Annotated in this window: 58 protein-coding genes and 1 tRNA gene (1 of these 59 running past the window's edge); 5 read left to right on the forward strand and 54 right to left on the reverse strand. The window is 69.3% G+C overall.

The features are described from left to right. Nucleotides 1–72: 72 nt before the first annotated feature. The 22 genes from ACZCAH_RS07120 to ACZCAH_RS07225 all read right to left on the reverse strand — a co-directional run bounded on the left by ACZCAH_RS07120 (nucleotide 73) and on the right by ACZCAH_RS07225 (nucleotide 16,233). Entirely contained in the window at nucleotides 73–1,230 is a 1,158-nt protein-coding gene (locus ACZCAH_RS07120) for a polysaccharide pyruvyl transferase family protein (protein ID WP_464340514.1), read from the reverse strand. A gap of 1 nt (nucleotide 1,231) precedes the next feature. Then, nucleotides 1,232–3,322 (reverse strand): S-layer homology domain-containing protein, encoded by a 2,091-nt coding sequence (locus ACZCAH_RS07125; RefSeq protein ID WP_464340424.1) that lies wholly within the window; start codon nucleotides 3,320–3,322, stop codon nucleotides 1,232–1,234. Between the two features lie 278 nt (nucleotides 3,323–3,600). Next, a complete protein-coding gene (rplQ, locus tag ACZCAH_RS07130; protein ID WP_464340425.1) occupies nucleotides 3,601–4,131 on the reverse strand; it encodes a 50S ribosomal protein L17 in 531 nt (176 codons plus the stop codon). 30 nt (nucleotides 4,132–4,161) lie between these two features. Further along, nucleotides 4,162–5,157, reverse strand: coding sequence for a DNA-directed RNA polymerase subunit alpha (locus ACZCAH_RS07135; RefSeq protein WP_464340426.1), 996 nt, complete (start codon nucleotides 5,155–5,157; stop codon nucleotides 4,162–4,164). 123 nt (nucleotides 5,158–5,280) lie between these two features. Further along, a complete protein-coding gene (gene rpsK / locus ACZCAH_RS07140; protein ID WP_329747485.1) occupies nucleotides 5,281–5,685 on the reverse strand; it encodes a 30S ribosomal protein S11 in 405 nt (134 codons plus the stop codon). A 101-nt stretch (nucleotides 5,686–5,786) separates the two neighbouring features. After that, entirely contained in the window at nucleotides 5,787–6,161 is a 375-nt protein-coding gene (gene rpsM, locus ACZCAH_RS07145; protein WP_329747484.1) for a 30S ribosomal protein S13, read from the reverse strand. Between the two features lie 187 nt (nucleotides 6,162–6,348). After that, the gene (rpmJ, locus tag ACZCAH_RS07150) at nucleotides 6,349–6,462 is read right to left on the reverse strand and encodes a 50S ribosomal protein L36 (RefSeq protein WP_010532506.1); all 114 of its coding nucleotides are present in this window, start codon (nucleotides 6,460–6,462) and stop codon (nucleotides 6,349–6,351) included. A gap of 21 nt (nucleotides 6,463–6,483) precedes the next feature. Continuing rightward, nucleotides 6,484–6,705, reverse strand: a complete 222-nt coding sequence (gene infA, locus ACZCAH_RS07155) for a translation initiation factor IF-1 (protein ID WP_010532507.1) — start codon at nucleotides 6,703–6,705, stop codon at nucleotides 6,484–6,486. Nucleotides 6,706–6,971: 266 nt separating this feature from the next. After that, a complete protein-coding gene (gene map / locus ACZCAH_RS07160) occupies nucleotides 6,972–7,820 on the reverse strand; it encodes a type I methionyl aminopeptidase (RefSeq protein ID WP_464340427.1) in 849 nt (282 codons plus the stop codon). Next, the gene (locus ACZCAH_RS07165; protein WP_464340428.1) at nucleotides 7,817–8,419 is read right to left on the reverse strand and encodes an adenylate kinase; all 603 of its coding nucleotides are present in this window, start codon (nucleotides 8,417–8,419) and stop codon (nucleotides 7,817–7,819) included. Before ACZCAH_RS07165 ends, map begins: the two co-directional genes overlap by 4 nt. Then, nucleotides 8,416–9,720: a preprotein translocase subunit SecY gene (secY, locus tag ACZCAH_RS07170; RefSeq protein ID WP_329747481.1), complete on the reverse strand. Its 1,305-nt coding sequence runs from the start codon at nucleotides 9,718–9,720 to the stop codon at nucleotides 8,416–8,418. Before secY ends, ACZCAH_RS07165 begins: the two co-directional genes overlap by 4 nt. Nucleotides 9,721–9,877: 157 nt before the next feature. Beyond that, entirely contained in the window at nucleotides 9,878–10,342 is a 465-nt protein-coding gene (gene rplO / locus ACZCAH_RS07175) for a 50S ribosomal protein L15 (protein ID WP_464340429.1), read from the reverse strand. Nucleotides 10,343–10,347: 5 nt separating this feature from the next. After that, complete coding sequence (gene rpmD / locus ACZCAH_RS07180; protein WP_329747525.1) at nucleotides 10,348–10,530, reverse strand: 50S ribosomal protein L30; 183 nt, start codon at nucleotides 10,528–10,530, stop codon at nucleotides 10,348–10,350. After that, on the reverse strand, nucleotides 10,527–11,216 hold the full coding sequence (gene rpsE / locus ACZCAH_RS07185) for a 30S ribosomal protein S5 (RefSeq protein ID WP_329747479.1): 690 nt from the start codon (nucleotides 11,214–11,216) through the stop codon (nucleotides 10,527–10,529). Before rpsE ends, rpmD begins: the two co-directional genes overlap by 4 nt. A 37-nt stretch (nucleotides 11,217–11,253) precedes the next feature. Beyond that, the gene (rplR, locus tag ACZCAH_RS07190) at nucleotides 11,254–11,640 is read right to left on the reverse strand and encodes a 50S ribosomal protein L18 (protein WP_329747478.1); all 387 of its coding nucleotides are present in this window, start codon (nucleotides 11,638–11,640) and stop codon (nucleotides 11,254–11,256) included. Between the two features lie 2 nt (nucleotides 11,641–11,642). Next, nucleotides 11,643–12,185 (reverse strand): 50S ribosomal protein L6, encoded by a 543-nt coding sequence (rplF, locus tag ACZCAH_RS07195; protein WP_329747477.1) that lies wholly within the window; start codon nucleotides 12,183–12,185, stop codon nucleotides 11,643–11,645. Between the two features lie 22 nt (nucleotides 12,186–12,207). Beyond that, nucleotides 12,208–12,606: a 30S ribosomal protein S8 gene (rpsH, locus tag ACZCAH_RS07200; RefSeq protein ID WP_329747476.1), complete on the reverse strand. Its 399-nt coding sequence runs from the start codon at nucleotides 12,604–12,606 to the stop codon at nucleotides 12,208–12,210. 70 nt (nucleotides 12,607–12,676) lie between these two features. Then, on the reverse strand, nucleotides 12,677–12,862 hold the full coding sequence (locus ACZCAH_RS07205) for a type Z 30S ribosomal protein S14 (protein ID WP_329747475.1): 186 nt from the start codon (nucleotides 12,860–12,862) through the stop codon (nucleotides 12,677–12,679). Between the two features lies 1 nt (nucleotide 12,863). Then, entirely contained in the window at nucleotides 12,864–13,436 is a 573-nt protein-coding gene (gene rplE, locus ACZCAH_RS07210; protein ID WP_329747474.1) for a 50S ribosomal protein L5, read from the reverse strand. Beyond that, on the reverse strand, nucleotides 13,436–13,822 hold the full coding sequence (rplX, locus tag ACZCAH_RS07215; protein WP_329747473.1) for a 50S ribosomal protein L24: 387 nt from the start codon (nucleotides 13,820–13,822) through the stop codon (nucleotides 13,436–13,438). The genes rplE and rplX overlap by 1 nt, the downstream gene beginning before the upstream one ends. 1 nt (nucleotide 13,823) lies before the next feature. Next, nucleotides 13,824–14,192, reverse strand: a complete 369-nt coding sequence (gene rplN / locus ACZCAH_RS07220; protein ID WP_329747472.1) for a 50S ribosomal protein L14 — start codon at nucleotides 14,190–14,192, stop codon at nucleotides 13,824–13,826. 427 nt (nucleotides 14,193–14,619) lie between these two features. Next, the gene (locus tag ACZCAH_RS07225) at nucleotides 14,620–16,233 is read right to left on the reverse strand and encodes an MFS transporter (protein ID WP_464340430.1); all 1,614 of its coding nucleotides are present in this window, start codon (nucleotides 16,231–16,233) and stop codon (nucleotides 14,620–14,622) included. 195 nt (nucleotides 16,234–16,428) lie between these two features. Here ACZCAH_RS07225 and ACZCAH_RS07230 point away from each other — a divergent pair, with 195 nt between their 5' ends. After that, entirely contained in the window at nucleotides 16,429–16,836 is a 408-nt protein-coding gene (locus ACZCAH_RS07230) for a hypothetical protein (RefSeq protein WP_464340431.1), read from the forward strand. A 126-nt stretch (nucleotides 16,837–16,962) separates the two neighbouring features. On the opposite strand, the gene rpsQ is transcribed toward ACZCAH_RS07230, so the two are convergent. From rpsQ to ngcE, 14 genes are all read right to left on the reverse strand, one after another. After that, entirely contained in the window at nucleotides 16,963–17,277 is a 315-nt protein-coding gene (gene rpsQ / locus ACZCAH_RS07235) for a 30S ribosomal protein S17 (RefSeq protein WP_464340432.1), read from the reverse strand. 20 nt (nucleotides 17,278–17,297) lie between these two features. Next, entirely contained in the window at nucleotides 17,298–17,531 is a 234-nt protein-coding gene (gene rpmC, locus ACZCAH_RS07240; protein ID WP_329747469.1) for a 50S ribosomal protein L29, read from the reverse strand. Beyond that, the gene (gene rplP, locus ACZCAH_RS07245) at nucleotides 17,531–17,950 is read right to left on the reverse strand and encodes a 50S ribosomal protein L16 (RefSeq protein ID WP_329747468.1); all 420 of its coding nucleotides are present in this window, start codon (nucleotides 17,948–17,950) and stop codon (nucleotides 17,531–17,533) included. The genes rpmC and rplP overlap by 1 nt, the downstream gene beginning before the upstream one ends. A gap of 5 nt (nucleotides 17,951–17,955) precedes the next feature. After that, nucleotides 17,956–18,795, reverse strand: a complete 840-nt coding sequence (gene rpsC / locus ACZCAH_RS07250) for a 30S ribosomal protein S3 (protein WP_464340433.1) — start codon at nucleotides 18,793–18,795, stop codon at nucleotides 17,956–17,958. 12 nt (nucleotides 18,796–18,807) lie between these two features. Beyond that, nucleotides 18,808–19,161 (reverse strand): 50S ribosomal protein L22, encoded by a 354-nt coding sequence (gene rplV / locus ACZCAH_RS07255; RefSeq protein WP_184324232.1) that lies wholly within the window; start codon nucleotides 19,159–19,161, stop codon nucleotides 18,808–18,810. A 52-nt stretch (nucleotides 19,162–19,213) separates the two neighbouring features. Further along, nucleotides 19,214–19,495 (reverse strand): 30S ribosomal protein S19, encoded by a 282-nt coding sequence (gene rpsS, locus ACZCAH_RS07260; protein ID WP_010532528.1) that lies wholly within the window; start codon nucleotides 19,493–19,495, stop codon nucleotides 19,214–19,216. A gap of 15 nt (nucleotides 19,496–19,510) precedes the next feature. Beyond that, nucleotides 19,511–20,347, reverse strand: coding sequence for a 50S ribosomal protein L2 (rplB, locus tag ACZCAH_RS07265; RefSeq protein ID WP_329747466.1), 837 nt, complete (start codon nucleotides 20,345–20,347; stop codon nucleotides 19,511–19,513). A gap of 46 nt (nucleotides 20,348–20,393) precedes the next feature. Then, complete coding sequence (rplW, locus tag ACZCAH_RS07270) at nucleotides 20,394–20,696, reverse strand: 50S ribosomal protein L23 (protein WP_464340434.1); 303 nt, start codon at nucleotides 20,694–20,696, stop codon at nucleotides 20,394–20,396. Then, on the reverse strand, nucleotides 20,693–21,637 hold the full coding sequence (gene rplD / locus ACZCAH_RS07275; protein WP_464340435.1) for a 50S ribosomal protein L4, sunset domain variant: 945 nt from the start codon (nucleotides 21,635–21,637) through the stop codon (nucleotides 20,693–20,695). Before rplD ends, rplW begins: the two co-directional genes overlap by 4 nt. 5 nt (nucleotides 21,638–21,642) lie before the next feature. Then, the gene (gene rplC, locus ACZCAH_RS07280; protein ID WP_464340436.1) at nucleotides 21,643–22,323 is read right to left on the reverse strand and encodes a 50S ribosomal protein L3; all 681 of its coding nucleotides are present in this window, start codon (nucleotides 22,321–22,323) and stop codon (nucleotides 21,643–21,645) included. An 11-nt stretch (nucleotides 22,324–22,334) separates the two neighbouring features. Then, nucleotides 22,335–22,643 carry a 30S ribosomal protein S10 gene (gene rpsJ / locus ACZCAH_RS07285; protein ID WP_010550334.1) on the reverse strand — a complete coding sequence of 103 codons (309 nt, stop codon included), beginning with the start codon at nucleotides 22,641–22,643 and terminating at the stop codon, nucleotides 22,335–22,337. A 426-nt stretch (nucleotides 22,644–23,069) separates the two neighbouring features. Next, a complete protein-coding gene (locus ACZCAH_RS07290) occupies nucleotides 23,070–23,936 on the reverse strand; it encodes a carbohydrate ABC transporter permease (RefSeq protein WP_464340437.1) in 867 nt (288 codons plus the stop codon). Then, nucleotides 23,933–24,766: a carbohydrate ABC transporter permease gene (locus ACZCAH_RS07295; protein ID WP_464340438.1), complete on the reverse strand. Its 834-nt coding sequence runs from the start codon at nucleotides 24,764–24,766 to the stop codon at nucleotides 23,933–23,935. Before ACZCAH_RS07295 ends, ACZCAH_RS07290 begins: the two co-directional genes overlap by 4 nt. Before the next feature lie 96 nt (nucleotides 24,767–24,862). Further along, nucleotides 24,863–26,323 (reverse strand): N-acetylglucosamine/diacetylchitobiose ABC transporter substrate-binding protein, encoded by a 1,461-nt coding sequence (gene ngcE, locus ACZCAH_RS07300; protein ID WP_464340439.1) that lies wholly within the window; start codon nucleotides 26,321–26,323, stop codon nucleotides 24,863–24,865. A gap of 274 nt (nucleotides 26,324–26,597) precedes the next feature. Between ngcE and ACZCAH_RS07305 the strand changes: the two genes are divergently transcribed. Continuing rightward, nucleotides 26,598–27,536, forward strand: coding sequence for a YflT domain-containing protein (locus ACZCAH_RS07305; protein WP_464340440.1), 939 nt, complete (start codon nucleotides 26,598–26,600; stop codon nucleotides 27,534–27,536). A 537-nt stretch (nucleotides 27,537–28,073) separates the two neighbouring features. On the opposite strand, the gene tuf is transcribed toward ACZCAH_RS07305, so the two are convergent. The 10 genes from tuf to ACZCAH_RS07355 all read right to left on the reverse strand — a co-directional run bounded on the left by tuf (nucleotide 28,074) and on the right by ACZCAH_RS07355 (nucleotide 44,639). Then, a complete protein-coding gene (gene tuf / locus ACZCAH_RS07310) occupies nucleotides 28,074–29,261 on the reverse strand; it encodes an elongation factor Tu (protein ID WP_464340441.1) in 1,188 nt (395 codons plus the stop codon). 125 nt (nucleotides 29,262–29,386) lie between these two features. Continuing rightward, nucleotides 29,387–31,534 carry an elongation factor G gene (gene fusA, locus ACZCAH_RS07315; RefSeq protein WP_464340442.1) on the reverse strand — a complete coding sequence of 716 codons (2,148 nt, stop codon included), beginning with the start codon at nucleotides 31,532–31,534 and terminating at the stop codon, nucleotides 29,387–29,389. A gap of 90 nt (nucleotides 31,535–31,624) precedes the next feature. After that, entirely contained in the window at nucleotides 31,625–32,095 is a 471-nt protein-coding gene (gene rpsG / locus ACZCAH_RS07320; RefSeq protein WP_329747456.1) for a 30S ribosomal protein S7, read from the reverse strand. Then, the gene (gene rpsL / locus ACZCAH_RS07325) at nucleotides 32,095–32,469 is read right to left on the reverse strand and encodes a 30S ribosomal protein S12 (protein WP_329749000.1); all 375 of its coding nucleotides are present in this window, start codon (nucleotides 32,467–32,469) and stop codon (nucleotides 32,095–32,097) included. The genes rpsG and rpsL overlap by 1 nt, the downstream gene beginning before the upstream one ends. Before the next feature lie 498 nt (nucleotides 32,470–32,967). Continuing rightward, on the reverse strand, nucleotides 32,968–34,218 hold the full coding sequence (locus tag ACZCAH_RS07330; protein ID WP_464340443.1) for a transglycosylase family protein: 1,251 nt from the start codon (nucleotides 34,216–34,218) through the stop codon (nucleotides 32,968–32,970). A gap of 519 nt (nucleotides 34,219–34,737) precedes the next feature. Beyond that, nucleotides 34,738–38,622, reverse strand: a complete 3,885-nt coding sequence (locus ACZCAH_RS07335) for a DNA-directed RNA polymerase subunit beta' (protein WP_464340444.1) — start codon at nucleotides 38,620–38,622, stop codon at nucleotides 34,738–34,740. A 97-nt stretch (nucleotides 38,623–38,719) separates the two neighbouring features. Further along, entirely contained in the window at nucleotides 38,720–42,208 is a 3,489-nt protein-coding gene (gene rpoB / locus ACZCAH_RS07340) for a DNA-directed RNA polymerase subunit beta (protein ID WP_464340445.1), read from the reverse strand. A gap of 464 nt (nucleotides 42,209–42,672) precedes the next feature. Then, nucleotides 42,673–43,062, reverse strand: coding sequence for a 50S ribosomal protein L7/L12 (gene rplL / locus ACZCAH_RS07345; protein WP_329747451.1), 390 nt, complete (start codon nucleotides 43,060–43,062; stop codon nucleotides 42,673–42,675). A 120-nt stretch (nucleotides 43,063–43,182) separates the two neighbouring features. Next, a complete protein-coding gene (rplJ, locus tag ACZCAH_RS07350) occupies nucleotides 43,183–43,698 on the reverse strand; it encodes a 50S ribosomal protein L10 (RefSeq protein ID WP_329747450.1) in 516 nt (171 codons plus the stop codon). A gap of 302 nt (nucleotides 43,699–44,000) precedes the next feature. Further along, on the reverse strand, nucleotides 44,001–44,639 hold the full coding sequence (locus ACZCAH_RS07355) for a hypothetical protein (protein WP_464340446.1): 639 nt from the start codon (nucleotides 44,637–44,639) through the stop codon (nucleotides 44,001–44,003). Nucleotides 44,640–45,043: 404 nt separating this feature from the next. Here ACZCAH_RS07355 and adhE point away from each other — a divergent pair, with 404 nt between their 5' ends. Next, entirely contained in the window at nucleotides 45,044–47,641 is a 2,598-nt protein-coding gene (gene adhE / locus ACZCAH_RS07360; protein WP_464340447.1) for a bifunctional acetaldehyde-CoA/alcohol dehydrogenase, read from the forward strand. Nucleotides 47,642–47,764: 123 nt separating this feature from the next. Here adhE and ACZCAH_RS07365 read toward each other — a convergent pair whose 3' ends face one another. From ACZCAH_RS07365 to ACZCAH_RS07390, 6 genes are all read right to left on the reverse strand, one after another. After that, nucleotides 47,765–48,628 (reverse strand): protein kinase family protein, encoded by an 864-nt coding sequence (locus tag ACZCAH_RS07365; protein WP_464340448.1) that lies wholly within the window; start codon nucleotides 48,626–48,628, stop codon nucleotides 47,765–47,767. A gap of 139 nt (nucleotides 48,629–48,767) precedes the next feature. Then, entirely contained in the window at nucleotides 48,768–49,487 is a 720-nt protein-coding gene (rplA, locus tag ACZCAH_RS07370; protein ID WP_329747447.1) for a 50S ribosomal protein L1, read from the reverse strand. 5 nt (nucleotides 49,488–49,492) lie between these two features. Continuing rightward, on the reverse strand, nucleotides 49,493–49,924 hold the full coding sequence (gene rplK, locus ACZCAH_RS07375) for a 50S ribosomal protein L11 (protein WP_329747446.1): 432 nt from the start codon (nucleotides 49,922–49,924) through the stop codon (nucleotides 49,493–49,495). Nucleotides 49,925–50,095: 171 nt separating this feature from the next. Next, nucleotides 50,096–51,040, reverse strand: a complete 945-nt coding sequence (gene nusG / locus ACZCAH_RS07380; RefSeq protein WP_464340449.1) for a transcription termination/antitermination protein NusG — start codon at nucleotides 51,038–51,040, stop codon at nucleotides 50,096–50,098. Nucleotides 51,041–51,084: 44 nt separating this feature from the next. Then, entirely contained in the window at nucleotides 51,085–51,372 is a 288-nt protein-coding gene (gene secE / locus ACZCAH_RS07385) for a preprotein translocase subunit SecE (RefSeq protein WP_329747444.1), read from the reverse strand. Between the two features lie 49 nt (nucleotides 51,373–51,421). Beyond that, a tRNA-Trp gene (locus ACZCAH_RS07390) sits at nucleotides 51,422–51,494 on the reverse strand. Between the two features lie 233 nt (nucleotides 51,495–51,727). Here ACZCAH_RS07390 and ACZCAH_RS07395 point away from each other — a divergent pair. After that, nucleotides 51,728–52,999 (forward strand): pyridoxal phosphate-dependent aminotransferase, encoded by a 1,272-nt coding sequence (locus tag ACZCAH_RS07395; protein ID WP_464340450.1) that lies wholly within the window; start codon nucleotides 51,728–51,730, stop codon nucleotides 52,997–52,999. A gap of 13 nt (nucleotides 53,000–53,012) precedes the next feature. Beyond that, nucleotides 53,013–54,068 (forward strand): adenosine deaminase, encoded by a 1,056-nt coding sequence (locus ACZCAH_RS07400; RefSeq protein ID WP_464340451.1) that lies wholly within the window; start codon nucleotides 53,013–53,015, stop codon nucleotides 54,066–54,068. Here ACZCAH_RS07400 and galK read toward each other — a convergent pair. Further along, a complete protein-coding gene (gene galK, locus ACZCAH_RS07405) occupies nucleotides 54,010–55,209 on the reverse strand; it encodes a galactokinase (RefSeq protein WP_464340452.1) in 1,200 nt (399 codons plus the stop codon). The two genes, ACZCAH_RS07400 and galK, sit on opposite strands and share 59 nt — an antisense overlap. 45 nt (nucleotides 55,210–55,254) lie before the next feature. Continuing rightward, nucleotides 55,255–55,829, reverse strand: the 3' portion of a protein-coding gene (locus tag ACZCAH_RS07410) for a threonine/serine exporter family protein (RefSeq protein ID WP_464340453.1). The gene runs 853 nt beyond the window's last position; the window shows 575 of its 1,428 coding nt (coding positions 854–1,428); its start codon lies beyond the right edge, outside the window — the gene reads right to left on this strand; the stop codon is at nucleotides 55,255–55,257.

Genomic DNA, 55,829 nt, shown 5'->3' on the forward strand with positions numbered 1-55,829 from the left:
CCCCCCCCCCCCCCCCGCTCCTGTGCTCGCACGTCCGCTACGTCGGTCGGCGATGCCGCCGGCTTCGACGGCTCAGGCGGTGCCGTAGAGCAGCTCGGCCTCGCGTCGCTTGCACGCGATCGCGTCCTCGAAGGAGCCGGGGCGCTCGAGGTCCGCGAGTCTCGGGACCTCGCCGGTGCCGTCGGAGACCGTCCAGCCGCTCCCGAGCTCGACCAGGGAGCCGTGCTTCACGTCGTAGTAGCCGCTGCGGGCGCTGAGGGCCATCCCTCGCGCCCCGTGGAGCGAGGCCACGAGGTGGTGGTGGAAGCGGGTGGTGATCCAGATCTGGTGCGCCGCAGGCACGATCTCGCCGCGCCAGAAGCTCGTGAAGGGGACGAAGCCGTCCCCAGCCACGAGATCCTTCAGCCGCTCGAAGCCGGCGTAGTCGCCGCCGGGCAGCGCCTCGACGTAGCGGGTACGCTCCCGCGGGATGCGGAGGGAGCCGACGGCCTCGCGCACATGGGCGATGAGCCGCTCGAAAGAACCCTCGTCCAGAGCGTCCGACTGCACGCAGAGCACTAGCTCCGGTTCCTGGTCGTCGACCCGCTCGGGCGCCTGCTCGACGAGATAGGCGTCGTCGACGCCGCTGGAGATGCCGAGCTTCCCGGCGCTGGCCGTATCCCGCACGCCGACGTGGTCGAAGCCCGCCAGCTGCTCCTCGCCGAAGGGGGCGAGGCCCTGCCCGGTCGCGAGCAGCGGCGCACCGCTGACCTCCGCCGCCGCTCGCATCGCCCGCACCAGCAGCGCGTTCTCGGGCCAGACCGCGTTGACGAAGCCGCCGCCCAGCAGGTGCAGGGAGCGGGCCTCGCGCAGGGCCAGCAGCGAGGCGTCGTAGAGCGGGCTGCCGAGCGTCGCGACGATGTCATCGACCGGGCGGTGCGAGCCGTGGAGCGAGTCCTCGACGGCGCGGAAGACCGCGTCGGTCACGCGCAGACGCGGGTGCAGGTCGCCGAACAGGGCGCTGGCCGTGCCGGGGAAGCGGCAGTCGAGCCACACCTCCTCGTCCGGGCGGTGGTTCGCGAGGTGCTCGAGCCAGCGGCGGGCGATGAGCTCGTCGCCAAAATTCGGGTAGCCCGCCATAGAGACGAGGTAGAACGGGGCCTCGACGGGTCCCAGGAAGCGCTCACCACGGGACGTGGAGGCTGCGGGCGGGAAGGCCGCACCCGAGGATCGGCGGCGGAAGATCGGCATCTCAGGCACGTCCGGTGTGCTTCAGCCAGCGCATCATGAAGGTGGCCATCTGGTCGCGCTTGATGTGGGCGTTGGGGCGGAAGGTCCCGTCTTCCCAGCCGCGGGCGATGCCGGTCTCGGCGAGCCAGGTAATCTGCTTCGCGAAGACGTGGCTGGAGGGGACGTCCTTGAAGCCGGTCCTCGTGCTCGTGTCCTTCGCCCCGGCGGCGCGGTACAGGAAGGCCGCGACGGCGTCGCGCTTGACCGGTTCGAAGGGGCGAAAGGTGCGGTTCGCCCCCGTGCCCCAGCCGAGCGCGACGCCCTTCGAGTACGCCCAGCAGATCTCGTCGTAGAACGCCATGTCTCGGGTGACGTCCTTGAAGGGCGACGTCGCCGGGCCCTTGTAGCTACTGGGCATCTTCAGCGCCCGGGTGATGAACGCAATCATCGCATCGCGCAGGTTGTCCGAGTTCGGCTGGAAGGTCGCGTTCGGCGGGTTTCCCCAGCCCTTCGTGATCCCGTGGGCCGCGAGGTCGGTGATCTCGAGGAAGAACACGCGCGACGGCGAGACGTCGCGGAAGTATGGGGCGACGAAGCGGACCTTCCCGCCCTCGTTCGCGGCCACGCCGTTCTGGAAGGCCTGGATGCGGCGGTCGCCGTCCTGGGAGTCGGCCTTCGCCGGGCGACCCCACGAGGCGCTCCACTGCTCCGCGAAGGGGGTCGCGTGGCCGACGGCGCTGCCCCCGCTCTCCTGGAGGACCAGGCCCTTGGTGAGCAGGGTCGCGGTGTACGCACCGGTGGTGTGGGCACCCTCGACGACGGTGCCGAGGACCGCCTCGCCGCCCGCCCCCTGGAAGGCCCACAGATGCTCCTTCCAGCCGCTGTCGATCTGCTGCTGGGCGGCGCTGCGGAGGGAGGCGAGCTTCGCGTAGAGCGAGTCGCCGGGGCACTCGGTGCTGTTCACATCGCGATGGGCGAAGAGCACGGGGAGGGTCACGGTCTTCCCGGCGGGGAACTTGGTGCCGGAGCCCGGGGTCCAGGTGGCGCTCGAGGTGGCGGAGGTGTGGAAGGTGCTCAGCAGCTTCCAGCCCACCACCCGGGCGACGGCGGAGGTCGCCGCCGCCGGGACCGTGCCCGAGGAGTAGTTCCCCATCACCGAGATGCCGAAGCTCCCGGTGTTGAAGCCGTACGCGTGGGCGCCGATGATGTTACGGTGCAGCCCACCGTGGCGGCCCTCGAAGATCTGCCCGTATTTGGAGACCAGCACGTTGTAGCCGATGTCCGCCCACCCCAGGGCCTGGGTGTGGTACGTGAGGATGCCGCGCACGATCTGCGCGGACTGGCTCGAGGTGTAGTTGTTGGTGCCGGCGGTGTGGTGCAGCACCACGCCCTTGAGGCGTTCCGAACCGCTCGTACCTCGCACCAAGGACTCGTCGGCCCCCCAGGCGGCGCGCGAGGTGATCGTCGGGGCGCCCGGGCCGACGGCGGAGGTCGACGCGGGAGCGGCGAAGGTCGTCATCCGGGCGGCCTTCGGGCTGGCCTCGGACTGGTCGCCGCTGTCCTCCGCCTCCGCGGCGGCGACCGCCTCCTCCGCGACGCTCTCGTCGTCGGGGGCGGCCGAGGTGGTGACGAGGTGGGCGACCGCGTGCTCGGAGGCATCGGCGCCGTCGACCTCGACCCGGATCTGGAGCGCCTGGACCACCCCGATCCAGGCCGCCTCGGTGCCGGGCGCGTCCTCGCCCGTCTGCGGGTCCTCGGCGGTCTCGAGCAGCGCCCACTCGGTCCACGAGCCGTCCTCGAGGACGCCGCGAGCCTGCACCACGGGGGCGTCCGACTCGGCGGGCCAGGTCACGCCGACCATCGTGGCGGGGTGTGCCGGCAGGTCCCGGGCAGGGGCGCCGTCCACCTCGATCAGCTCCGCCTCGGACAGGGGCACGTCCACGACGCGGGTCTCCCCGCCGGTGACGGCGGGATCGGCGTTCGCCGGCGCGGCGCTCAGAGCGTGGGATGCGCCGGGCCCGGCGACGGCCGCAGCGGCGAGCAGCCCACGGCGGCTCAGCGCGCGGGTCGGGGACTGGGGGGCGGAGGCGGGGGGAAGCGACCGCTGGGACATGATGAGCTCCGGGTGTCGAGGTGCTGCGGACGGGCACCATCGGGACGGGACCCGCCGTCCACCGTAGACCACCCCGGACCGGGTCCCGATGACCATATGGTCACGATGCCCCCACCGGTTCCTGAACATTTGGGACAGACCGTCGGAAGTCCCCGTCTCCCCCGTGTCGACGCCCGGTCTGATGCCCCGGACCGACGCCCCGCGAGATGCGTCGAGGGCGGGTCGGGGGATCACTCCCTCGACCCGCCCTCGGCGGTGCAGCGGCTGTCGACCGGGCCTCAGGCCTTGTCGGTCTCCTCGGCGGCGGCGGTCTCGTCCGCGGCGGTGGTCTCCTCCGCGGTCTCGACGACCGGGGTCTCCTCGGCGGTGACGTCGGCATCCTCGGCGCCGGGCTTCGCAGCGTTCTTCGCGGCGCCCTCGGCCTCCTTGACGACGGCCTGCTTCGGCGAGTACGCCTCCTGGACCAGCTCGATCACGGCCATGGGGGCGTTGTCGCCCTTGCGCGGCGCGACCTTGGTGATCCGGGTGTAGCCACCGGGACGCTCGGCGAAGGTGGGGGCGATCTCCTCGAAGAGCGAGTAGACGACGCCCTTGTCGCGGATGCTGCGCATCACGCGGCGACGGGAGGCGAGGTCGCCCTTCTTGGCCTGGGTGATCAGGCGCTCCGCGACGGGACGCAGGCGCTTGGCCCGGGTCTCGGTGGTGGTGATCGCCTTGTGGCGGAACAGCTCGGTGGCGAGGCCCGAGAGGATCATCCGCTCGTGCGCGGGGGACCCGCCGAGGCGCGCGCCCTTGGTGGGTGCAGGCATGGTCGTTCTCCTAGTGGATAAGTGTGAAGGTCAGTACTGGTCGCCGAAGTCGTCCGAGTAGGACTCGAGCGCGGACGGGTCGAACCCGGCCGGGGAGTCCTTCAGCGACAGCCCGAGCTCCGCGAGCTTCGCCTTGACCTCGTCGATGGACTTCTGCCCGAAGTTGCGGATGTCGAGCAGGTCGGCCTCGGAACGCGCGGTCAGCTCGCCGACGGTGTGCACACCCTCGCGCATGAGGCAGTTGTACGAGCGGACCGTGAGGTTCAGGTCGTTGATCGGCAGGGCCAGATCGGCGGCCAGGGCCTGATCGGTCGGCGAGGGGCCGATCTCGATGCCCTCCGCCTCCTGGTTCAGCTCGTGGGCCAGGCCGAACAGCTCGACCAGGGTCTTGCCCGCGGAGGCCATGGCATCGCGCGGGGAGATGGCGGGCTTCGTCTCGACGTCGACGATGAGCTTGTCGAAGTCGGTGCGCTGCTCGACACGGGTCGCCTCGACCTTGTAGGTCACCTTCAGGACCGGCGAGTAGATCGAGTCGACCGGGACGCGGCCGATCTCGCCGTCGATGCCCTTGTTCTGCGCGGCGGAGACGTAGCCGCGACCGCGCTCGACGATCAGCTCGATCTCCAGGCGGCCCTTCTCGTTGAGGGTCGCGATGTGCAGGTCGGGGTTGTGGATCTCCACACCGGCGGGCGGGGTGATGTCGGCGGCGGTGACGCGGCCGGACTCCTCGCGACGCAGGTACATCACGACCGGCTCGTCGTTCTCGGAGGAGACGACGAGGTTCTTGATGTTGAGGATGACCTCGGTGGCGTCTTCCTTGACCCCGGGGACGGTGCTGAACTCGTGCAGCACGCCGTCAATGCGGATCGAGGTGACCGCGGCGCCGGGGATGGAGGACAGGAGGGTGCGGCGCAGGGAGTTGCCGAGGGTGTAGCCGAAGCCCGGCTCGAGCGGCTCGATGACGAACCGGGAGCGGTTGTCCGACACGACCTCTTCGGTCAGCGTGGGGCGCTGTGCAATGAGCACTGGTGATCCTTTCCGCGAGCGTCCGCCATATGACGCTCAGAAGGGGGCGGTGGGCCTAGAGGTGGATGGTTCCAGGTGCCGACGGCGGTGCGGGCTCCGGGCCCGGCACCGCCGTCTGCGAGGTCAGACGCGGCGGCGCTTGGCCGGGCGGGTGCCGTTGTGCGGCTGCGGGGTGACGTCCTGGATGGAGCCGACCTCGAGGCCGGTCGCGGTGAGCGAGCGGATCGCGGTCTCGCGGCCCGAGCCCGGTCCCTTCACGAAGACGTCGACCTTCTTCATGCCGTGCTCCTGCGCGCGGCGGGCAGCGGCCTCGGCAGCCATCTGCGCGGCGTAGGGGGTCGACTTGCGCGAGCCCTTGAAGCCGACCTGGCCGGCGGAGGCCCAGGAGATGACGGCGCCGGTGGGGTCGGTGATCGACACGATCGTGTTGTTGAACGTGCTCTTGATGTAGGCCTGGCCGTTGACGACGTTCTTCTTGTCCTTGCGACGCGGCTTGCGCGCTGCGGCCTGACGGGTCTTGGTTGCCATGCGGCAGAACTCCTCTGGTGGGTGTGTGGGGCGCCGGATCCCTCAGCGGCGCGAGGTGCTAACGGGGTGCGAAGACGCGCTCCGACGGCAGGAGCCGTGGATCAGCGGGCCTTCTTCTTGCCGGCGACGGTGCGCTTGGGGCCCTTGCGGGTACGCGCGTTGGTCTTCGTGCGCTGGCCGCGCACGGGCAGACCACGGCGGTGGCGCAGGCCCTGGTAGCTGCCGATCTCCACCTTGCGGCGGATGTCGGCGGCCACCTCGCGGCGGAGGTCACCCTCGACCATGTAGTTCGCCTCGATGTGATCACGCAGCTGGACGAGCTCCTCGTCGGTCAGCTCCTTCACACGCTTGTCGCCGGACACCCCGGTGGCGGCCAGGGTCTCCAGGGCACGGGTACGACCCACGCCGAAGATGTACGTCAGGGCGATCTCGACCCGCTTCTCGCGCGGAAGATCCACTCCCACCAGACGTGCCATAGCAGTTCTCTCCTACTTGTCTCGGAGGCCTGATCCGACACCTCGCCGCGGGCTGCTCCCGTGGCGCCGCAGCCTCCGACTGCGGGTGACCGGCCGTGCCGGTGGTGTCGTCTCTTCTGTTGTGTGGTGCCCGCTGGGCGGGCGGTGCCCCTCGTGAGGGGCGGTCACGGCGGTGCCGCGGCTGGACTCAGCCCTGGCGCTGCTTGTGACGGGGGTTCGAGCAGATGACCATGACGCGCGAGTGGCGACGGATCACCTTGCAGTTGTCACAGATCGGCTTGACGCTCGGCTTGACCTTCATAGCTTCCTTCTCCCGGGACGATCACTTGTAGCGGTAGACGATGCGGCCCCGGTCGAGGTCATAGGGGCTCAGCTCGACGACCACGCGGTCCTCGGGAAGGATGCGGATGTAGTGCTGGCGCATCTTCCCGGAGATGTGCGCGAGCACCTTGTGCCCGTTGTCGAGCTCGACGCGGAAACGCGCATTCGCGAGCGCCTCCGTGACCGTGCCCTCGACCTCGATCACGCCGTCCTTCTTGGCCATGCCTCCCCAATCTCTCGTCCCCGGCGCACCGGGGACCGAGTTCCGCATTCCTGGTCCTGACCCTCCCCCGCCGGATGGCGCAGGTCGAGGTCACGGGCGGGCCGAGGCGCAGCGTCGACGTCGGTCCCCGGACCGGACGGGCCGGAACGGGGGTCGTGGCGACGGGTCTGCGCGACCGCATGCGAGGAACGCGCGCGGAGCACACCCAGTCGACCAGCGTACACGCGGCTCGCCGCAGGGGCGAGAGCGCAGGGCGATGATGCCCGTCACGCTCCGGGGGCCGTGAGCGGGTCGGGGGCCACCCGGAACCCGCGCCGGCCGAGCTCCTCGGCGCCGCCGTCGCCCTCGGTGAGCACCAGCAGTCCCTGTTCGGTGACCGCGACGGAGTGCTCCCAGTGCGCGGCGCGGCCGCCGGAGAGGGCGCGGACGGTCCACTCGTCCTCGTCCATCTCCCAGGCGCCGTCGCCCTGGATGAGCATCGGCTCGATCGCGACGCAGAGGCCGGGGCGGATCTTCGGGCCGCGGGTGCGGGTGCGGTAGTTCATGACGTCGGGGGCCTGGTGCATGGCGGTGCCGATGCCGTGGCCGCCGAAGCCCTCGAGGTGGGAGAGCGTCTCCCCCGCCTCGGCCTCGACGAGGTCCTCGATCGCGGCGCCGACGTCGCCGACCCGCTGCGCGGTGGCGAGCGCGGCGATGCCGGCCCACAGGGCCTCGCGGGAGATCCGCACGAGGTCCTCGTCGGCCGTGGAGCGCGGCTCCCCGACGATGTGCGTGCGCGCGGCATCGGAGTGCCAGCCGTCGATGATCAGTCCGCCGTCGATGGAGACGACGTCGCCCTCGGCGAGGACGGTGTCGTCGGGGATGCCGTGCACGACGACCTCGTTGACGCTGATGCACAGCGTCGCGGGGTATCCCTGGTAGCCGAGGAAGTTCGGCACGGCGCCCTCGTCGCGGATCATCGTGTGGGCGAGCTCGTCCAGGCGCTTCGTGGTCACTCCCGGCCGCACGTGCTCGGCGAGCATGTCGTGGACCCGGTGCAGCAGATGACCGCTGCGGCGCATGACCGCGATCTGCTCGGGGGTCTTCAGCTCCACGCGCTCCGGGAGGATGCTCATCGGGTGCGCAGCGCCTCGCGCAGAGCGGCGGTGACCTCGTCGATGGACGCCATGCCGTCGACGCGGCGGACCAGCCCGCGCGCCTCATACACGTCGATCAGCGGGGTGGTCTGCGCCGCGTACACCGAGAGCCTGTGGCGGATCGTCTCCTCGGTGTCGTCGCTCCGACCGGACTCCCGGCCGCGCTCGATGAGGCGCTCGACGACCGTGTCGTCGTCGGCCTCGAGCAGCAGCACCGCGTCGAGGGCGGCGCCGAGGTCGGCGAGGATCCCGTCGAGCGCGTCGACCTGGTCGAGGGTGCGCGGGTAGCCGTCCAGCAGGAAGCCGCCCGCGGCGTCCGCCTCGGCGAGGCGGGAGCGGACCATGTCGTTGGTGACCGAGTCCGGCACGTACTCGCCCTTGTCCATGTAGGACTTCGCGAGGACGCCCAGCTCCGTCTCGCCCGCGACGTTCGCGCGGAAGATGTCGCCGGTGGAGATCGCGGGGATCCCCGCCTCGGCGGCGAGGCGCGCGGCCTGGGTGCCCTTGCCGGCCCCGGGCGGGCCCACGATAAGCAGGCGGCGGGCGGTGGTCTCGGCGGAGGTGTCGGGGGTGGTCACCGGAGGATCCCTTCGTAGTGGTGCTGCTGGAGCTTCGCGTCGATCTGCTTCACGGTGTCGAGGCCGACACCGATGATGATCAGCACGGACACTCCGCCCAGCGGGAAGTTCTGCGAGGCCCCCAGGTAGACGAGGGCGAGCAGCGGGATCACGGAGATCACCGCGAGGTAGATCGCACCGGGGGTCTGGATCCGGTTGATCACGTAGCGCAGGTAGCGCTCGGTCGGTCGGCCCGCGCGCACGTTGGGCACGAAGCCGCCGTACTTCTTCATGTTGTCGGCGATCTCCTCCGCGTTGAAGGTGATCGACGTGTAGAAGAAGGCGAAGAAGACGATCAGGGCGATATAGACCGCGGCGTAGATCCACGAGAACGAGATGCCCATGACCAGGTGGGCGTTGACCCACTGGACCCAGCCCGCGGAGGGGTCGCCGAAGCTCGCGGCCATCTGCGGCAGCGCGAGGATCGAGCTGGCGAAGATGACGGGGATGACGCCGGCCTGGTTGACCTTGATCGGGATGTAGGTGGAGGTCCCGCCGTACATGCGACGGCCCACCATCCGCTTGGCGTACTGCACGGGGATGCGGCGCTGGGACTGCTCGACGAAGACGATGCCGATCATGACCAGCAGGGCCACGAGGATCACGAGGGAGAAGGTCATCCAGCCCTGCAGCTGCCAGACCTGGCCCATGGCGCCCGGGAAGGACGCGGCGATCGAGGTGAAGATCAGCAGCGACATGCCGTTGCCGATGCCGCGCTCGGTGATCATCTCGCCCATGAACATGATCAGTACGGTGCCGACGGTCATGGTGAGGACCATCAGCAGCTGCGCCGGAATCGACTGGTCGGGGACCAGCGTCAGGCTGCAGCCCACGAAGAACTGGCCCGAGCGGACCAGCGTGATGATCGTGGTGGCCTGGAGGATCGCGAGACCGATCGTCAGGTAGCGGGTGTACTGCGTGAGCTTCTGGGTCCCGGCCGCGCCTTCCTTGTGGAGCGCCTCGAACCGCGGGATCACCACGCGCAGCAGCTGCACGATGATCGAGGCGGTGATGTACGGCATCACGCCCAGCGAGAAGATGGACAGCTGGAGCAGCGCGCCGCCGGAGAACATGTTGACCATGCCCAGCGCGCCGCCGCCCCCGGCGCCGAGCGCCTGGTCCGCGCACACCATGACGTTGGTGGCATCGAAGCCCGGGGTGGGGATGAAGACGCCGATCCGATAGATCGCGATCATCCCCAGGGTGAAGAGGATCTTCGCCCTCAGCTCGGGAGTGCGCAGGACGCGCACGAACGAGTTCACGAGTTTTCCCTCCTGGAGGTCCGGGGACAGGACCATAGGCGTCCCGGTCCGTCCCGGTGCCAGCGGCTGCGCCGCGGCTCTCGGACCGGCCCCGCATACGACGACGGGGCACCGCGGCACAGAATATTCTGCGCCGCGATGCCCCGTCAAAAACGAGTCACGCGGTGGTGACGGACCCGCCGGCCGCCGCGATCTTCTCCTCCGCCGACGCGGAGAACTTCTGCGCGGTGATGTCGAGCTTGACGCTCACCTCACCGGTGCCCAGCACCTTGACGGGCTGGTTCTTGCGCACGGCGCCCTTCGCGACGAGGTCCTCGACCGTGACGGTGCCGCCCTCGGGGAACAGCTCCTGCAGGGTCGACAGGTTCACGACCTGGTACTCGACGCGGAACGGGTTGGTGAAGCCGCGCAGCTTCGGGAGGCGCATATGCATCGGCATCTGGCCGCCCTCGAAGCCGACGGGCACCTGGTAGCGGGCCTTGGTGCCCTTGGTGCCACGACCGGCGGTCTTACCCTTGGACGCCTCACCACGGCCGACGCGGGTGCGTGCGGTCTTGGAGCCGGGCGCCGGGCGCAGGTCGTGCAGCTTCAGCGGGTTCTGGTTATCGGACTGGTCTGCCATAGAGATCACTCCACCTCTTCGAACGTCACCAGGTGGGTGACGGCGCGGATCATGCCGCGGATCTCAGGGCGGTCCTCCTTCACCACCGAGTCACCGATGCGCTTGAGGCCGAGGCCTCGCAGGGTGGCTCGCTGGCTCTGGGTGCCGCCGATCTCGGAACGGATCTGGGTCACCTTGATCTGCATCAGGCACCCACCTTCTCGGCGCGGGCCGCGGCGCGACCCTCGGCCTGGGCGCGCAGGAGCGCCGCCGGGGCGACGTCCTCGACCGCGAGACCACGGCGCGCGGCCACGGCCTCCGGCTCCTCGAGCCGCTTGAGGGCGTCGACGGTCGCCCGCACGATGTTGATCGCGTTGGTCGAGCCGAGCGACTTGGAGAGCACGTCGTGCACGCCGGCGCACTCGAGGACCGCACGCACCGGACCGCCGGCGATCACGCCGGTACCCGGAGCGGCCGGGCGCAGCAGGACGACGCCCGCCGCATCCTCGCCCTGGACGGGGTGGACGACGGTGCCCTGGATGCGGGGGACGCGGAAGAAGTTCTTCTTCGCCTCCTCGACACCCTTGGAGATCGCCGCCGGCACCTCCTTGGCCTTGCCGTAGCCGACACCGACGGTGCCGTCGCCGTCACCCACCACCACGAGGGCGGTGAAGGAGAAACGACGGCCGCCCTTGACGACCTTGGACACGCGGTTGATGCTCACGACGCGCTCGAGGAACGCCGACTTCTCGGCCTCCTGCTGCGCGCCGCGGCCGCGGCCCTGACGACCCCCGCGGTCGCCGCCCTGGCGGCCGCCGCGATCGTCGTTGCTCGTGGAGTTCTCGCCCCGTCGGCCGGAGGCCGCGGGACCGTTGCTTCGCTGCTGTGCAGCCATGTTCAGATCCTCTTCTCGTCCTGGGTCCGGGCGGCGATCACAGCGCCAGGCCGGCCTCGCGGGCGCCGTCAGCGACGGCGGCCACACGGCCGTGGTACTTGTTGCCGCCGCGGTCGAACACGACGGAGTCGATCCCGGCGGCCTTGGCGCGCTCGGCGACGAGGGTGCCGACGGTGCGGGCCTTGTCGGACTTCGACGCCTCGGTGCCGCGCAGGTCCTTCTCCATGGTCGAGGCCGACGCGATGGTCTTCCCCAGCGCATCGTCGACGACCTGGACGAACACGTGACGGGCCGAACGGGTGACGACCAGGCGCGGACGCTGGGCCGTGCCGACGACACGGCGACGCACGCGCAGGTGGCGACGCCCGCGGGAACGCAGGCGCGAGCCGGCCTTGCCCTTGGTGTGCTTGAGTGCGTACCCCATGATCACTTACCAGCCTTTCCGGCCTTGCGGACCACGGTCTCGTCCGCGTAGCGCACGCCCTTGCCCTTGTAGGGCTCGGGCTTGCGGATCTTGCGGATGTTCGCGGCGACCTCGCCCACCTGCTGCTTGCTGATGCCGCTCACCGAGAACTTGGTGGGCGACTCGACGGCGAAGGTGATCCCCGCGGGGGCCTTCACGACGACGGGGTGGGAGAAGCCGAGGGCGAACTCGAGGTCCGAGCCCTTCGCGACCACGCGGTAACCGGTGCCCACGATCTCGAGCTTCTTCGTGTAGCCCTCGGTGACACCGAGGACCATGTTGTTGATGAGGGTGCGGGTCAGGCCGTGCAGGGCACGGCTGGTGCGCTCCTCGTCGGGGCGGTCGACGACGATGCTGCCGTCCTCACCACGGGTGACCGTGATGGGCGCGGGCACGTCGTGCGAGAGCTCGCCCTTGGGGCCGGTCACCGTGACGGTGGAGCCCTCGATGGTGACGTTCTGGACAGAGGCCGGCACTGCGACCGGCAGGCGTCCGATGCGGGACATAGCTAGTGGTCTCCTCTCCCGCTCACCAGATGTAGGCGAGGACTTCCCCACCCACACCCTTCTTGGCAGCCTGCTTGTCGGTCAGGAGGCCGGAGGACGTGGACAGGATCGCCACGCCCAGGCCGCCGAGGACCTTGGGCAGGTTGGTGGACTTCGCGTACACGCGCAGGCCCGGCTTCGAGATGCGGCGCACCCCGGAGATGGCGCGCTCACGGCTGTCCGAGTACTTGAGCTCGAGGACGAGGTTCTTGCCCACCTCGGCCTCCTCCTCGCGCCAGCCCAGGATGTAACCCTCGGCCTTCAGGATGTCCGCGATACGGCTCTTCAGCTTCGAGTACGGCATGGACGCGGTCTCGTGGTACGCCCCGGAGGCGTTCCGGATCCGCGTCAGCATGTCCGCGATCGGGTCGGTCATGGTCATGTCAGTTGCTTCTTCCTCACCTGGTTTCCCTCAGGGCCTCGCGGCTCCCTGGGACCTGTGGCGATAGTCCTTACCAGCTGCTCTTGGTGACGCCGGGGAGCTCGCCGCGATGGGCCATCTCGCGCAGGCAGACACGGCAGAGACCGAACTTGCGGTACACCGAGTGCGGGCGACCGCACTTCTGGCACCGGGTGTAGGCGCGCACCGCGAACTTCGGCTTGCGCTCCGACTTCTTGATCAGGGCTGTCTTGGCCATATCAGTTCTCCTTGAAGGGGAAGCCGAGCAGCTTCAGCAGCGCGCGTCCCTCGTCGTCGGTCTTCGCGGTGGTCACGACCGTGATGTCCATACCGCGGACGCGGTCGATCTTGTCCTGATCGATCTCGTGGAACATGACCTGCTCGGTCAGACCGAAGGTGTAGTTCCCGTTGCCGTCGAAGTGGTTCGGCGACATGCCGCGGAAGTCGCGGATGCGCGGGAGCGCGGTGGACAGCAGACGGTCCAGGAACTCCCACATGCGGGCGCCGCGCAGCGTGACGTGCGCGCCGATCGGCATGCCCTCGCGCAGCTTGAACTGCGCGATGGACTTGCGGGCCTTGGTGACCTGCGGCTTCTGACCGGTGATGGCGGTGAGATCCTTGATCGCACCGTCGATGACCTTCGAGTCGCGAGCGGCGTCGCCGACGCCCATGTTCACGACGATCTTGGTCAGACCGGGGACCAGCATGACGTTGGAGTAGCTGAACTGCTCGGTCAGCTGCGCCTTGATGGTCTCGTTGTACTTGGTCTTGAGGCGCGGGGTGGGCACCTCGGTGATGGTGGTCTCAGACATCAGATGTCCTTCCCGGAGCGCTTGGCGAAGCGGACGCGGACCTGCTTGGTGCGGCCGTTCTCGAGCTCCACCGTCTCGACGCGGTAGCCGATCTTGGTGGGCTTGTTGTCCTCGGGGTCGACGAGCGCCACGTTGGAGACGTGGAGCGGCGCCTCGCGCTGCTCGATGCCGCCCGCGCCGCCGGCCTGGTTGGGCTTGACGTGGTGGGTGCGACGGTTGACGCCCTCGACCAGCACGCGCTGGGTGTCGGGGAACACCTGCAGGACACGGCCCTGCTTGCCCTTGTCACCGGCGTCGAGGCCGCGCTTGGCGGCCTTGTCGGCGTCGCTCGTGCGGCCGCTGATGACCTGGACCAGGTCGCCCTTCTTGATCTTCATCTTTGCCATGTCACAGCACCTCCGGTGCCAGCGAGATGATCTTCATGAAGCGCTTGTCGCGCAGCTCGCGGCCGACCGGGCCGAAGATGCGCGTCCCGCGCGGCTCGCCGTCGGCCTTGAGGATCACCGCCGCGTTCTCGTCGAAGCGGATGTAGGAACCGTCGGCACGGCGACGCTCCTTGGACGTGCGGACGACGACCGCCTTGACGACGTCGCCCTTCTTGACGTTGCCACCGGGGATGGCGTCCTTGACGGTCGCCACGATGGTGTCGCCGATGCTGGCGTAACGGCGACCGGAGCCACCGAGAACACGGATGCACAGGATTTCCTTGGCACCGGTGTTGTCGGCGACCTTCAGTCGCGACTCCTGCTGAATCACTCGATCTCCTATCGTCTCACCGGTTCTCTTCCCACCCGCGGAGCGGGCCGGCCGAGCCTGGCGGAACGGAATGTGGACTGTGCCCGATGCCGTCCCGATCGGGATCCGATCGGCGACGTCGCCGTCGACCGGTCCCGGGCACCAAAAAACCCTCGGCCGGACTCAGGCACTGGCAGGATGAACGCGAGGCGTTCGCCGTAGGTGCGAGGTCTCCGACGAGGACGGATCTGGTGGCACCGGACCCTGTCGCGGACGGACACGGGCGCTCGCGGGGCGAGCGGACGCGGTCGTCCGGCAACCGTCCAAGCGTACGCCTCCGGGCGGCGGCGTGTCACCCCGTCGAGGGCGGCCGACGCGTGTGGGCTTGCTTACCCGTCACCCCGTCGGCCGCCCTCACGACGATCACCGGTGCCGCTGCTGCGGCGGCTCAGACGCTCCCGGCCAGTCGGCCGCGCTGCTCGTCGTCGAGGTCGACGACGGGGATGGCGTCGGTCCCCGGCAGGGGCTCGCCCGCGGCGTCGACCGCCATGGCGACCTCCTCGTGAGGCAAGGGCATCTCCTCGAGGTCCAACAGCGGGTTGTCGTCCTGGGTGGCGACGAGCTCCTCGGCCTCGGCCTCGTCCTCGACCGTCGGGAAGGAGCCGATCAGCGGGGTCTGCGCCGTCTCGGTCATCCAGCGCATGGCCACCAGCATGATCACGGAGAAGAACATGACCCAGTAGGCGGGCATGAGCTGCACGCCGGTGAGGTCGATGAGCGCCTGCGCGATGAGCGGGGTGGTACCGCCGAAGGCGGAGACCGCGACGTTGAAGGACAGGCCCATCGCGGCGTAGCGCACGGCCGTCGGGAACATGGCCGGGAGGGTCGAGGCGAAGATCGCGAGGTACAGCGCCGTGGGGATCGCGAAGAGGAACATCGCGAGCTGGATCAGCCAGTAGTGCCCGGTGAGCATGATCGCGAAGGACGGCACCGAGAGGACGAGGGTCGAGATCACGGCGAGCATCAGGACCTTCTTGCGGCCGATCCGGTCCGAGAGCCGGCCGATCAGCGGCAGGCTGAGCGCGACGACGACCATCGCGGGGATCGTCGCGATCGCGGACTCCATCTCGTCCAGGCCCAGCTGACTGCCGAGGAAGGTGGGCATGTAGCTGGTGAGGGTGTAACCGACCGTGTTGCCCGCGGCGACCAGCATGATGGCGACCAGCAGCGCCTGACGGTGGTCCTTCAGCAGGCTGCGCAGGCCGGTGCGAGTGAGGGACTCGTCGACGTCGTCCTGCTGGGCGGACTCCTCGGCGGCCTCGAAGGCCGGGGTCTCCGGGATCCGCGCGCGGAAGTAGATCGCGATCGCGCCGAGGGGCACCGCGACGAGGAACGGGATGCGCCAGCCCCAGTCGGCGAAGGCGGTCTCGCCCCAGCCGCTGCCCACCGCGAAGTGGGTCAGGGCGACGGTCGCGGCACCGGCGGCGAAGCCGAGGTACGAGCCGACGTCCAGCCAGGAGGAGAAGTAGCCGCGCCGACGGTCGGAGGCGAACTCGGCGACGTAGGTGGACGCACCGGCGTACTCACCGCCGGTCGAGAAGCCCTGGACCATCTTCAGGGCGAAGAGGAGGAAGGCCGCCCACACGCCGATGTCCGCGGCGGTCGGGAGCACGCCGATCAGGGCGGTCGCGATGGCCATCGCCGCCATCGTGCCGAAGAGGACCTTCTGGCGGCCGATGCGGTCGCCGAGAGGGCCGAGCACGAGACCGCCGAGGGGGCGCACCAGGAAGCTGACGGCGAAGCCGAGCAGGCTCAGGAGCAGGTCCAAGGACTCGCTGCCGGTCTCGAAGAAGAGACTCGCGAGGGTCAGCGCCATGTAGCCGTAGACGCCGAAGTCGAACCACTCCATGAAGTTCCCGACCACGGTGCCGCCGACGGCGGTGCGGATCCGGGAGGGCTCGACGACCAGGACGTCGTCGACCTCGAGGGGGCGGGGCCTGCGGAACAGCCCCAGGCGGGGCGTCTCGGAGCGGGAACTGCGGGAGCGTCGGCGTTCTGCCATGACACCACTTCCGGTCGGGGATCGGGACCGCGAGAGATTCTTCTCCGATTCCTCGCCCGATACCACCCCGCGTTGAGGATCCCACAGCCCGCATGTCGGATTGTCTGACACCTGGAGCGCCGATGAGGCGCGAGCCGGGTCCGGCGGAGTGACGGCGTCCACGGCTCCCACCGCCCGAGCGCCTAGACTCTCCGCATGATCGACATCGACGTCGCCCTCCGCCTCCGCGAAGCGGGCCTGCCCTGGGAGCCCGAGGACGGGGACCGCTTCGCCCTGGACACCGAGGACCTCCGCGAAGAGTCCTTCCTCCTCGCCTCGATGGTGGTCGAGCGCGCCCGCGGCCGCACCGGCACCGCGGTGCTGCGGTTCAACGGCACCACCGAATGGGCTCTCGACTCGGTCGAGCAGCACGAGGCGGTGTGGCTCCCCCGCGAGGACCAGCTGCGCTCCGCCCTCGGCTCCGCCTTCCGCGCCCTGCGCCGGGCCGACGACGGCGGCTTCGCGGTCGATGTGCGCCTGCCCGGCGGGGAGGAGCGGACGATCCCAGCCCCCCGCGCGGAGGACGCCCTGGCCGGGGCGCTGCTGGTGACGCTCTCCACCTGAGAGCCGCACGCGACACAGGACACGCCACGCCGGGCATCCCGGAAACGCCGACGGACCGGTCCCTCCCCCGCAGGGAACGGACCGGCCCGTCGTGGCGATCAGTCGGTCGTCAGGACGACCGTCGGATCACTTGGCCTTCTCGATGATCTCCACCAGGCGCCACCGCTTCGAGGCGGACAGCGGGCGGGTCTCCATGAGGAGCACGCGGTCGCCGATGCCGGCCGTGTTCTCCTCGTCGTGAGCCTTGAACTTGCTGGTCTTGGTCGTGACCTTGCCGTAACGAGCGTGCTTCACACGCTCCTCGACCTCGACGACGATGGTCTTGTCCATCTTGTCGGAGACCACGTAGCCGCGGATCGTCTTGCGGTAGGGGCGCTCGTGGGAGGAGGCGTGGGCGCCGTCCTTCTGGAGCTCCTCGACCTCAGGGGTGTTCTCAGTCATCTCTGTTCCTCGCTTCGCGGTCACTCGGCGGAGCCGGGGGCCTGGCGGATGCCCAGCTCGCGCTCGCGCAGGATCGTGTAGATCCGCGCGATGTCCTTCTTGACGGACCGCAGGCGGCCGGAGCTCTCGAGCTGACCGGTGGCGGACTGGAAACGAAGCTTGAACAGCTCGTCCTTGGCCTTCGCCAGCTCCTCGGCCAGCTTGGCGTCGTCCAGCTTGTCGAGTTCATCGGCGGTGAGCTTGGTCGCTGCCATCAGATGTCACCACCCTCTCGGCTCAGAATGCGGCACTTCATGGGGAGCTTGTGCATCGCCAGGCGCAGGGCCTCGCGAGCAACCTCCTCGTCGACGCCGGCGATCTCGAACATGACCCGTCCCGGCTTGATGTTGGCGATCCACCACTCGACCGAACCCTTACCGGAGCCCATGCGGACCTCGGCAGGCTTCTTGGTGAGCGGACGATCGGGGTAGATGTTGATGTACACCTTGCCGCCACGCTTCATGTAGCGGGTCATGGCGATACGAGCCGCCTCGATCTGGCGGTTGGTGACGTAGGCCGGCGCGAGCGCCTGGATGCCGTAGTCGCCGAACGCGAGATCGGTGCCGCCCTTGGCCATGCCGCTGCGGGTCGGGTGGTGCTGCTTGCGGTGCTTGGTCCTGCGAGGGATCAGCATGTCGCTCAGGCCTCCGTTCCGGACTGCTGTGCGGGAGCCTCCGCCTGCTCGGCGGGAGCGGTGGACTGCGCTGCAGCCTCAGTGCTCTCCCGACGGGCGCCGGCGTTGCGCTCGTTACGACGGCCGCGGGGGCGCTCGGCGCGGGGACCGCGTCCGCCGCGCGGACCCTGACCCTGCGACGCCGCGGCCTGGGCCGCGAGCTCCTTGGCGGTGACGTCGCCGTTGTAGATCCACACCTTCACGCCGATGCGGCCGAAGGCGGTGCGGGCCTCGTGGAAGCCGTAGTCGATGTTCGCGCGGAGGGTGTGCAGCGGCACGCGCCCCTCGCGGTAGAACTCGTTACGGCTCATCTCGGCGCCGCCGAGGCGGCCGGAGACCGCCACGCGGATGCCCTTGGCGCCGGCGCGCTGAGCGGACTGCATGCTCTTGCGCATCGCGCGGCGGAAGGACACGCGAGCAGCGAGCTGCTCGGCGATGCCCTGCGCCACGAGCTGGGCGTCGGCCTCGGGGTTCTTGACCTCGAGGATGTTCAGCTGGATCTGCTTGCCGGTGAGCTTCTCGAGCTCACCGCGGAGGCGCTCGGCCTCCGCGCCGCGGCGACCGATCACGATGCCCGGGCGGGCGGTGTGCAGGTCCACGCGGACACGATCACGGGTGCGCTCGATCTCGACCTTGGAGATGCCGGCCCGCTCGAGACCCTCGGACATGAGCTTGCGGATCGCGACGTCTTCCTTCACGTAGTCGCGGTACCGCTGCCCCTCCTTGGTGGAATCGGCGAACCACCGGCTGCTGTGCTCCGTGGTGATCCCGAGGCGGAACCCGTTCGGATTGACCTTCTGGCCCATTCGCTTGGCTCCTTACTTGTTCACGGGAGCGACCACCACGGTGACGTGGCTGGTGCGCTTCTTGATCTGGAAGGCACGACCCTGAGCTCGCGGCTGGAACCGCTTCATGGTCGGACCCTCATCGACATAGGCGGCGGACACGACGAGCTCGCGCTCGTCGAAGCGCTCCCCCGCCTGGTCTGCCTTCACCCGCGCGTTGGCGATCGCGGACTCGACGAGCTTGAGGACGGGCTCGCTGGCGGCCTGCGGAGCGAACCGCAGGGTGTCCAGGGCCTCGGCCGTGCTCTTGCCACGAATCAGGTCGACAACGCGGCGAGCCTTCATGGGCGACATGCGGAGGTACCGCACCTGCGCCTTGGCTTCCATTGCTTCCTGCTTTCTCTCGAATTCGAGAAGCGCAGTCGCTGCTGACCGGAGGTCAGCGACGACGGCCCTTCTTGTCGTCCTTCTCGTGGCCCTTGAAAGTCCGCGTGGGCGCGAACTCGCCGAGCTTGTGGCCGACCATCGACTCGGTGACGAACACCGTGACGTGCTTCCGACCGTCGTGCACTGCGAAGGTGTGGCCGAGGAAGTCCGGGGTGATGACCGAACGACGCGACCAGGTCTTGATCAGGTTCTTGGTGCCCTTTTCGTTCTGAGCGTCCACCTTCTTCTGAAGGTGATCGTCGACGAACGGGCCCTTGGCGATACTGCGAGGCATTGGTGATTCTCCCTATCAGCGCTTCTTGCCGGTCCGACGACGGCGCACGATGAGCTTGTCGCTCTCCTTGCCCGGCTTTCGGGTACGGCCCTCGGGCTGACCCCAGGGCGACACCGGATGACGACCACCGGAGGTGCGGCCCTCGCCACCACCGTGCGGGTGGTCGACCGGGTTCATGACCACGCCACGGACGTGGGGGCGCTTGCCCTTCCAGCGCATGCGGCCGGCCTTGCCCCAGTTGATGTTGGACTGCTCGGCGTTGCCGACCTCGCCGATGGTGGCGCGGCAGCGGGCGTCGACGTTGCGGATCTCGCCGGAGGGCATACGCAGCTGGGCGTACGGGCCCTCCTTGGCGACGAGCTGCACGGAGGCGCCGGCCGAGCGCGCGATCTTCGCGCCGCCACCCGGGCGGAGCTCGATCGCGTGGATCACGGTGCCCAGCGGGATGTTGCGCAGGGGCAGGTTGTTGCCGGGCTTGATGTCCGCGGCAGGACCGTTCTCGATCCAGTCGCCCTGACGCAGCTTGGCCGGGGCGAGGATGTAGCGCTTCTCGCCGTCGGCGTAGTGCAGCAGCGCGATGCGCGCGGTGCGGTTGGGGTCGTACTCGATGTGCGCGACCTTGGCGTTCACGCCGTCCTTGTCGTGACGACGGAAGTCGATCACGCGGTAGGCGCGCTTGTGACCGCCGCCCCGGTGACGGGACGTGATGCGGCCGTTGTTGTTGCGGCCGCCGCTCTTGGACAGCGGACGCACCAGGGACTTCTCCGGCGTGGACCGGGTGACCTCGACGAAGTCGGAGCCACTCGAGCCGCGACGACCGGGAGTGGTCGGCTTGCTCTTACGAATTGCCATGTGGGTTTCCCTCAGACTCTCTTCGGCTCTTCGGATGTCGGCCGCCTCAGGCGACCGACCCTCCGAAGATGTCGATGGCTCCGTCGTTCAGGGTCACGATGGCGCGCTTGGTGTCCTTGCGCTTGCCCATCCCGAAGCGCGTGCGACGCGCCTTGCCCTGACGGTTGATCGTGTTCACCGAGGCCACCTTGACGTCGAAGATCTTCTCGACGGCGATCTTGATCTCGGTCTTGTTCGCATCGCCGGCGACGACGAAGGTGTACTTGCCCTCGTCCATCAGTCCGTAGCTCTTCTCGGAGACGACCGGGGCCAGCAGGACGTCGCGGGGATCCTTGTTCAGCGCGCTCACTTGGCGGCCTCCTCATCGGACGAGGCGGACTCCTTGACAGCGTTCACGAACCCGGCGGCCTTGGCGGCCTCCTCGGTCGCGAACCAGACCTCGGCCTTGGTACGGCCGTACCACGGGGAGTCCGGGGTGTGGAACTTCTTCGAGCCCTGGTTGCCCTTGATGTCGAAGCCCTCGGGAGCGGAGCCGTCGGCCAGGGGGGCCGCGGAACCCGCGCCGTGGGGGCCCTCCTCCACCGCAGCGGCCGGGGCCGGGGCCGGGGCGGCGGACGCCGCGCGAGCGGCGGCGAAGGACGAGGTCGGCAGGGCCAGGGTCGCCTGAGCCACGAAGTCCTCGAGCGCACCGGCGGTGAACACGACGTCGTCGGAGAGCATGACGTCGTAGGTGTTCACCTGGTCCGCGTACAGGACGTGGGTGGTCGGCAGGTTGCGCGAGCTCAGCGCGCCCAGATCGTCGTCACGGGACACGACGACCAGCAGGTGCCGGCGGTCGGAGACGTGGGACAGGGTCACGCGGACGGCCTTGGTGGACGGGGCGTCGCCCGCGAGGAGCGAGGAGACCACGTGCACGCGACCGTTGCGGGCGCGATCGGAGAGGGCACCGCGCAGCGCGGCGGCCTTCATCTTCTTGGGGGTGCGCTGGCTGTAGTCGCGCGGCACCGGGCCGTGGACCGTGCCGCCGCCGGTGAACTGCGGGGCGCGCAGCGAGCCCTGACGGGCACGACCGGTGCCCTTCTGCTTCCAGGGCTTCTTGCCGCCGCCGCGGACCTCGCCGCGGGTCTTGGCCTGGTGGGTGCCCTGACGGGCCGCCGCCTGCTGGGCGACGACGACCTGGTGGATCAGGGGGACGTTGGTCTGCACGTCGAAGATCGACGCGGGCAGCTCGACGGAGCCGGACTTCTTGCCGGCCGGATCGAGCACGTCGACGGTCAGGTTGGCTGCCATCGGGCTCAGGCCTCCTTCACGGGGCTCTTGGCCGCCGAGCGGACGAGCACGAGGCCGCCCTTGGGGCCGGGAACGGCGCCCTTGACGAGCACGAGGCCCTTCTCGACGTCGACCGCGTGGACGGTCAGGTTCTGGACAGAGGTACGGGCGTTGCCCATACGACCCGCCATGCGCAGGCCCTTGAAGACGCGGCCCGGGGTGGACGCGCCGCCGATGGAGCCCGGCTTGCGGTGGTTGCGGTGCGCACCGTGGGAGGCGGAGACGCCGGCGAAGCCGTGACGCTTCATGACACCGGCGGTGCCCTTGCCCTTGGAGGTGCCGACGACGTCGACCTTCTGGCCGGCCTCGAAGATCGAGGCGTCGATCTCCTGGCCGAGGCTGAACTCCGCGGCGTTCGGGGTGCGCAGCTCGACGAGGTGACGGCGCGGGGTCACGCCGGCCTTCTCGAAGTGGCCCTTGAGCGGCTGCGAGACCTTGCGGGGGTCGATCTGCCCGTAGGCGATCTGGACCGCGTCGTAGCCGTCGGTCTCGACGGAGCGGATCTGGGTGACGACGTTGCCGGCCGCCTGCACGACGGTCACCGGCACGAGCTTGCCGTTCTCGTCCCAGACCTGGGTCATCCCGAGCTTGGTGCCGAGCACGCCGGACACGGGTCGGGCGCTCTGGCCCGTCAGTTCGTTGCTCATCTCCACCACCCTCAGAGCTTGATCTCGATGTTGACGTCCGCCGGCAGGTCGAGACGCATGAGCGAGTCCACGGCCTTCGGCGTGGGATCGACGATGTCGATCAGTCGCTTGTGCGTGCGCATCTCGAAGTGCTCACGGGAGTCCTTGTACTTGTGGGGCGACCGGATCACGACGAACACGTTCTTCTCGGTCGGCAGCGGCACCGGGCCCACCACAGTCGCGCCCGCGGAGGTCACCGTGTCGACGATCTTGCGCGCCGAGCTGTCGATCACCTCGTGGTCGTACGACTTGAGCCGGATGCGGATCTTCTGTCCCGCCATGGCGTCCTGTCTCTCTTCTTCGTCTGGCATGAATACAGCCGCTCCCCCGACACCCGAGGACGGGCGTGTCGCCCTCCGCGGGGCGCATGAGCCCAGCAGGAGGCCGCCGTGGACCGGCTGTGTACTGCGCATATCCCTCTGACGATGCGCGCTCGATGCATGGGCATCGTTCGCATCCTCGGGTCGGACCTCATCCGGTGATCATTCGCCGAGGAAGAACCTCGGAGAACGGAACCGGGCATGTCGGCCCGCGCAGACAACTCGAACAGTCTGCCAGAGATCGGAAGGTGCTCACAAGGGGACCCCGGGTGCACCCCGTCACAGGATGCACCCGGACCGCCCTGTCGCCGAGCCCGTCCTCGCCCCCGACGTGCCTCTGCTCGCCGCTCATCGCCGCTACTTGTTCCTACGTGTCCCTACTTGTCTCTACTTGTTCGTCGAGGGCCCGATCCCGCCCTGCAGCTGGCGCTGGAAGATCACGTAGACGATCAGCACCGGCAGGATCGTGATCGTGACGGAGGCGAACATCGCGCCCCAGTCCGATTGGTACCCCTGCTGGGCCTGGAGGTTCACCAGGCCCTGGGCGAGCACGTACTTGTCCTCGTCGGAGTTCAGCACCACCGGGAGGAGGAACTGGTTCCACAGCCCCAGGAAATTGAAGATCGTGACGCTCGCGAGGCCGGGCCCCGCCATCGGGATCATCACCTGGAAGAAGGTGCGGAAGTCCCCGGCGCCGTCGATCGCGGCCGCCTCGGCGATCTCCTCGGGCAGCTGCCGGAAGAACGCGTAGAGGAAGAACACCGTGAACGGGAGCGCGAAGCCCGCATAGGACAGGATCAGCCCCAGGTAGGTGCCCCGCAGCCCCATCGACTGCAGCACGAAGAACAGCGGCACCACCGCGAGGAACAGCGGGAAGGTGAGCCCGGCGATGAGCGCGTAGTAGATCGCCCGTCGGCCCGGGAACTCGAAGCGCGCCAGCACATAGGCGCACATCGAACCCAGCAGCATCACCAGGAACAGTGCCGAGCCCACGACGATCAGCGTGTTGCCGAAGAACCGGCCGATGCCGGCCTCCTGCCAGGCGGTGACGAAGTTGTCCAGCCGCCACCGCTCCGGCAGGGCGAAGGGCGAGGTGAGGATCTCCCGGGATCCCTTGAAGGAGCTGTACACGGTCCAGATCAGCGGCAGGACCACGAGCAGCGCCCAGACGGTGAGGACCACGTGGGCGACCGCGCCGAAGATCCGGTCGCCGGCGGTGCGGCGCGGGGCGCGACGCTCGAGGGCGGTGCTCATGCGTCCCCCCTCCGACCGACGCCGAAGAGCACGATCACAGCCATCAGCATCGTGACGAGGGCGAGGACCACGCCCATCGCGGAGGCCAGCCCGAACTGCGACTTCTGGAAGGCGGTCTCGTAGAGGTAACGGGAGATCACCTCGGTCGACTTGCCGGTGCCGCCGTTCGGGGTCATGACGTTGATGTAGACGAACATGTCCAGTGCCATGATGCCCATGTAGACCACGGCGGTGGAGACGTTCTCCCGCACCATCGGCAGGATGATCTGCACCGCGAGGCGGATCCGGCCGCAGCCGTCGAGGCGCGCCGCCTCCACCACCTCGGACGGGATGGCCTTGATCGCGGCGACGAAGAGCACCATGTAGAAGCCGACGAGCGACCAGACCACGGCCGCGACGATCGCCGCGAGGGCGAAGCGTCGGTCGCCGAGCCAGCCGATCCCGTGGTCGAGACCGATCAGTCCGAGCATGCCGTTGAGCAGTCCGCCGTTGGGCGAGTAGATGAAGGCGAAGAGGATGCCGACGACCACCGCGGGGATCACGTACGGGAAGAAGCTCACGACGCGATAGATGCTCGCGCCGCGCACTCCGCGGATCTCGCCCTTCGAATCGCCGCCGACGGTGACCAGCACCGCCAGGGCGAACGCCAGGGAGATGACCACGGTGGGCAGTGCGACCAGCAGGATCAGGTTGTTGCGCAGGGCCCGCAGGAAGGTGTCGTCCTGGAAGAGGCGGATGTAGTTGTCCAGGCCGATGAACTCCGGGGCGGCCGCGTAGCCGCGCCAGTCCGTGAAGGAGAAGACGACGGCCTGCAGCACCGGCCACACCACGAAGAGGCCGTACAGCAGCAGCGGCAGGCCGAGGAAGAGGGCGAAGAAGAGCAGGCGGGACGGGGTCAGACGGGCCGGCGACGGGGACAGCTGCCATCAGACGACGTCGAACTTGTCGATGCTGTCGTCCTCGCGCACGGCATCGATCAGACCCTGCTCCCGCTCGCGTGCCTGATCGGCGGTGATGTCGCCGTTGAGGAACTCCGTCCACAGCGTGACGGAGTCGGGGCCGAGTCCGTACCAGTCGCGGAAGTTGAAGTGGAAGGTGTTCTCCCCGGCGGCCTTGATCATCTCGTTGGTGGAGGCGAGAGCCGTGGACCCGAAGGCGTCGTCCGGGATGGTGTCCTTGACGATCGTGGGCGAGGAGGTCATCGAGGAGAAGTTCTCCGCCTGCTCCTTGGAGAGCATGACCCGCAGGAACTCCAGCCCACCGGCACCGTGCGCCGCCTTCGACGGGACGAAGAACGGCTCGCCGGCGGTGCCGTGGATCGCCTCGAGCGGCAGGGCGGCGCCGGAGGAGAGCAGCGGCACCGGGCACGCCATCATCTGGTAGCCCTCGGGAGTGGTGTCCCGCTGCTCGTTCTCGATCCAGGAGCCCGACGGGTACATCACCGCCTTGCCGGTCACCCACTGGGTCTGCGCCTCGGTGTGCTTGATGCTCGCACCGCCCGAGAGGAAGTACCCGGCCGTCACCGCCTCCTCGATCGCGGCATAGGCGGCGACCACGGCGTCCTGCGAGAAGGCGTCCTCCGCCAGGGAGTCGATCTTCGTCCGGACCTCGTCGCCGCCCTCCTTGATCGCCATCGAGATGGCGAGCTCCTGGTAGTAGTTGGAGGCGTTCTGGCCGCCCCACGGGAAGAGCGCGAGCCCCTCCCCCTTCGCGGCCTCGCCGATCGTCATCAGCTCGTCCCAGGTGGTGGGTGGCGCCCAGCCCTTCTCCTCGAACTGGGCCCCCGAGTACCAGAGGGCGTACACGGTGTAGACGTAGTTCAGGGCGTAGACCGTGCCCGAGTACGTGCCCGGGTCCAGCGCCCCCGGCAGCAGGGTGTCTCCGACGGTTCCCTCCCCGTCCAGGGACGGCGCCTCGAGCAGCGCGGTGATGTCGGCGAGGGAGCCCTCGGAGATCAGCGCCCCGGCGTTCATCGACTGCGCGCCCGAGTTGTCGAAGAGATCCGGAGGGGTGCCGTCGATGAAGCGCGGCTGCAGGTCCGGCTGGATGTTGACGGTCGAGGAGACCTGCGGGTCGGAGTCGGGGTAGAGCTCCTTGTACTTCTCCCCGGCGTCCTTCGCGTACTGATCGCCGTAGCCTCCGTTGAAGATGACGACGTCGACGGTGCCCGCCGTGTCGATGCCGAAGGGGTTGTCGTCGCTGACGTCTCCCCCTCCCTCGGGGACGGCGCCGCCGCCCTCCTCTCCTCCGCCGCCCCCACCGGCAGCGCAGGCGCTGAGGGCCGCGGCACCGGCGGAGGCGCCGGCGAGGCCGAGGAACAGGCGACGCGAAGCGCCGAGACGATCCGCCGGGGTCTCCGGTACGGTGAGTTTCGTGGGCTCTTCCATGGCTTCAGCACTCCTTCGGGATGGCATGGCTGGGCCCCGTGGTCGGCGCCCTCGCCGTTGGTGGCCGCAACATTACGCTCGTCCGGCCCCCTAAACGGTCGTCTTCACGCACCGAAAGATCACGGTTCGATATACGCGACGTGACCGGCGCGATCCACCGACCGAGCATTCGGAGCACCTCCTTGCCGCGCGTCCAGCCGTCGGTCAGCGGATCCCCCGGCGACGCCCGGCGCCCGTGCAGGTCACGCGGAACGCCGCGGTCTACCCTGGCCCCATGAGCCAGCCCTCCGGATCCGTCTCCCCGCACACAGCCCGCCTGTTCAACCTCGAGTACCCCCACTCGCTCGGCGTGTACTCGACCTACTCCGAGGTGCAGTCGGTCGTCGACACGCTCGCGGATCGACAGTTCCCCGTGCAGTCCACGCTCATCGTCGGGACCGATCTGCGACTGATGGAGCGCGTCACCGGACGGCGCACCTGGGGCAGGGTGATCGGTCAGGGCGTGCTCTCGGGGGTGTGGATGGGCCTGTTCGTCGGCCTCATCCTCATGTTCCTCAGCCCCGGGAACATCGGCGTCGTGATCTCGGCGGTGCTCATGGGCATCGTCTTCTTCACCGTGTGGTCGGTGATCGGCTACGCGATGAGCGGTGGGAAGCGCGACTTCACCTCGATGACCGCGACCATCCCGATGCAGTACGAGCTGCTCGTGGAGCACAAGCACTCCGGGGAGGCCCGCCGCATCCTCGCCGAGCAGGGCGTGGCGGCCCCGCAGCGCGGCACCGTCGGCGTACCGGCAACGCACGAGGCCGGCGCGGCCGGTTCGATCGGCGGCGCGCCTGCTTCCACCCGTGGCGGGGCCGGCCCCTACGGTGCGGGTCCGCAGACCGGACACCAGCATGCGACTCCCCCGCAGGCAAGCTACCCGGTCTCGTCGGACACCCCGTTCGGGCAGGGCGGGCCGGCAGCTCCCCTTCCCCCCTCGGCGCTCCGGCGCACCGCGCCGTCGTACGGCCAGCCCGCACCGACTGCTGCGCCGTCGGCCCCCGCCGCGACGGCACCGAGCCGCCCCCAGTTCGGGCAGCCCGCCGGAACACCGCTGCGCGAGAGCACCGCACCGGCTGACCGGTCGACCGACGGCACCCGCCGGGCATCGACCACCGAGACGCCCGATGCGGACACGGCCTCGGGCGAGGATCCCGACTCGCCGCGCTGAGCCGGCCTCTCCGCCGCGGCTGAGCTCTGCCGACGCCCCGTCACCCCCCGCCGACCCGTTCGGCCCGGGTGGCGGGGCGTCGTCATGCCTGCGGTGCGCCGGCCGCTTCCGCCGCGCCCGCCGCCAACCTTCCCCGCCGCACTCCTTCCCGCCGTCCCCCGCCACCTCTCCCGCCGCTCAGCGCAGGCACGGCATCCTCAACCGGCGCTCTGTGATGCGAGCTGCAGATATCTGCAGCTCGCATCACCGGCGTCCCGTGTCGACGTGGGCGCGCCCGTCGGGAGCGTGGGGTGGACGAAGGCTCTGGCGGGTGGCGCCGTAGGCGCGCCTGTCGCGAGCGTGGGGTGGACGGAGGCTTTGGCGGGTGGCGACGTGGGCGTGCCCGTCGGGAGCGTGGGGTGGACGGGTCGGCGGCGCGCGGGCGGGGGGGCGCGGGGGCCGAGGCGGGACAGCCGGGGAATAACAGAGGACCCCGACCCGGTCTCCCGGGTCGGGGTCCTGCTGTCAGTCAGCATCGCGGGGTCTCCCCCGCCGCGATCACTTGGTGATCTTGGTGACGCGGCCGGAGCCCACGGTGCGGCCACCCTCACGGATGGCGAAGCCGAGGCCCTCCTCCATAGCGATCGGCTGGATCAGCTCGACCGTCATCTCGGTGTTGTCGCCGGGCATGACCATCTCGGTGCCCTCGGGCAGCGTGATGACGCCGGTGACGTCGGTGGTCCGGAAGTAGAACTGCGGACGGTAGTTCGAGTAGAACGGGTTGTGACGGCCGCCCTCGTCCTTGGACAGGATGTAGACCTGCGCCTCGAAGTTGGTGTGCGGGGTGATGGTGCCGGGCTTGGCCACGACCTGGCCGCGCTCGACGTCCTCACGCTTGGTGCCACGGAGCAGCAGACCGCAGTTCTCGCCGGCCCACGCCTCGTCCATCTGCTTGTGGAACATCTCGATACCGGTGACCGTGGTCTTCTGCGGCTCGCGGATGCCGAGGATCTCGACCTCGGAGTTGATCGCGAGCTTTCCACGGTCGACCTTGCCGGTGACCACGGTGCCGCGGCCCTGGATGGTGAAGACGTCCTCGATGGGCATGAGGAAGGGCTGGTCGAGATCGCGGACCGGGTCCGGGATGCTCTCGTCCACGGCTTCCATGAGCTCCTCCACGGACTTGACCCACTTCTCGTCGCCCTCGAGGGCCTTGAGAGCGGAGACCTGGATGACGGGAGCGTCCTCGTCGAAGCCCTGGGCTCCGAGCATCTCGCGGACCTCCATCTCGACGAGCTCGAGGATCTCCTCGTCGTCGACCATGTCGGACTTGTTGAGAGCGGCGAGCAGGTAGGGGACGCCGACCTGCTTCGCGAGGAGGACGTGCTCACGGGTCTGAGCCATCGGGCCGTCGGTGGCGGCGACCACGAGGATCGCGCCGTCCATCTGAGCGGCGCCGGTGATCATGTTCTTGACGTAGTCGGCGTGGCCGGGGGCGTCGACGTGCGCGTAGTGGCGCTTCTCGGTCTCGTACTCGATGTGCGAGACGTTGATCGTGATGCCGCGCTGCTTCTCCTCGGGCGCGTTGTCGATCGTGTCGAAGTCACGCTTCTCGTTGACGTCCGGGTACTTGTCGTACAGAACCTTCGAGATGGCGGCGCTCAGCGTGGTCTTGCCGTGGTCGACGTGACCGATGGTGCCGATGTTGACGTGCGGCTTGGTCCGCTCGAACTTGGCCTTAGCCATGGTGGTGTCCTCCTAGGACTTCTTCTCGTGGTACTTCTGGATCGGGATCGGGCGCCGCCCCGAGGGGCGACGGTCCGACGGAAGCGGGGGGAGCAGGAGAAGGACTCTACCTGCTCCCCGACGACTCACTCGCCCCGGGTCTTCGCGATGACCTCGTCCGCGATGTTGGACGGGACCTCCGCGTAGCTGTGGAACTGCATCGTGTACATCGCGCGACCCTGGGTCTTGGACCGCAGGTCGCCGACGTACCCGAACATCTCCGACAGCGGGACGAGAGCACGGACGATCTTGACCCCGCTCGCGTCCTCCATCGACTGAACCTGCCCGCGACGCGAGTTCAGGTCGCCGATGACATCTCCCATGTACTCCTCCGGAGTACGGACCTCGACGTCCATGAGCGGCTCGAGGAGGACGGGCTGCGCCTTGCGCAGGGCCTCCTTGGCCGCCATGGAGCCGGCGATCTTGAACGCCATCTCCGAGGAGTCGACGTCGTGGTACGCGCCGTCGATCAGCTCGGCCTTGACGTTCACGACCGGGTAGCCGGCGAGGATGCCCGACTGCAGGGCGTCCTGGATGCCCGCGTCCACGCTCGGGATGTACTCGCGCGGGATGCGGCCGCCGGTGACCTTGTTCTCGAACTCGTAGAACACACCCTCCTCGGCGTCGGTGAGGGGGCCGAAGGTGATCTGGACCTTCGCGAACTGGCCGGAGCCACCGGTCTGCTTCTTGTGGGTGAAGTCGTACTTCTCCACGGTCCGCTTGATGGTCTCGCGGTAGGCCACCTGGGGCTTGCCGATGTTCGCCTCGACCTTGAACTCGCGGCGCATGCGGTCCACGAGGATGTCGAGATGCAGCTCGCCCATGCCCTTGATGACGGTCTGCCCGGTCTCCTCGTCGAGCTCGACCTGGAAGGTCGGGTCCTCCTTGGCGAGCTTCTGGATGGCCACGCCGAGCTTCTCCTGGTCGCCCTTGGTCTTGGGCTCGATGGCCACGGAGATCACGGGCTCGGGGAAGGACATGGACTCCAGCTGGATCGGGGAGCTGGGATCGGCCAGGGTGTCACCGGTGGTGGTGTCCTTGAGGCCGATGAACGCGTAGATGTGGCCCGCGAAGGCCTCGTCCACCGGGTTCTCCTTGTTGGAGTGCATCTGGAACAGCTTGCCGACGCGCTCCTTCTTGCCGGTGGTCGCGTTAAGCAGCTGCTCGCCGGTCTTGACCTGGCCCGAGTACACGCGCACGTAGGTCAGCGCACCGAAGAACGGGTGAGCGGCGACCTTGAACGCGAGCGCCGAGAAGGGCTCGTTCCAGTCGGGCTTACGGGTCAGCTCGACCTCTTCGTCGTTCGGCTTGTGACCGACCATGGCGGGCACGTCGAGCGGCGAGGGGAGGTAGTCGATGACGCCGTTGAGCATGGGCTGGACGCCCTTGTTCTTGAAGGCGGAGCCGCAGAACACGGGGTAGGCCTGCGAGGACACGGTCATCGCGCGGATGCCGGCCTTGAGGTCCTCGATCGAGAGGTCGCCCTCCTCGAGGTACTTGTCCATGAGCTCCTCGGAGCTCTCGGCCACGTCCTCGACGAGCTTGGAGCGGTACTCCTCGACGAGCTCGGCGAGATCCTCGGGGATCGGGATCTCGCGCTGCCACTGACCGAGGGCGGCATCGCCCTTCTTCGCGTTGATGGCGGGGAGATCCTCCTCGAGGACCTCGGGCCAGTCGTAGGCCTTCATCTCGACGAGGTCGACCACACCGGCGAAGTCGTTCTCCGCGCCGATCGGGACCTGCATGACCAGCGGCTTCGCGCCGAGGCGCTCGACGATGGTCTTGACGGTGAAGAAGAAGTCAGCGCCAAGCTTGTCCATCTTGTTGACGAAGCAGATGCGGGGCACGTCGTACTTGTCCGCCTGGCGCCAGACGGTCTCCGACTGAGGCTCCACGCCCTCCTTGCCGTCGAACACGGCGACCGCGCCGTCGAGCACGCGCAGCGAGCGCTCCACCTCGACGGTGAAGTCCACGTGGCCCGGGGTGTCGATGATGTTGATCTGGTTGTCGTGCCAGTAGCAGGTCGTCGCGGCCGACGTGATCGTGATGCCGCGCTCCTTCTCCTGCTCCATCCAGTCCATCGTGCCGGCGCCGTCGTGGGTCTCGCCCATCTTGTAGTTCACGCCGGTGTAGAAGAGGATGCGCTCGGTCGTGGTGGTCTTGCCGGCATCGATGTGGGCCATGATGCCGATGTTGCGGACCTTGTTCAGGTCGCTGAGCACTGCGAGTGCCACGGGCTTGTGCCTTTCTGAAGGACGGAGTCTGGTCGACGTGCCAGGGAGGCGGGAGCGGGGCCCCTCCGCGAGGAGGGGCCCCGCTCGACCTCACCAGCGGTAGTGCGCGAAAGCCCGGTTGGACTCAGCCATCTTGTGGGTGTCCTCGCGTCGCTTCACAGCGGCGCCGAGGCCATTGCTGGCGTCGAGGATCTCGTTCATCAGACGCTCGGTCATGGTGTTCTCGCGACGAGCGCGGGAGTAGCTGACCAGCCAGCGCAGCGCGAGGGTGGTCGCACGGTTCGGCTTGACCTCGATCGGCACCTGGTAGGTCGCACCGCCGACGCGGCGGGAGCGGACCTCGAGCGACGGACGGATGTTGTCCAGCGCCTTCTTCAGGGTGACGACCGGATCCTGGCCGTTCTTCTCACGAGCACCTTCGAGGGCGCCGTAGACGATGCTCTCGGCGACGGTCTTCTTGCCGTCGAGGAGGATCTTGTTGATGAGCTGGGTGACGATCGGCGAGCCGTAGACGGGGTCGACCACGAGCTGGCGCTTGGGAGCGGGGCCCTTACGAGGCATTACTTCTTCTCCTTCTTCGCGCCGTAGCGGGAGCGCGCCTGCTGGCGGCCCTTCACGCCCTGCGTGTCGAGGGAGCCGCGCACGATCTTGTAGCGCACACCGGGGAGGTCCTTCACACGACCGCCGCGGACGAGCACGATGGAGTGCTCCTGCAGGTTGTGGCCCACACCGGGGATGTAGGCGGTGACCTCGATGCCGGTCGACAGACGGACACGCGCGATCTTGCGCAGCGCCGAGTTCGGCTTCTTGGGGGTCTGGGTGTAGACGCGCGTGCAGACACCGCGACGCTGGGGCGAACCCTTGAGCGCGGGCGTCTTCGAGGCGGAGGACTTGACGTCCCGCCCCTTGCGCACCAACTGCTGAATAGTGGGCACAGCTCTTCTTCCTGTTTCGACCCTCGATGCTGTTCGCACCGGGGGATCACCTTCTTCGACCGCTCGCGCGGCCGGCGACCCGAGGCGCCGTCCCCATGTCCGAGGACCGCTGCGCTCCGACCCGCCCGTCGGACGATGGCGTCCGCCGGGCGTCTGGAGAACCGTGATCGGTGCCCGCCGAGAGGGGCCGGACATGGCCGCCTTCCGACATTCGGGCACGCCGCGAGGATCCGCTCCTCGCGGGGGACACCCTTCACCTGCCCCGAGGGGCCGGCGACTCTCGTCCCGGGTCACGACCAGAGGGCACTCCGGACGCACCCGACAGTCTACTGAGGGCTGTGGTACGCGGTCAAAGCCTCCCCCGGCATCCGACGCAGATCACATGACGCCCCGTGTCCGCAAATTTGCGCCCCGGTGAACGGGGACTGTACGTGCCTAGGACGCGACGAGCGCGCCGCCCCCGAGGGGACGGCGCGCTCGTACCTCGCAGCACGTCGATCAGCGGATACCGAGCTTCTTGGTGCAGGAGGGCCAGGCGCCCCAGCCCTGGCTGGCCTGGACCTTCTTGGCGATCGCGATCTGCTCGGAGCGGGAGGCCTGGTCGGCCGTGGAGGCGTACTGACCGCCGCCGTACGCCCGCCAGGTGGAGGCGCTGAACTGCAGGCCGCCGTAGTAGCCGTTGCCGGTGTTGATGGACCAGTTGCCGCCCGACTCGCACTGGGCGAGGCGATCCCACACGGACCCGGACGGAGCGGTCGGCGCCGACGAGGAGCCGGAGTCGTCGCTCGAGCCGCTGTCATCGGAGTCGTCGCTCGAGCCGCTGTCATCGGACTCGTCCTCGCTGGAGTCGCGCTCCGAGCTGCGGGTGGACTTCGAGGAGCTCGAGGAGCGCTGCTCCGGCTCCGGCTCCGGCTCCGGCGCCTTCTTGGTGCCCTTGGCGACGACCTCGTCCACCGGCTCGGCGGTGATCTCCTCGGAGATCTTCTCGGTCTCGGTGACCTCGCCGTTGACGACGGTGTCCTGGTAGACGACCTCCTTGGAGCCCTTCTTGCCCTCGGTGGTGGTCTTGGTCGTGCCCTCGAGCAGCTCGTCGTCCTCGACGGTGGAGGATTCGAAGCCGATCTCCTCGGTCTCGGTGCGCTCGACGACGCGGGTGCGGTGCACCTCGATGGTGGCGCCGTCCTCGAGGAGGGACTCGCGCGGCACGGACGCGGTGTCGGAGTCCTGGATGTCCCCGAGGACCTTCTTCATCGCCTCGTCGACGGTCAGCGCGGTGACCTCGAAGGTGTCCTCGCCGTACTGGCCGACGAAGGTGACGGTCTTGCGGGTGACGACCGAGATGTCAGTGCCTTCGGCGCTCAGCTCGGTGGTCGGCTCCGGGGTGACGGCAGCGCCCTCGGCCTTGTAGTCGACCTCAGCCAGCACGTCCTCGACGGTGTCGCCGGTGGTGAGCAGCTCCTGCGACTCGCCGTCCACCGTCACGGTGACCGGGTGGCGCTGGATGACCTGGATCTCCATGCCGTCGGTGACGTTCTCCTCGAGCCCCGGCATGACCAGGTCCGTCGACTGCACCGTGATGCCCTGCGCCTCGAGGAGCTCGGCCACGGTCGGGCTGAAGCTGCGCACGGAGGACTGCTCGCCGTACACGGTGACCGCGACCTCGTTGGAGACCGCGTACGCGGTGCCGCCACCGCCGACGGCGAGCACGGCCACGGTCGCCGCGCCGATGATCCACGGAGTCTTCTTCACTGTTCCACCTGTTCCCTGTGCCTCGCGGGCGCGTCGGTCGTCATGTCGTTCCTGAGCTGGGATCCCGGCCCGAAGGGGGATCTGCAGCTCCGTGGCGCGGGCGCCGCCCGGAGGGGCGCAGGGGAAGACCGCGGGGAACTGCCGATGACCATGCTCGCGTCCCCCGCGCGCGGACGTAAGGCCTCTGGCGCGACCTTGGACAAGCGGCCACGAGGCCTTTACCCTCTCGTGAACCTCCGGGTCGGCCAGCTCACGGAACGGGTGGAACGGACACCACGCCCCGTGGTGCGGACCACGCCGCCCCTCCCCCGCCGGCCAGGCCGCCGCCGGCCGTGCCGCCTGCCGTCGGCCGTCCCGTCGGCCGACCCGCACGCCGCCGGCCGTGCCGTCGGCCGGCCCGCCCACTGCCGAATACGACGACGGACGCCGCGGCGCACTCCCCGGAGGGAGGCACCGCGGCGTCCGTCTCGCGCCCCCGCCCGCGGGCGGGGAGGCTCAGGCGCTCACGCGCTCATCGGCTCAGCGGAAATCCGTGCGGAACGGATCCGAGTAGTCGATGTCGTCGAGGTTGACCGCGCCGGTCCCGCCGAAGCCGGAGAAGTCCAGCTCGTCGTAGCCGGGCACCTGGTACATCTGCGCCTTGGCCTCGTCGGTCGGCTCCACCGCGATGTGGCGGAACCGCGACAGGCCGGTCCCCGCGGGGATGAGCTTGCCGATGATGACGTTCTCCTTGAGCCCCATGAGCTGATCGCTCTTGCGGTTCAGGGCGGCCTCGGTGAGCACGCGGGTGGTCTCCTGGAAGGAGGCCGCCGAGAGCCACGACTCGGTCGCGAGCGACGCCTTGGTGATGCCCATGAGCTCGGGACGGCCGGACGCCGGCTGACCCTGCTCGGAGAGCACCCGACGGTTCTCGCGCTCGAAGGAGACCCGCTCGGCGAAGTCGCCGGGCAGCAGGTCGGTGTCGCCGGACTCGATGATCGTCACGCGACGCAGCATCTGACGCACGATGACCTCGATGTGCTTCGCGTGGATCTCCACACCCTGCGAGACGTACACCTTCTGGACCTCGTCCACGAGGTGCTGCTGCACCGCACGGGGGCCGAGGATGCGCAGCACCTGCTTCGGATCGACCGAGCCCTGGGTGAGCTGCTGACCGACCTCGATCGACTCGCCGTCGGAGATCAGCAGCGTCACGCGCTTGGAGACGGTGTACGCGACCGGGTCGGTGCCGTCGTCCGGGGTCACGGTGATCTTGCGCTGCTTGTCGTTCTCCTCGATCTCGACGCGACCGGCGACCTCGGAGATCGGCGCGAAGCCGGCCGGGGTACGGGCCTCGAAGAGCTCCTGGACACGGGGAAGACCGTGGGTGATGTCGCCGTCCGCGCTCGCCACACCACCGGAGTGGAAGGTACGCATGGTCAGCTGGGTGCCGGGCTCACCGATGGACTGGGCCGCGACGATGCCGACGGCCTCGCCGATGTCGACCAGCTGGCCGGTGGCCAGCGAACGGCCGTAGCAGCGGGCGCAGGTGCCCACGGCGGAGTCGCAGGTGAGCACCGAGCGGATCTTGGCGGTCCGCACGTTGGCGGCCACCATCGCCTCGAGCTGCACGTCACCGATCTCGGTGCCCGCGGGGAACACCTCGGCGCCGTCCTCGCCGATCACGGCGGTGGCCAGGATCCGGCCGTGCACCGTGGTGTCGACGTTGGGGGCCGGCACCAGGGCGCCGCCCTCCTCGACGGTCACCGGCAGGGTCAGGCCCTTGGTGGTGCCGCAGTCGTCCTCGCGGACGATGACGTCCTGCGAGACGTCCACCAGACGACGGGTCAGGTAGCCCGACTGCGCGGTCTTCAGCGCGGTGTCCGCGAGGCCCTTGCGGGAGCCGTGCGAGGCGATGAAGTACTCCAGGACCGAGAGCCCCTCCTTGTAGTTGGAGAGGATCGGGCGCGGGATGATCTCGCCCTTCGGGTTGTTCACCAGGCCGCGCATACCGGCGATCTGGCGGATCTGCATCCAGTTGCCTCGGGCGCCCGAGTCGACCATCCGGAAGATGGTGTTGGAGCGCTCGAAGTTCTCCCGCATCGCGTTGTCGACCTCGTTGGTCGCCTCGGTCCAGATGTCGATGAGCTCCATGTTGCGCTCAGCCTCGGAGACCAGGCCCAGATCGCGGTTCTCCTCCACCTGGGCGGCCTTCGCCTCGTACTTCGCGATGATCTCCGCCTTGCTCGGCGGGGTCACGACGTCCGAGAGGGCGAAGGACACGCCGGAGCGGGTCGACCACGAGAAGCCGTAGGACTTCAGCGCGTCGAGGGACGCGGCGACCTGGCCCTTGTCGTAGCGCTCGGCGAGAGCGTTGACGATCGAGCCGAGGCGCTTCTTGCCGACCTGGCCCTGCACGAAGGGGTAGTCCTCCGGCAGGGTCTCGTTGAAGTAGACGGTGCCCAGGGTGGTCTCGAGCGTGATCGGGTCGCCCTCGCTCCAGCCCTCGGGGGCCTCCCAGTCGCTCGGCGGCACCACATCGGTGAAGCGGATCCGGACGGGGGCGTTCAGGTGCAGCTCGCCGCGGTCGTGGGCCATGATGGCCTCCGACTCGGAGGCGAACGCCCGGCCCGCGCCGGCCGCCTGCTCGCGCACGGTGGTCAGGTGGTACAGACCGATGATCATGTCCTGTGCGGGCATGGTCACCGGACGGCCGTCCGACGGCTTGAGGATGTTGTTCGAGGACAGCATCAGGATGCGGGCCTCGGCCTGGGCCTCCGCCGACAGGGGCAGGTGCACGGCCATCTGGTCACCGTCGAAGTCCGCGTTGAAGGCGGCGCAGACGAGCGGGTGCAGATGGATGGCCTTGCCCTCGACGAGCTGCGGCTCAAAGGCCTGGATGCCCAGGCGGTGCAGGGTCGGCGCACGGTTCAGCAGCACCGGGTGCTCGGTGATGACCTCCTCGAGCACGTCCCAGACCTCGGGGCGGGCGCGCTCGACCATGCGCTTGGCGGCCTTGACGTTCTGGGCGTGGCTCAGCTCGACCAGGCGCTTCATGACGAAGGGCTTGAACAGCTCGAGCGCCATGCCCTTGGGCAGACCGCACTGGTGCAGCTTCAGCTGCGGGCCATTCACGATGACGGAGCGGGCAGAGTAGTCCACACGCTTGCCCAGCAGGTTCTGGCGGAAGCGGCCCTGCTTGCCCTTGAGCATGTCGGAGAGCGACTTCAGCGGACGGTTGCCCGGGCCGGTGACCGGACGGCCGCGCCGGCCGTTGTCGAACAGCGAGTCGACCGACTCCTGCAGCATGCGCTTCTCGTTGTTCACGATGATCTCGGGGGCCCCGAGATCGAGCAGCCGCTTGAGGCGGTTATTGCGGTTGATCACGCGACGGTACAGATCGTTGAGGTCCGACGTCGCGAAACGGCCGCCGTCCAGCTGCACCATCGGGCGCAGGTCCGGGGGGATGACCGGGACGGCGTCCAGCACCATGCCGACGGGCGAGTTGGTGGTGGTGCGGAAGGCCGAGACGACCTTGAGGCGCTTGAGGGCGCGGGCCTTCTTCTGCCCCTTGCCGGTCGCGATGATCTCGCGCAGCAGCTCCGCCTCGGCGTCCAGGTCGAAGTCCTGCAGACGACGCTGGATCGCCTCGGCGCCCATGCCGCCCTCGAAGTAGGTGCCGTAGCGCAGCTTCATGGCGCGGTAGAGCTGCTCGTCACCCTCGAGGTCGGCGACCTTGAGGCCCTTGAAGCGGTCCCACACGCGGGTGATGCGGTCGATCTCCGCGTCGTACTTCTTGCGGATCTGCGCCTGCTCGCGCTCGGCGGAGTCGCGGACCTTGCGCTTGGCGTCGGCCTTGGCCCCCTCCTGCTCGAGCTGGGCGAGGTCCTTCTCGGCGGAGACGGCGCGCTGGTTCACGGCGGCGTCGCGCTCGTTCTCGAGCTCCTTGATCTCGAGGTCGAAACGCGCCTGGAGGTCGGGGAGGTCCTCGTGACGGGCGTCCACGTCGACCGCGGTGATCATGTACGCGGCGAAGTAGATGATCTTCTCGAGATCCTTCGGCGCGAGGTCCAGCAGGTAGCCGAGACGGCTCGGCACGCCCTTGAAGTACCAGATGTGGGTGACGGGAGCGGCGAGCTCCACGTGGCCCATGCGCTCACGGCGGACGGAGGACTTGGTGACCTCCACGCCGCAGCGCTCGCAGACGATGCCCTTGAAGCGGACGCGCTTGTACTTGCCGCAGTAGCACTCCCAGTCCCGGGTGGGACCGAAGATGCGCTCGCAGAACAGGCCGTCCATCTCGGGCTTCAGGGTGCGGTAGTTGATGGTCTCCGGCTTCTTGACCTCGCCGTGGGACCAGCCGCGGATGTCGTCGGCGGTAGCCAGACCGATGCGCAGCTCATCGAAGGTGTTGACGTCGAGCACAGGTGTCCTTCTCTCGATCGGAAAAGAGGTGGTGTCTGAGGGAACGGGGCCTGGGGCGGGGGCCCGCGGCGGTCAGCGCCGCGAGCGCCCCCGTCGCTCAGACCTCTTCGATGGAGCCGACGCCCTCGTGCGGGCGGCGGGACAGGTCGATGCCGAGCTCCTCCGCGGCGCGGAAGACCTCCTCATCGCTCTCGCGGACCTCCTGGGCGGTGCCGTCGGACGAGAGGACCTCGACGTTCAGGCACAGCGACTGCATCTCCTTGAGCAGCACGCGGAAGGACTCCGGGATGCCGGGCTCGGGGATGTTCTCGCCCTTGACGATCGCCTCGTAGACCTTCACGCGGCCCGAGATGTCGTCGGACTTGATGGTCAGCAGCTCCTGGAGCGCGTAGGCCGCGCCGTACGCCTCGAGGGCCCACACCTCCATCTCGCCGAAGCGCTGGCCGCCGAACTGCGCCTTACCGCCCAGCGGCTGCTGCGTGATCATCGAGTAGGGGCCGGTCGAACGGGCGTGCAGCTTGTCGTCGACCAGGTGGTGGAGCTTGAGGATGTACATGTAGCCGACGGAGATCGAGTCCGGGATCGGCTCGCCGGAGCGGCCGTCGAACAGCTGCGCCTTGCCGTTCTCCTTGATCATGCGCACGCCGTCCCGGTTGGGGCGGTGGTTCTTGATCAGGCCGGTGACCTCGTCGGCGGTGAGGCCGTCGAAGACCGGGACCGCGACCGGAGTGCCCGGCTCGCCGTGCAGGGCGGAGTCCGGGAGCGCCTCGGCGATCGGATCGTCCGAGTCGACGTCCCAGCCGGACTTGGCGACCCACCCGAGGTGGGTCTCCATGACCTGGCCGATGTTCATACGACCGGGCACACCCATCGGGTTCAGGATGATGTCGACCGGGGTGCCGTCCTCGAGGAAGGGCATGTCCTCGACGGGCAGGATCTTCGCGATGACGCCCTTGTTGCCGTGGCGTCCCGCGAGCTTGTCGCCGTCGGTGATCTTGCGCTTCTGGGCCACGTACACGCGGACCATCTCGTTCACGCCGGTCGGCAGGATGTCGCCGTCCTCGTCGTCGTTGAAGACCTGCACCGCGATGACCGTGCCGGACTCGCCGTGGGGGACGCGCAGCGAGGTGTCGCGCACCTCGCGGGCCTTCTCACCGAAGATGGCGCGCAGCAGGCGCTCCTCCGGGGTCAGCTCGGTCTCGCCCTTCGGGGTGACCTTGCCGACGAGGATGTCGCCCGGCTCGACCTCGGCGCCGATGCGGATGATGCCGCGCTCGTCGAGATCGGCGAGCACGTCGTCGCCGACGTTCGGGATGTCCCGGGTGATCTCCTCCTTGCCCAGCTTGGTGTCGCGGGCGTCGACCTCGTGCTCCTCGATGTGGATCGAGGTGAGGACGTCGTCCTGGACCAGGCGCTGGGACAGGATGATGCCGTCCTCGTAGTTGTGGCCCTCCCACGACATGAACGCGACCAGCAGGTTCTTGCCCATGGAGAGCTCGCCCTGGTCGGTCGAGGGACCGTCGGCCAGGATCGAGCCGGCCTCGACGCGGTCGCCCTCGTCGAAGAGCACGCGCTGGTTGTAGGAGTTGCCGGCGTTGGAGCGCTGGAACTTCCCGATCGGGTAGGTCTGGCGGGTGCCGTCGTCGGCCATCACGACGATCAGGTCCGCGGAGAGCTCCTCGATGACGCCGCCCTTGCGGGCCACGACCACGTCGCCGGCGTCGACCGCCGCGCGACGCTCCATACCGGTGCCGACCAGCGGCATCTCGGCGCGGAGCAGCGGCACGGCCTGGCGCTGCATGTTCGAGCCCATGAGCGCGCGGTTCGCGTCGTCGTGCTCGAGGAAGGGGATCATCGCGGTCGCGACGGAGACCATCTGACGCGCGGAGACGTCCATGTAGTCGACCTCGGTCGGCGGCACCAGCTCGGGCTCGCCGCCGGTGGTGCGCGAGAGCACGGCCTCCTCGAGGAAGCGGCCGCTCTCGTCGATCTTCGCGTTGGCCTGGGCGATGACCTTGCGGTCCTCGTCGTCGGCGGTGAGGTATACGATCTCGTCGGTGACGACGCCGTTCTCGACCTTGCGGTACGGGGTCTCGACGAAGCCGAACGGGTTGATCCGCGCGAAGGTCGCGAGCGAGCCGATCAGGCCGATGTTCGGACCCTCAGGGGTCTCGATCGGGCACATGCGGCCGTAGTGGCTCGGGTGGACGTCACGGACCTCCATGCCCGCACGGTCGCGGGAGAGGCCGCCGGGGCCCAGCGCCGAGAGACGACGCTTATGGGTCAGGCCCGAGAGCGGGTTGTTCTGGTCCATGAACTGCGACAGCTGGGAGGTCCCGAAGAACTCCTTGATCGCCGCGGTGACCGGACGGATGTTGATCAGCGTCAGCGGGGTGATCGCCTCGACGTCCTGCGTGGTCATGCGCTCGCGGACGACGCGCTCCATGCGGGACAAGCCCGTGCGGACCTGGTTCTGGATCAGCTCGCCGACCGCGCGGATGCGACGGTTGCCGAAGTGGTCGATGTCGTCGGTCTCGACACGGACCGGCCGGTCGTCGACGCTCGTGTACTCGGTGACACCGTCGTGCAGGGCGACGATGTACTTGATGGTCGAGACGACGTCCTGCAGTCGCAGGGTCGACTCGGAGAGGCTGCCCTCGAGGCCGAGCTTCTTGCCGATCTTGTAGCGGCCGACCTTCGCCAGGTCGTAGCGCTTGGCGTTGAAGTACAGGTTGTTCAGCATGGCCTCGCCCGCATCGCGCGTGGGCGGCTCGCCCGGGCGCTGCTTGCGGTAGATGTCCATGAGCGCCTCGTCCTGCGAGGTGATGCGGTCCTTCTCGAGCGTGGAGCGCATCGACTCGAACTCGCCGAACTCCTCGAGGATGTCGCTGTGGGACATGCCGAGGGCCTGCAGCAGGGTGGTGACGGACTGCTTGCGCTTGCGGTCGATGCGCACGCCGACCTGGTCGCGCTTGTCGACCTCGAACTCGAGCCAGGCGCCGCGCGAGGGGATGACCTTCGCCGAGAAGATGTGCTTGTCGGAGGTCTTGTCGATCGACTCCTCGAAGTACACGCCCGGGGAGCGGACCAGCTGCGAGACGACGACGCGCTCGGTGCCGTTGATGATGAAGGTGCCCTTGTCGGTCATGAGCGGGAACTCGCCCATGAAGACCGTCTGGGTCTTGATCTCACCGGTCTCGTTGTTCATGAACTCCGCGATGACGTACAGCGGAGCGGCGTAGGTGAGGTCCTTCTCCTTGCACTCGTCGACCGTGTACTTCGGGTCGTCGAAGGTGTGGTCGCGGAAGGACAGCGACATGTTGCCGGCGAAGTCCTCGATCGGGGAGATCTCCTCGAGGATGTCGGCCAGACCCGAGGTCTGCGGGACGTCCTCGCGGCCGGCGGCGGCGGCCTCGGCCGCACGCTCCTGCCAGCGCTCGTTGCCCAGCAGCCAGTCGAACGAGGTGGTCTGCAGACTCAGCAGATCCGGAACGTCGATGGGGTCGCCGAGCTTCGCGAAAGTAACGCGAGGAGAGGCGGTGCGAAGTGCGATGTCAGTGGTGCGATCGGTGCTCGAGGCAGCCAAGGGGGGTCCTTCCACAGGCCGATGACGGAATCCCAGGCGCGGCGAACACCCATCAGGGCAGTGGAGCAGGTACCGGAGCGGCAGAACCCAGGGCGTCGCATGGCGCAAGGACCGAGCATAGCGAAGAACACGGATGGACACAAGGGCGCTGCAACGACCGGTCCATCCGCGTCGACCGCCATATGCCTGGCGCGGAGGTTCTGTCGGCGCCCCCTGCCCGTCTGGCTCGACCGGCTGGGCGGGATCCCGAGGGGATCGACCACCGCGCACATGCGGCAGGGACGGCTCCGTACGGCAGACAGAATGGCCGGAATTCTCGTCACAGTCAAGCAGGACGCGCGGCGCGGACGTCGGACGCACGGACCCCGGACGTGCACAAGGGCCGCCCCGCATCAGCGGGACGGCCCTTCCGGAGCAGTGCGACTGCCATCAGATGCGGCGCGCGCCGGAGCGCGCGCACGGGATCACTTGATGGTGATGGTCGCGCCGGCCTCCTCGAGCTTCGCCTTGGCAGCCTCGGCGTCCTCCTTCTTGACACCCTCGAGGACGGGCTTGGGAGCCTCGTCGACGAGAGCCTTGGCCTCCTTGAGGCCGAGCGAGGTGATGCCGCGCACCTCCTTGATGACGGCGATCTTGGCGGAACCGGCCGACTCGAGGATGACGTCGAACTCGGTCTTCTCCTCCTCGGCGGCGGCATCCGCGCCGGCACCGCCGGCAGCGGCGACGGCCACGGGGGCGGCCGCGGCAGCGGTGACCTCGAAGACGTCCTCGAACTGCTTCACGAACTCGGAGAGCTCGATGAGAGTCATCTCCTTGAAAGCCTCGATGAGCTCGTCGTTGCTGAGCTTCGCCATGGTGGCGTTCCTTCCTGTTGGCGGGACCGGGGTCCCTGCGGTGTTGTGCGGCGCTCACGCGCCAGGTCGAACAGTCCGGTCGGCCTCAGGCAGCCGATCCGGGAGGGAGGCAGGGGCCCCTCAGGCCTCCTGCTTGGCCCGCAGCGCGTCCACGGTGCGCACTGCCTTGGACAGCGGCGCGTTGAACACGGCGGCGGCCTTGGACATCGACGCCTTCATGGCGCCGGCGGCCTTGGCCAGCAGGACCTCGCGGGACTCGAGGTCCGCGAGCTTGGTGACGTCCTCCTCCGAGAGCAGCTTGCCCTCGAAGTAGCCGGACTTGACCACGAGCTTGTCGTGGGTCTTGGCGAAGTCACGCAGAGCCTTCGCAGGCTCCACCGGCTCGCCCTTGATGAAGGCGATAGCGGTCGGACCGCTGAGCGTGCCATCGAGAGCGGTGATGCCGGCCTCGCGGGCGGCGATCTCCGTGAGCGTGTTCTTCACCACGGCGTAGGTCGTCTCGGAGCCCAGCGAGCGACGGAGCTCCTTGAGCTCCCCCACGCTGAGGCCTCGGTACTCGGTGATGACAGCGGCGTCGGATGCACGGAACAGCTCCGCGATCTCGGCGACGGCGTCCACCTTCTCGGGCTTCGCCATGGCCCTCCTTCCAGAGGTCTCTCGCCGCCTGCCTGAACCACCCCGGACACAGGAAAGGCCTCGACACGCAGGTGTCGAGGCCAGGCGCACGATGTCGCCACGAGGGCGGGATCCGTGCGGATCGCTTCAGGTCACCTGCGCAGGCCGCCCCAGGAGGGAGCGCTTCGGTCGCTCTCCACGGGGAGGGCGACGACCGGCGGTCTTCGGTAGGCACAACTCTAGACCAGCCTCCGCGGCGGCGCCATGCCGCGCTCGGCGGTCTCGGTCACATCGCGGGAGATCGGTTCGAGATGCTTCCGCCCTCAGGAGGCGAAGCCGTCCTGCGGCGTCCAGCACCACCGCTTCCCGAGCGGATCGGTGAAGGAGATCGCCGTCACGCCGTGGTTCTGACTGCGCATCAGCGGGTCGAGGCGCGCGGTCTCGTCGATCGGCTTGGGGAGCCCCCACGGGGTGGCCGCGGTTCCGCTCGTCACCCAGAACCGTCCCGGCGGCAGGGTTTCTATCGTGACCGTCCGACTGAACTTGTTGCCCACTGTCGAGATCTCGACGTCATGGAAGACCGAGCCGGGACCGATCTCGTTCGAGACGAGCACTCCCCATTCCCCGGCATCGTTCTTAGCCCACCACGACTGCACGCTCCCGGCGAGCTGACGATGCTCCCGCTCCGCCTCACGCGATGCCCGCTGATTCTCCCGACGGTCGCGGGCCGCCTCGGCCTCCTCGACCCGTTGACGCTGCTCCTCGGCACGGCGGTCCCGGTCGGATTCTCGACTCTCCGCCGCCTGGGCTGCAGCGAGAGCTTCCTGACGCGTCCTCTCGGCGGTCCGGTTCGCCTCCCCTGCACGACGAAGAGCGAAGATGCTGAGCAGGGTCCCGATCCCCGCGGCGATGGCCGCGATCCACTCAGCCCAGCTCCCAAGGTCAAGTCCCACGAAGGTCATGTCGCGAATCTACGTGGTGCACCGAGCAAGCACGTGAACTCAGGATGGCGGGAACATGCCGGACACAGGCCGTCGACGAAAGTCGCGATCCGCCCACATCCCCTCACCGTCGCCCCGCACCCGAGATCGGGGGACCTCGGTCCTCCGGGCCTCCGCGCGCGGCCGACGGGCCGGCTGCGCCGCCTCCTCCCCCAGTCTCCAGTGCACCGCCTAACCCGCAGATCAGCAAGGGGTACGAGGTCCCGCGAGCCCTGTCGGCACCAGCTCCCGCGATCGCCGCGGGAGAGCTCGAAGAACGCTCTGACCTGCGGACTTTTCGCTGCGAGCGGGTGCTGGACGCCATGATCCAGCCCACTTACTGTCGAGGTGACGGGATCGACCGGTCCCGCGGACAGGACAGGGACATGAGCACCACATCGACCCCCACGGAACCCACCACCGAGGACACCGTCGCCGCCATGATCGACGAGCTCGCCCAGCGCGGACGCCACGCGCTGGCCGCCTACGCCTCGTACACCCAGGAGCAGATCCGCTCCATCGTCCACGCCATGGCCCTCGCCGGCGTCGACCAGCACATGCCGCTCGCGCGGCTCGCGGTCGAGGAGACCGGACGCGGCCTCTTCGAGGACAAGTGCACGAAGAACCTCTTCGCCACCGAGTACGTCTGGAACTCGATGAAGGACGACCGGACCGTCGGCGTCATCTCCCAGGACACCCAGCGCGGCATCACCGAGATCGCCGAGCCCGTGGGCGTCGTCGCCGGGGTCACCCCCGTCACGAACCCCACCTCGACGGTCATGTTCAAGGCGCTCATCGCCGTGATGACCCGCAACCCGATCATCTTCGCCTTCCACCCGTCGGCCCAGCGCTGCTCTGTGGAGGCCGCCCGCGTGGTGCGGGACGCGGCCGTCGCCGCCGGCGCCCCTGCCGACTGCATCCAGTGGATCGAGGAGCCGTCGCTCGGCGCGACCACCGCGCTGCTGAACCACCCGGGTGTCGCGTTGACCCTCGCGACCGGTGGCGCGGGCATGGTGCGCGCCGCGTACTCCACCGGGAAGCCGGCCCTCGGCGTCGGCCCCGGCAACGTGCCCGTGTACGTCGACCGCACCGCGCCGATCGCCCGCACCGTCAACGACCTGATCCTCTCCAAGACCTTCGACAACGGGATGATCTGCGCGTCCGAGCAGGCGATCTTCCTGCACCGGGACGTGCGCACCGCGGTGCTCGACGAGTTCGCCGCCCAGGGCGCGCACCTCGTCACTGCCGCGCAGAAGAAGAAGCTGCAGGAGGTCATGGTCACCGAGGGGGGCATGATCGCGCCCGGCGTGGTCGGCATGAGCGCCGCCGCCATCGCGGAGCTGGCCGGCTTCACGATCCCCGACGGGACGACGCTGCTGCTCGTCCCGATCGACGGAGTCGGCGAGCAGGACCCGTTCTCCCGCGAGAAGCTCTGCCCCGTCCTCGCGGTCGCGACCGTGAAGGACCGGGCCGAGGGCCTCGACCGCTGCGAGGAGATGCTCGAGTTCGGCGGGCTCGGCCACACCGCGGTCCTCCACGCCACCGATCCGGAGCTGGAGCGCGAGTTCGGGCTGCGGATGAGGGCCTGCCGCATCATCGTCAACTCGCCGAGCGCCCTCGGCGGCATCGGCGACGTCTACAACGGGCTCCTGCCCTCGCTGACCCTCGGCTGCGGCAGCTACGGCCACAACTCGGTCTCGCACAACGTCGGCGCCGCCGACCTGCTGAACATCAAGCGCATCGCCGAGCGGAGGAACAACATGCAATGGTTCAAGGTCCCGCCGAAGACCTACTTCGAGCGGTACTCGATCCAGTACCTCCAGGACATGACCGACATCTCGCGGGTGTTCGTGGTGACCGACCCGGGCATGGTGCAGTTCGGCTACGTCGACATCGTGCTGGACCAGCTGCGCCGGCGCGGCGACGTGGAGTGGACCGTGTTCTCCGACGTCGAGCCGAACCCCTCCTCGACCACCGTCTTCGAGGGCGCCCAGCAGATGGAGCGCTTCCGCCCCGACTGCGTGATCGCCCTCGGCGGCGGCTCGGCGATGGATGCCGCGAAGGGCATGTGGCTGTTCTACGAGCACCCCGAGGCGAGCTACTTCGGGATGAAGCAGAAGTTCATGGACATCCGCAAGCGCACCTACCGCTTCCCCACGATGGGGGCGAAGGCGCAGCTGGTCGCGGTGCCGACGACCGCAGGAACCGGCTCCGAATGCACGCCGTTCGCGGTGATCACCGACGCCGAGACGCACGTGAAGTACCCGCTCGCGGACTACGCGCTCACGCCGTCGGTCGCGATCGTCGACGCGCAGTTCGTGGACACGGTGCCGCGGCGCACCGCCGCCGACTCCGGCATGGACGCCCTCACCCACGCGATCGAGAGCTACGTGTCCACGATGGCCAGCGACTTCAGCCGCGGCCTGTCGGTGCAGGCGCTGCAGCTGCTGCTGGCGAATCTGCGGCCCGCCGTGCTCGAGGACGACCCGGTCGCCAAGGAGCGGGTCCACAACGCTTCGGCGCTCGCAGGCATGGCGTTCGCCAACGCGTTCCTGGGGATCGTGCACTCGCTGTCGCACAAGTGCGGCGCCGAGTTCGGCCTCGCCCACGGGCGGACCAACGCGATCTTCCTGCCGCACGTGATCCGGTACAACGCGTCCCGGCCCGTGAAGCGCGCGATCTTCCCGAGGTACGAGTCCTTCCGAGCCGATCGGGACTTCTCGGACCTCGCGCGGGCCGCGGGGCTGCCGGCGTCCACGACCGAGGAGGGTGTCGAGTCCCTGATCGCGGCGGTGCGCGAGCTCGCCGAGGACCTGGGGATCCAGCTCAGCCTCGAGGCGAACGGCGTGACCCGGGAGCACCTCGACCGCACCATCGACGACCTCGCCTACCGGGCCTACGAGGACCAGTGCACCCCGGCTAACCCCCGGCAGCCGCTGCTCAGCGAGCTGAAGGAGATCATCGAGGCCGCCTGGGAGGGCTGACCGTTCGACCCCTCCGACGGTATTGCCCGCTGTGCTTCCCGATCTGGAAGCACAGCGGGCAATTCTGCGGGCGCGGCGGGGCGAGGGCATCGCCGGGCCGCGAGCTCCGGACCGCCGGCACCCTCAGGGCGCGGCGCCCGCGTCTCGCGCTGCGGTCCACTCCGCGGCGAGCTCACCCACGCTCCCCTGCCGCACCGCTCTCTCCCGCTGTGTCGCCCGCTCCACCACTGCCGCTCGGGCCGAGCCTCCGCAGAAGTCCTCGAGTTCCTCGGTGAGCCCGGTCCCGAAGTGCCGCAGAAGTCGGCCGAGGGTGAACACGGTCGTGCGTGCGTCGAGCGGCGCGCCCTTCGTGAACTCCTCCGGGGCCATGAATCGGCTCGATCCGAACATCCTGCCCATGTCGTTGGTGGAGGGACCGCGGCGGTAGGTGTCGAGGTCGATCAGGGTGAGGCGTCCGGTGGCAAGATCCACCATGAGGCAGCCGTCGTACAGGTCGCAGGCCACCCAGCCCGCCACCTCCAGAGCGCGATGCGCCTCGATCAGCTGGTCGAAGACGGAGAGGCGGACCGCCGGCGGAGCGGTGGCGAAGCGGCGGTAAGTGGAGTCCGGGTCGTCCCGACGTGCGGACGGGACGCCGACGAGCTCCCCGGGGGCGCGGTCGTAGACCAGGACCGGTCCGGACGGGAGCTCGATCACGGTGCGGAGCCGTGCGAGGGCAGGATGCTCGATGCCGCGCGCGATCTCGACCGCGGTCCGCAGCAGGTGCACCCTCGAGGGCCTGTCGAGCACGGGCACGGGTGCGCCGACCGGCGGCATCTCCTCCCCCGCCGACTTCACGAAGAACTCTCCGGAGGACGTCCTGACCAGCCAGGCCACGTTTCCGGAGTCTTGCGTGCGGTGGTCGAAGCGGGCGAGGACCTCCCCCGCCGAGCGCACCAGCTCCTCCGGCGTCAGGTCGCTGCGGGTCAGGGAGAGCAGATCGGTCACCCGACCACCGTAGGTCTCGTAGTCCCGGACAGCACGATGCCCCGCCCACCGTGATGGTGGACGGGGCATCGGACGAGACGTCGATCAGGCCCTACCGCACTGCCTGATCTCCTACCGCTCGTTCCTCGCAGAACGTCGATCAGGCCTCGTCGGTGTCCTCGAGGAGGTTGCGCGTGCGGTTCACATCGACCGGGATGCCCGGGCCCATGGTGGTGGACACGGTGATCTTGGTGATGTAGCGGCCCTTCGAGGAGGACGGCTTCAGACGCAGGATCTCGTCGAGGGCCGCGACGTAGTTCTCCACGAGCTGCTGCTCGGTGAAGGACGTCTTGCCCACGATGTAGTGCAGGTTCGCGGCACGGTCGGTGCGGAACTCGATCTTGCCGCCCTTGATGTCGTTCACGGCCTTGGTGACGTCCATGGTCACGGTGCCGGTCTTCGGGTTCGGCATGAGACCACGCGGACCGAGGACGCGGCCGAGCTTGCCGACCTTGCCCATCAGGTTCGGGGTCGCCACCGCGGCGTCGAAGTCGGTCCAGCCGCCGGCGACCTTCTCGATCAGCTCGTCGTCGCCGACCTCGTCAGCGCCGGCCTCACGAGCGGCATCGGCCTGCGCACCGGTCGCGAAGACGATGACGCGGGCGGTCTTGCCGGTGCCGTTGGGCAGGTTGACGGTGCCGCGGACCATCTGGTCGGCCTTGCGCGGGTCGACGCCCAGACGCATGGCGACCTCGACGGAGCCGTCGAACTTCGACGGCGAGGTCGCGCGGGCCAGACGCAGCGCGTCCAGCGGCGAGTACTGACGGCCGGCCTCGATCTTGGCGGCGCCGTCCCGGTATGCCTTGCTACGGAATGCCATCTGGATCAGCCCTCCACCGTGATGCCCATGGAACGAGCGGTGCCCTCGACGATCTTCGCCGCGGCCTCGATGTCGTTCGCGTTCAGATCAGGCATCTTGGTCTCCGCGATCTCGCGGACCTGAGCCTGGGTCAGCTTGCCGACCTTGACCGTGTGCGGGGTCGCGGAGCCCTTCTGCAGGCCAGCGGCCTTCTTGATGAGCTCGGCGGCCGGCGGGGTCTTGGTGATGAAGGTGAACGAACGATCCTCGTAGACCGTGATCTCCACGGGCACGATGTTGCCGCGCATGTCCGCGGTGCGATCGTTGTACGCCTTCACGAACTCCATCATGTTCACGCCGGCAGCGCCGAGCGCGGGACCCACGGGCGGCGCAGGCGTGGCCTGGCCGGCCTGGATCTGGAGCTTGATGATGCTCGCGATCTTCTTCTTGGGAGCCATCGACTCCTCCTCTTCTGGGACGTGGTACGGGCGGAGCTCATCACGGCTCCTCCCACTGCGGACCCTCGTGCGCGCACGGAGGGCCCAGGGTGCGACGCTACTAGCGCGCCGCGCGGGAGTCGACCGGAATCAGGCGTGATCCTGGTCGTACTCCGCGGACCGGCGGACCGGTCAGATCTTGGCGACCTGGTCGAAGGCGAGCTCGACCGGGGTCTCGCGACCGAAGATGGAGACCAGCACCTGCAGCTTCTGCGCCTCGGCGTGGATCTCGTTGATGGTCGCGGGCATGGTCTCGAAGGGGCCGTCCATGACCGTGACGGACTCGCCGATCTGGAAGTCGGGCACCTTCTGCGCGGCGGCGGCCTTCGGGGCGGAACCGCCGGCGGAGCGCTTCTTCTCGGGCAGGCCGACGGACGGCGCGAGCATCGAGTAGATCTCGTCGAAGGTCAGCGGCGTCGGGTCGGTCGCGTCGCCGACGAAGCCGGTCACGCCCGGGGTGTCGCGGACGACGCGCCAGGACTCGGTGGTCAGGTCCATGCGCACCAGCACGTAGCCGGGGATGCGCACGCGGCGGACCATCTTCTTCTGGCCGTTCTTGACCTCGGTCGCGTCCTCCATCGGGACCTGGACCTCGAAGATGTACTCCTCCATGTCCTGGGTCTCGGTGCGCGTGGCCAGCTGGGTCTTCACGCGGTTCTCGTGACCGGAGTAGGAGTGGATGACGTACCACTCGCCGGGGGCGGCACGGAGGTGCATCTTCAGCTCGAGCAGCGGATCGGCCTCGGCCTCCTCGTCGGACTCGTCGGCCTCGGCCTCCTCGTCGGACTCGTCGACGTCGGACGACTCATCGGCGTCGACGGGCTCATCGGCCAGGTCCGAGTCGACGTCGGCCTCGTCCGCGGTGGGCTCCTCCGACTCGGCGGGCTGCTCGGCGTCGTCGGCCTCGTCCTGCTGCTCGAGGGCGAAGGGATCCTCCGCGCCGGCCAGGTCCTCGTCCGACGGCTCCAGGTCGACCAGCGCGTCGTCGGCAGACTCGTCGGGCGCGGACGCCGAGAACGACAGGGAGTCGTCGGCGTCCTGGTAGGACTCATCGGGGGTCGAGGTCTGCTCGCTCATCAGCGGGTTTCTGCCTTCCAGACGGCGTAGGGGACGAAGGGGGCTCAGAGCCCCGCGTCGGGGACCGTGAACGCGACCCGGGACAGCCAGCTGAACGCGGCGTCGAGGCCGAAGATCAGCACGATCATCACGATGACGAAGGCCAGGACGGTGACCGAGTAGACCAGCAGCTCGCGCCGGGTCGGCACGACGACCTTCCGCAGCTCCGCGAGGATCTGCCGGATGAACAGTCCGATGGCCAGGAACGGGTTCGAGGACCCGGAGCCCTGCGCGTCACCCGTGGCGGGCGTCGACGGAGCGTTCTGGCTGGAGTTCACAGGGGGCTGTCCCATCTGGTCGAGGTCATCCGCGCCCGGCCGGGGGTGACCCCGGCCGGACCGGCAGGGCAGACAGGGCTCGAACCTGCAACCTGCGGTTTTGGAGACCGCTGCGCTACCAATTGCGCCACTGCCCTTCGCGGGGGAGACCCCTCGCGAGCCAGGATCGCGACCCTCCGGGGAGGGGCGGCGTTTCTTGCCAGCGACCAGCATACAAGTCCAGCGGCCCGCGGGCGAATCGCCTGGAAGCAGATCACATCGCGGGACGTCCCGCCGCGCTCCGGGACGCTCTGAGCGCGCTCGGGGCGCGCGGCCGCCCACTCCTCGTGATCGCCTGGCACGCCGGCCCGTCCTCTGCCACGATGGGCCGGTGACCACCGACGACGCGCACCCCGCAAGCCCCACCGGCTCCCCCGACGCACCGCTCAGCACCGCGGCACCCGCCGCCCCGCGCCGTATCTCGCGGCGCGTCGGCGCGATCGCCCCCTCGGCCACCCTCGCGGTGGACGCGACGGCGAAGGCTCTCAAGGCCGCGGGCCGTCCCGTGATCGGCTTCGGCGCGGGCGAGCCGGACTTCCCCACGCCGCAGCACATCGTGGATGCCGCGATCGAGGCCGCGCAGGATCCGGCCTCCCACCGCTACTCCCCCGCCGCCGGGTTGCCGGCGCTGCGCCAGGCTCTCGCCGAGGCCGCCACCGCCTCCACCTCGGTCCCCTTCGACGCGGCGCAGACCCTCGTCACCAATGGCGGCAAGCAGGCCGTCTACCAGGCCTTCGCGACCCTGCTCGACCCGGGGGACGAGGTCATCCTCCCCGCCCCGTACTGGACCACCTACCCCGAGGCGATCCGCCTCGCAGGTGGCGTCGAGGTCCCGGTGCTCGCCGGCGTCGACCAGGGGTACGTCCCCACCCTCCAGCAGCTCGAGGCGGCCCGCACCGAACGCACCCGCGCCGTGCTGGTCTGCTCGCCCTCCAACCCCACCGGGGTCGTGCTCAGCGCGGAGCAGCTCGCCGAGATCGGCCGCTGGGCGCTCGAGCACGGGATCTGGGTGATCACCGACGAGATCTACCAGCACCTCACCTACGACGGCGTCGCCTTCACCTCGATCCTGCGCGCGGTCCCCGAGCTCGCCGACACCACGGTGATCCTCGGCGGCGTCGCGAAGACCTTCGCGATGACCGGCTGGCGGGTCGGGTGGGTGATCGGTCCGGCGGACGTCATCAAGGCCGCGGCGAACCTGCAGTCGCATCTCACCTCGAATGTCAACAACATCGCGCAGCGGGCGGCGCTCGCGGCGCTCACCGGGCCGATGGAGCCGGTCGACCAGATGCGCACCGCATTCGACCGTCGGCGCCGCACGATTCTCGAGAAGCTCGCCGCGGTGCCCGGCTTCACGGTCCCCACGCCGACCGGTGCCTTCTACGCCTTCCCGGACGTCTCCGGGGCGCTCGGCCGCACCGTGCGCGGCCGCGAGGTGACCACCTCGGCCGAGCTCGCGACCGTGATCCTCGAGGAGGCGGAGGTCGCGGCCGTGCCGGGCGAGGCCTTCGGCGCCCCCGGTCATCTGCGCTTCTCCTACGCGCTGAACGACGAGGACCTCGCCACCGGCATCGACCGGGTCATCGCCCTGCTCTCCGAGTGACGCCGCGGGTCCAGTGACCGGCCGGGATCTCACGGCGCTGCCGAAGGCGCATCTGCACCTGCACTTCACCGGGTCGATGCGCCTTACGACCCTGCGCGAGCTCGCCGCCGAGCGCTCGATCCGCCTGCCCCGCTCGCTCACGGACGACGAGGCGCTCTCGGTCGAGCCCACCCATCGCGGCTGGTTCCGCTTCCAGCGGCAGTACGACGCGGCCCGCGCCGTCGTCGACTCCGAGGCGGCGATGCGGCGCATCGTGCGGGAGGCCGCGGAGGACGATGCCGCCGAGGGCTCCGGGCGGCTCGAGCTGCAGGTCGACCCGACGAGCTACGCCCCCTTCGTCGGCGGCATCACCCCGGCCCTCGAGATCGTCCTGAACGAGGCGGAGCGGGCCGAGCGCGCCACGGGGGTGAGCCTCGGCATCGTCGTCGCCGCCTCCCGCACCCGCCACCCGTTGGACGCCCGCACCCTCGCCCGCCTCGCCGCGCGCCACGCAGGGCGGGTGGTCGGCTTCGGCCTGTCCAACGACGAGCGGCGCGGCGCGACCGCCGAGTTCGCCGGGGCCTTCCGGATCGCCCGCGAGGCGGGCCTGCTGTCGGTCCCGCACGGCGGGGAGCTGCTGGGTCCGATGCACGTGGCCGAGGTGGTCGACCACCTCGGGCCGCACCGGCTCGGTCACGGGGTGCGCTCCGCGGAGGACCCGGCGCTGCTCGAGCGGATCGTCGCCGCCGGCATCGGTCTCGAGGTGTGCCCCGCCTCGAACGCCGCACTCGGCGTGGTCGCCGCACCGGAGCTGGTCCCCCTGCGGACCCTGCTCGAGGCGGGCGCCCAGGTGGCGCTCGGCGCCGACGACCCGCTGCTGTTCGGCTCGCGCCTGGTGGACCAGTACCGCACCGCCCGGGCCATGGGCATCGACGACGCAGGACTGGCCGCCCTCGCGGCCTCCTCGATCCGGCTCTCCGCCGCCCCGACCGCCGTGCAGGAGCGCCTGCTCGCCGGGGTGCGGGAGTGGCTCAGCGGTCCTGTCCCGCCCCTTCCTCGGGGAGGGCGAGGAAGAACTGCGGAGCGGTGAAGCCCTGCTCGGTGAAGGCCGCGGCGATGGCGCTCGCGACCTGCTCCGCGGCGTCGGCCTCGATCAGGGCGATGGTCGAGCCACCGAAGCCGCCGCCGGTCATGCGCGCCCCGTGGGCGCCCGCGGCGCGGGCGGCGTCGACGGCCACGTCGAGCTGGGGGACGGTCACCTCGTAGTCGTCGCGCAGCGAGTCGTGGGAGGCGTTCAGCAGCGCGCCGAGCGCCGCGACGTTCTCGCGGACGGTCCCGGCGGCGAGGAGCTCGTCGAACTCGCGCACGCGCTGGATCTCGGTGACGACATGGTGGGCGCGGCGGCGCACCAGCGGATCCGCGATGCGCTCGACGTCCGCCACGGCGGCGTCGCGCAGGGCGGCGACGCCCAACTCGGCGGCGGCCCGCTCGCTGTCGGCACGGCGCGCGGTGTACTCGCCGTCGACGTGGGAGTGCTCGGCGCGGGTGTCGGTGATCAGCAGGGCAAGCCCCTGGGAGGCGAGGTCCCACGGCACGGGCCGGGTGGAGAAGTCACGGCAGTCCAGGAACAGGGCGTGTCCGGCGCGGGAGAGCACCGAGGCGGACTGGTCCAGGCCACCGGTCGAGGCCCCGGCGAAGTCGGTCTCGGCGGTGATCGCGGCGCGCACCCGCTGCAGGCGCGTGGTGCCGAGGCCGAGCAGCGCCTCGATCGCCTCGGCGGCGGCGCACTCGAGGGCGGCGGAGCTGGACAGGCCCGCGCCGAGCGGCACCTGGCCGTCGATGAGGATGTCCATGCCCTGGGTGACGGCGCCGGAGATGTAGGGGCGCAGCGCCCACAGCACGCCGGCCACGTAGGCGGGCCAGCCCTCGACGGCGCCGGGCTCGAGCTGCTGGGCGTCGAGGTCGAGCACCACGTCGTCCTGCACCGAGCGCAGGCGCACCCGGTCGGTGGGGGTGCGGGCCGCGGCGGCGAAGCAGCGGTGCGAGATCGCCATCGGGAGGCAGAGCCCGTCCTGGTAGTCGACGTGCTCGCCGATGATGTTCACGCGGCCCGGGGCGGACCACACGCCGTCGGGCGCATACCCGAAGGACTCGACGAACCGAGCCTCTGCGCGGGCTGCGGCCTCCTCGCGGGCGGGGGCTGCGGACAGCGCGACGGCGGTCGAGGTCATGGTGGTCCTTCCGAGGGTGTGAGAGGGCGTCGGCCAGTGTAGCCGTCAGCGCCCCTCGCCCTCGTCCTCGAACAGGGCCGGGTTCAGGGCCGTCATCTCCCCCGTCATCGTCGACGGCTCGATCACAGGGGTGCCGCGGCGGCGGGAGCGTCGCGAGCCGAGCGTCAGCCGCCGACGGCGCAGGGTCGTGAACGGGGAGGAGATGCTGGGGGTGTACGCGATGCCCGAGCGGCGGAACAACGGCAGCGCCCGGGAGGCGAGGAGCTGGCCCAGCACGGCGCCCGCGGCGATCCCGACGGCGATCTCCCCCGCACCGAAGAGCTCGCCGATACCGCCCATGACGTCGTCCCCGAGGGCGAGCAGCCCGCGGTAGATGAGGCTGCCGGGCACCAGCGGGATGATCCCGCCCATCACGAACAGGAGCGCGGGGGCGCGTAGCCGGTCGCCGAGCACGGCGGCGAGGGCGCCCGCCCCGAAGGCGACGATCGCGACCACGTACACGCGCTCGAGCGCGAGGGAGGTGAGCAGGTGGGCGACGAGTCCGGAGACCGCCGCGACGACCGAGATCCAGGGCAGCACCCGCCACGGAACCTGGGTGCCGACGCCGTACCCCAGGCCCA

It is taken from the genome of Brachybacterium sp. B718/18 (genome assembly GCF_055454375.1).

Excerpts from the sequence above, each read along its gene's own strand:
- ACZCAH_RS07120 (WP_464340514.1), bottom strand. The coding sequence starts at position 1,230 with ATGCCGATCTTCCGCCGCCGATCCTCGGGTGCGGCCTTCCCGCCCGCA.
- ACZCAH_RS07125 (WP_464340424.1), bottom strand. The coding sequence starts at position 3,322 with ATGTCCCAGCGGTCGCTTCCCCCCGCCTCCGCCCCCCAGTCCCCGACC.
- rplQ (WP_464340425.1), bottom strand. The coding sequence starts at position 4,131 with ATGCCTGCACCCACCAAGGGCGCGCGCCTCGGCGGGTCCCCCGCGCAC.
- rpsK (WP_329747485.1), bottom strand. The coding sequence starts at position 5,685 with ATGGCAACCAAGACCCGTCAGGCCGCAGCGCGCAAGCCGCGTCGCAAG.
- rpsM (WP_329747484.1), bottom strand. The coding sequence starts at position 6,161 with ATGGCACGTCTGGTGGGAGTGGATCTTCCGCGCGAGAAGCGGGTCGAG.
- rpmJ (WP_010532506.1), bottom strand. The coding sequence starts at position 6,462 with ATGAAGGTCAAGCCGAGCGTCAAGCCGATCTGTGACAACTGCAAGGTG.
- infA (WP_010532507.1), bottom strand. The coding sequence starts at position 6,705 with ATGGCCAAGAAGGACGGCGTGATCGAGGTCGAGGGCACGGTCACGGAG.
- map (WP_464340427.1), bottom strand. The coding sequence starts at position 7,820 with ATGAGCATCCTCCCGGAGCGCGTGGAGCTGAAGACCCCCGAGCAGATC.
- rplO (WP_464340429.1), bottom strand. The coding sequence starts at position 10,342 with ATGGCAGACCAGTCCGATAACCAGAACCCGCTGAAGCTGCACGACCTG.
- rpsE (WP_329747479.1), bottom strand. The coding sequence starts at position 11,216 with ATGGCTGCACAGCAGCGAAGCAACGGTCCCGCGGCCTCCGGCCGACGG.
- rplR (WP_329747478.1), bottom strand. The coding sequence starts at position 11,640 with ATGGGGTACGCACTCAAGCACACCAAGGGCAAGGCCGGCTCGCGCCTG.
- rplF (WP_329747477.1), bottom strand. The coding sequence starts at position 12,185 with ATGTCCCGCATCGGACGCCTGCCGGTCGCAGTGCCGGCCTCTGTCCAG.
- rpsH (WP_329747476.1), bottom strand. The coding sequence starts at position 12,606 with ATGACCATGACCGACCCGATCGCGGACATGCTGACGCGGATCCGGAAC.
- ACZCAH_RS07205 (WP_329747475.1), bottom strand. The coding sequence starts at position 12,862 with ATGGCCAAGACAGCCCTGATCAAGAAGTCGGAGCGCAAGCCGAAGTTC.
- rplE (WP_329747474.1), bottom strand. The coding sequence starts at position 13,436 with ATGTCTGAGACCACCATCACCGAGGTGCCCACCCCGCGCCTCAAGACC.
- rplX (WP_329747473.1), bottom strand. The coding sequence starts at position 13,822 with ATGGCAAAGATGAAGATCAAGAAGGGCGACCTGGTCCAGGTCATCAGC.
- ACZCAH_RS07225 (WP_464340430.1), bottom strand. The coding sequence starts at position 16,233 with ATGGCAGAACGCCGACGCTCCCGCAGTTCCCGCTCCGAGACGCCCCGC.
- ACZCAH_RS07230 (WP_464340431.1), top strand. The coding sequence starts at position 16,429 with ATGATCGACATCGACGTCGCCCTCCGCCTCCGCGAAGCGGGCCTGCCC.
- rpsQ (WP_464340432.1), bottom strand. The coding sequence starts at position 17,277 with ATGACTGAGAACACCCCTGAGGTCGAGGAGCTCCAGAAGGACGGCGCC.
- rpmC (WP_329747469.1), bottom strand. The coding sequence starts at position 17,531 with ATGGCAGCGACCAAGCTCACCGCCGATGAACTCGACAAGCTGGACGAC.
- rplP (WP_329747468.1), bottom strand. The coding sequence starts at position 17,950 with ATGCTGATCCCTCGCAGGACCAAGCACCGCAAGCAGCACCACCCGACC.
- rpsC (WP_464340433.1), bottom strand. The coding sequence starts at position 18,795 with ATGGGCCAGAAGGTCAATCCGAACGGGTTCCGCCTCGGGATCACCACG.
- rplV (WP_184324232.1), bottom strand. The coding sequence starts at position 19,161 with ATGGAAGCCAAGGCGCAGGTGCGGTACCTCCGCATGTCGCCCATGAAG.
- rpsS (WP_010532528.1), bottom strand. The coding sequence starts at position 19,495 with ATGCCTCGCAGTATCGCCAAGGGCCCGTTCGTCGACGATCACCTTCAG.
- rplB (WP_329747466.1), bottom strand. The coding sequence starts at position 20,347 with ATGGCAATTCGTAAGAGCAAGCCGACCACTCCCGGTCGTCGCGGCTCG.
- rplD (WP_464340435.1), bottom strand. The coding sequence starts at position 21,637 with ATGGCAGCCAACCTGACCGTCGACGTGCTCGATCCGGCCGGCAAGAAG.
- rplC (WP_464340436.1), bottom strand. The coding sequence starts at position 22,323 with ATGAGCAACGAACTGACGGGCCAGAGCGCCCGACCCGTGTCCGGCGTG.
- rpsJ (WP_010550334.1), bottom strand. The coding sequence starts at position 22,643 with ATGGCGGGACAGAAGATCCGCATCCGGCTCAAGTCGTACGACCACGAG.
- ACZCAH_RS07290 (WP_464340437.1), bottom strand. The coding sequence starts at position 23,936 with ATGAGCACCGCCCTCGAGCGTCGCGCCCCGCGCCGCACCGCCGGCGAC.
- ngcE (WP_464340439.1), bottom strand. The coding sequence starts at position 26,323 with ATGGAAGAGCCCACGAAACTCACCGTACCGGAGACCCCGGCGGATCGT.
- ACZCAH_RS07305 (WP_464340440.1), top strand. The coding sequence starts at position 26,598 with ATGAGCCAGCCCTCCGGATCCGTCTCCCCGCACACAGCCCGCCTGTTC.
- tuf (WP_464340441.1), bottom strand. The coding sequence starts at position 29,261 with ATGGCTAAGGCCAAGTTCGAGCGGACCAAGCCGCACGTCAACATCGGC.
- rpsG (WP_329747456.1), bottom strand. The coding sequence starts at position 32,095 with ATGCCTCGTAAGGGCCCCGCTCCCAAGCGCCAGCTCGTGGTCGACCCC.
- rplL (WP_329747451.1), bottom strand. The coding sequence starts at position 43,062 with ATGGCGAAGCTCAGCAACGACGAGCTCATCGAGGCTTTCAAGGAGATG.
- rplJ (WP_329747450.1), bottom strand. The coding sequence starts at position 43,698 with ATGGCGAAGCCCGAGAAGGTGGACGCCGTCGCCGAGATCGCGGAGCTG.
- ACZCAH_RS07355 (WP_464340446.1), bottom strand. The coding sequence starts at position 44,639 with ATGACCTTCGTGGGACTTGACCTTGGGAGCTGGGCTGAGTGGATCGCG.
- adhE (WP_464340447.1), top strand. The coding sequence starts at position 45,044 with ATGAGCACCACATCGACCCCCACGGAACCCACCACCGAGGACACCGTC.
- rplA (WP_329747447.1), bottom strand. The coding sequence starts at position 49,487 with ATGGCATTCCGTAGCAAGGCATACCGGGACGGCGCCGCCAAGATCGAG.
- rplK (WP_329747446.1), bottom strand. The coding sequence starts at position 49,924 with ATGGCTCCCAAGAAGAAGATCGCGAGCATCATCAAGCTCCAGATCCAG.
- nusG (WP_464340449.1), bottom strand. The coding sequence starts at position 51,040 with ATGAGCGAGCAGACCTCGACCCCCGATGAGTCCTACCAGGACGCCGAC.
- secE (WP_329747444.1), bottom strand. The coding sequence starts at position 51,372 with ATGGGACAGCCCCCTGTGAACTCCAGCCAGAACGCTCCGTCGACGCCC.
- galK (WP_464340452.1), bottom strand. The coding sequence starts at position 55,209 with ATGACCTCGACCGCCGTCGCGCTGTCCGCAGCCCCCGCCCGCGAGGAG.